At 60.7% G+C, this 57,671-nt stretch carries 46 protein-coding genes (2 of these 46 running past the window's edge); 34 read left to right on the forward strand and 12 right to left on the reverse strand.

Translation table 11 applies throughout. The features are described 5' to 3' along the window. Together HZB60_00635 and HZB60_00640 are read left to right on the forward strand one after the other, a co-directional pair. A protein-coding gene (locus HZB60_00635; GenBank protein MBI5058266.1) for a sigma 54-interacting transcriptional regulator crosses the window boundary here: on the forward strand, nt 1–1,337 show its 3' portion. It extends 355 nt beyond the left edge of the window; the window shows 1,337 of its 1,692 coding nt (coding positions 356–1,692); its start codon lies beyond the left edge, outside the window; its stop codon occupies nt 1,335–1,337. 152 nt (nt 1,338–1,489) lie between these two features. Beyond that, nucleotides 1,490–2,581 carry a histidinol-phosphate transaminase gene (locus HZB60_00640; protein MBI5058267.1) on the forward strand — a complete coding sequence of 364 codons (1,092 nt, stop codon included), beginning with the start codon at nt 1,490–1,492 and terminating at the stop codon, nt 2,579–2,581. An 83-nt stretch (nt 2,582–2,664) separates the two neighbouring features. Here the strand turns inward: HZB60_00640 and HZB60_00645 are convergent, their stop codons facing one another. Beyond that, entirely contained in the window at nt 2,665–3,555 is an 891-nt protein-coding gene (locus tag HZB60_00645) for a hypothetical protein (GenBank protein MBI5058268.1), read from the reverse strand. A 443-nt stretch (nt 3,556–3,998) separates the two neighbouring features. Between HZB60_00645 and HZB60_00650 the strand changes: the two genes are divergently transcribed. The 7 genes from HZB60_00650 to deoC all read left to right on the forward strand — a co-directional run bounded on the left by HZB60_00650 (nt 3,999) and on the right by deoC (nt 17,357). Next, on the forward strand, nt 3,999–11,312 hold the full coding sequence (locus tag HZB60_00650) for a T9SS type A sorting domain-containing protein (protein MBI5058269.1): 7,314 nt from the start codon (nt 3,999–4,001) through the stop codon (nt 11,310–11,312). Nucleotides 11,313–11,518: 206 nt separating this feature from the next. Then, nucleotides 11,519–13,543: a transketolase gene (gene tkt / locus HZB60_00655; protein ID MBI5058270.1), complete on the forward strand. Its 2,025-nt coding sequence runs from the start codon at nt 11,519–11,521 to the stop codon at nt 13,541–13,543. Beyond that, the gene (rpiB, locus tag HZB60_00660; GenBank protein ID MBI5058271.1) at nt 13,540–13,989 is read left to right on the forward strand and encodes a ribose 5-phosphate isomerase B; all 450 of its coding nucleotides are present in this window, start codon (nt 13,540–13,542) and stop codon (nt 13,987–13,989) included. Before tkt ends, rpiB begins: the two co-directional genes overlap by 4 nt. Nucleotides 13,990–14,054: 65 nt before the next feature. Continuing rightward, nucleotides 14,055–15,167 carry a transaldolase gene (tal, locus tag HZB60_00665; GenBank protein MBI5058272.1) on the forward strand — a complete coding sequence of 371 codons (1,113 nt, stop codon included), beginning with the start codon at nt 14,055–14,057 and terminating at the stop codon, nt 15,165–15,167. Between the two features lie 250 nt (nt 15,168–15,417). Then, nucleotides 15,418–15,759 (forward strand): Hpt domain-containing protein, encoded by a 342-nt coding sequence (locus tag HZB60_00670; protein MBI5058273.1) that lies wholly within the window; start codon nt 15,418–15,420, stop codon nt 15,757–15,759. After that, complete coding sequence (locus tag HZB60_00675) at nt 15,759–16,409, forward strand: response regulator (protein ID MBI5058274.1); 651 nt, start codon at nt 15,759–15,761, stop codon at nt 16,407–16,409. Before HZB60_00670 ends, HZB60_00675 begins: the two co-directional genes overlap by 1 nt. Nucleotides 16,410–16,673: 264 nt before the next feature. After that, nucleotides 16,674–17,357 (forward strand): deoxyribose-phosphate aldolase, encoded by a 684-nt coding sequence (gene deoC / locus HZB60_00680; protein ID MBI5058275.1) that lies wholly within the window; start codon nt 16,674–16,676, stop codon nt 17,355–17,357. Nucleotides 17,358–17,375: 18 nt separating this feature from the next. Here deoC and HZB60_00685 read toward each other — a convergent pair whose 3' ends face one another. Beyond that, complete coding sequence (locus HZB60_00685) at nt 17,376–19,268, reverse strand: redoxin domain-containing protein (protein ID MBI5058276.1); 1,893 nt, start codon at nt 19,266–19,268, stop codon at nt 17,376–17,378. 354 nt (nt 19,269–19,622) lie between these two features. On the opposite strand from HZB60_00685, the gene aroA reads away from it, so the two are divergent. The 13 genes from aroA (at nt 19,623) to HZB60_00750 (ending at nt 33,390) form a co-directional block, all read left to right on the forward strand. Then, complete coding sequence (gene aroA, locus HZB60_00690) at nt 19,623–20,909, forward strand: 3-phosphoshikimate 1-carboxyvinyltransferase (GenBank protein MBI5058277.1); 1,287 nt, start codon at nt 19,623–19,625, stop codon at nt 20,907–20,909. Further along, the gene (locus HZB60_00695; GenBank protein MBI5058278.1) at nt 20,902–21,738 is read left to right on the forward strand and encodes a shikimate dehydrogenase; all 837 of its coding nucleotides are present in this window, start codon (nt 20,902–20,904) and stop codon (nt 21,736–21,738) included. Before aroA ends, HZB60_00695 begins: the two co-directional genes overlap by 8 nt. Further along, nucleotides 21,738–22,901 (forward strand): chorismate synthase, encoded by a 1,164-nt coding sequence (gene aroC, locus HZB60_00700; GenBank protein MBI5058279.1) that lies wholly within the window; start codon nt 21,738–21,740, stop codon nt 22,899–22,901. Before HZB60_00695 ends, aroC begins: the two co-directional genes overlap by 1 nt. Next, nucleotides 22,892–23,410 carry a shikimate kinase gene (locus HZB60_00705; protein ID MBI5058280.1) on the forward strand — a complete coding sequence of 173 codons (519 nt, stop codon included), beginning with the start codon at nt 22,892–22,894 and terminating at the stop codon, nt 23,408–23,410. Before aroC ends, HZB60_00705 begins: the two co-directional genes overlap by 10 nt. After that, the gene (gene aroB / locus HZB60_00710; protein ID MBI5058281.1) at nt 23,407–24,984 is read left to right on the forward strand and encodes a 3-dehydroquinate synthase; all 1,578 of its coding nucleotides are present in this window, start codon (nt 23,407–23,409) and stop codon (nt 24,982–24,984) included. The genes HZB60_00705 and aroB overlap by 4 nt, the downstream gene beginning before the upstream one ends. A gap of 102 nt (nt 24,985–25,086) precedes the next feature. After that, nucleotides 25,087–26,058, forward strand: coding sequence for a thioredoxin-disulfide reductase (gene trxB / locus HZB60_00715; protein ID MBI5058282.1), 972 nt, complete (start codon nt 25,087–25,089; stop codon nt 26,056–26,058). Between the two features lie 141 nt (nt 26,059–26,199). Then, nucleotides 26,200–27,627, forward strand: a complete 1,428-nt coding sequence (gene lpdA, locus HZB60_00720; GenBank protein MBI5058283.1) for a dihydrolipoyl dehydrogenase — start codon at nt 26,200–26,202, stop codon at nt 27,625–27,627. A 21-nt stretch (nt 27,628–27,648) separates the two neighbouring features. Continuing rightward, nucleotides 27,649–28,059 (forward strand): hypothetical protein, encoded by a 411-nt coding sequence (locus HZB60_00725; GenBank protein MBI5058284.1) that lies wholly within the window; start codon nt 27,649–27,651, stop codon nt 28,057–28,059. Beyond that, nucleotides 28,059–28,466, forward strand: coding sequence for a hypothetical protein (locus HZB60_00730; protein ID MBI5058285.1), 408 nt, complete (start codon nt 28,059–28,061; stop codon nt 28,464–28,466). Before HZB60_00725 ends, HZB60_00730 begins: the two co-directional genes overlap by 1 nt. 32 nt (nt 28,467–28,498) lie before the next feature. Continuing rightward, complete coding sequence (locus HZB60_00735; GenBank protein MBI5058286.1) at nt 28,499–29,968, forward strand: proline--tRNA ligase; 1,470 nt, start codon at nt 28,499–28,501, stop codon at nt 29,966–29,968. Nucleotides 29,969–30,095: 127 nt separating this feature from the next. Then, nucleotides 30,096–30,641 (forward strand): cob(I)yrinic acid a,c-diamide adenosyltransferase, encoded by a 546-nt coding sequence (gene cobO / locus HZB60_00740; protein ID MBI5058287.1) that lies wholly within the window; start codon nt 30,096–30,098, stop codon nt 30,639–30,641. Nucleotides 30,642–30,724: 83 nt separating this feature from the next. Continuing rightward, complete coding sequence (locus HZB60_00745) at nt 30,725–32,671, forward strand: ATP-dependent metallopeptidase FtsH/Yme1/Tma family protein (protein ID MBI5058288.1); 1,947 nt, start codon at nt 30,725–30,727, stop codon at nt 32,669–32,671. Nucleotides 32,672–32,835: 164 nt separating this feature from the next. Continuing rightward, nucleotides 32,836–33,390: a hypothetical protein gene (locus HZB60_00750; GenBank protein ID MBI5058289.1), complete on the forward strand. Its 555-nt coding sequence runs from the start codon at nt 32,836–32,838 to the stop codon at nt 33,388–33,390. Between the two features lie 78 nt (nt 33,391–33,468). Here the strand turns inward: HZB60_00750 and HZB60_00755 are convergent, their stop codons facing one another. From HZB60_00755 to uvrA, 8 genes are all read right to left on the reverse strand, one after another. Beyond that, nucleotides 33,469–33,912, reverse strand: coding sequence for a hypothetical protein (locus HZB60_00755; protein MBI5058290.1), 444 nt, complete (start codon nt 33,910–33,912; stop codon nt 33,469–33,471). Nucleotides 33,913–33,915: 3 nt separating this feature from the next. After that, nucleotides 33,916–34,722, reverse strand: a complete 807-nt coding sequence (locus HZB60_00760; GenBank protein ID MBI5058291.1) for a hypothetical protein — start codon at nt 34,720–34,722, stop codon at nt 33,916–33,918. Between the two features lie 9 nt (nt 34,723–34,731). Continuing rightward, the gene (locus HZB60_00765) at nt 34,732–35,454 is read right to left on the reverse strand and encodes a sulfite exporter TauE/SafE family protein (protein ID MBI5058292.1); all 723 of its coding nucleotides are present in this window, start codon (nt 35,452–35,454) and stop codon (nt 34,732–34,734) included. A 45-nt stretch (nt 35,455–35,499) separates the two neighbouring features. Continuing rightward, entirely contained in the window at nt 35,500–36,405 is a 906-nt protein-coding gene (locus HZB60_00770; GenBank protein ID MBI5058293.1) for an SRPBCC domain-containing protein, read from the reverse strand. Nucleotides 36,406–36,465: 60 nt separating this feature from the next. Further along, on the reverse strand, nt 36,466–37,896 hold the full coding sequence (locus HZB60_00775) for an aspartate ammonia-lyase (GenBank protein MBI5058294.1): 1,431 nt from the start codon (nt 37,894–37,896) through the stop codon (nt 36,466–36,468). Nucleotides 37,897–37,970: 74 nt separating this feature from the next. Then, nucleotides 37,971–39,008 (reverse strand): quinolinate synthase NadA, encoded by a 1,038-nt coding sequence (gene nadA / locus HZB60_00780; GenBank protein ID MBI5058295.1) that lies wholly within the window; start codon nt 39,006–39,008, stop codon nt 37,971–37,973. Further along, the gene (locus HZB60_00785) at nt 39,001–41,211 is read right to left on the reverse strand and encodes a M28 family peptidase (GenBank protein MBI5058296.1); all 2,211 of its coding nucleotides are present in this window, start codon (nt 41,209–41,211) and stop codon (nt 39,001–39,003) included. The genes nadA and HZB60_00785 overlap by 8 nt, the downstream gene beginning before the upstream one ends. Next, on the reverse strand, nt 41,208–44,114 hold the full coding sequence (uvrA, locus tag HZB60_00790; protein ID MBI5058297.1) for an excinuclease ABC subunit UvrA: 2,907 nt from the start codon (nt 44,112–44,114) through the stop codon (nt 41,208–41,210). Before uvrA ends, HZB60_00785 begins: the two co-directional genes overlap by 4 nt. 395 nt (nt 44,115–44,509) lie before the next feature. Between uvrA and HZB60_00795 the strand changes: the two genes are divergently transcribed. The 10 genes from HZB60_00795 to HZB60_00840 all read left to right on the forward strand — a co-directional run bounded on the left by HZB60_00795 (nt 44,510) and on the right by HZB60_00840 (nt 53,348). Then, nucleotides 44,510–45,892 carry a sigma-54-dependent Fis family transcriptional regulator gene (locus HZB60_00795; GenBank protein ID MBI5058298.1) on the forward strand — a complete coding sequence of 461 codons (1,383 nt, stop codon included), beginning with the start codon at nt 44,510–44,512 and terminating at the stop codon, nt 45,890–45,892. A 563-nt stretch (nt 45,893–46,455) separates the two neighbouring features. Beyond that, complete coding sequence (gene flgC / locus HZB60_00800; protein MBI5058299.1) at nt 46,456–46,950, forward strand: flagellar basal body rod protein FlgC; 495 nt, start codon at nt 46,456–46,458, stop codon at nt 46,948–46,950. A gap of 4 nt (nt 46,951–46,954) precedes the next feature. Continuing rightward, a complete protein-coding gene (locus tag HZB60_00805; GenBank protein MBI5058300.1) occupies nt 46,955–47,176 on the forward strand; it encodes a hypothetical protein in 222 nt (73 codons plus the stop codon). Nucleotides 47,177–47,180: 4 nt separating this feature from the next. Further along, a complete protein-coding gene (gene fliE / locus HZB60_00810; GenBank protein ID MBI5058301.1) occupies nt 47,181–47,480 on the forward strand; it encodes a flagellar hook-basal body complex protein FliE in 300 nt (99 codons plus the stop codon). A 21-nt stretch (nt 47,481–47,501) separates the two neighbouring features. Beyond that, nucleotides 47,502–49,211 (forward strand): flagellar M-ring protein FliF, encoded by a 1,710-nt coding sequence (gene fliF / locus HZB60_00815; GenBank protein ID MBI5058302.1) that lies wholly within the window; start codon nt 47,502–47,504, stop codon nt 49,209–49,211. Beyond that, nucleotides 49,186–50,205 (forward strand): flagellar motor switch protein FliG, encoded by a 1,020-nt coding sequence (gene fliG, locus HZB60_00820; GenBank protein ID MBI5058303.1) that lies wholly within the window; start codon nt 49,186–49,188, stop codon nt 50,203–50,205. Before fliF ends, fliG begins: the two co-directional genes overlap by 26 nt. Before the next feature lie 9 nt (nt 50,206–50,214). After that, nucleotides 50,215–50,919, forward strand: a complete 705-nt coding sequence (locus tag HZB60_00825) for a hypothetical protein (protein ID MBI5058304.1) — start codon at nt 50,215–50,217, stop codon at nt 50,917–50,919. A 6-nt stretch (nt 50,920–50,925) separates the two neighbouring features. Next, complete coding sequence (locus HZB60_00830; GenBank protein ID MBI5058305.1) at nt 50,926–52,233, forward strand: FliI/YscN family ATPase; 1,308 nt, start codon at nt 50,926–50,928, stop codon at nt 52,231–52,233. Continuing rightward, nucleotides 52,230–52,673, forward strand: coding sequence for a flagellar export protein FliJ (fliJ, locus tag HZB60_00835; GenBank protein MBI5058306.1), 444 nt, complete (start codon nt 52,230–52,232; stop codon nt 52,671–52,673). Before HZB60_00830 ends, fliJ begins: the two co-directional genes overlap by 4 nt. After that, the gene (locus HZB60_00840) at nt 52,674–53,348 is read left to right on the forward strand and encodes a hypothetical protein (protein MBI5058307.1); all 675 of its coding nucleotides are present in this window, start codon (nt 52,674–52,676) and stop codon (nt 53,346–53,348) included. It abuts the gene before it with no gap. A gap of 604 nt (nt 53,349–53,952) precedes the next feature. Here HZB60_00840 and HZB60_00845 read toward each other — a convergent pair. Together HZB60_00845 and HZB60_00850 are read right to left on the reverse strand one after the other, a co-directional pair. Beyond that, nucleotides 53,953–54,288, reverse strand: coding sequence for a hypothetical protein (locus tag HZB60_00845; protein ID MBI5058308.1), 336 nt, complete (start codon nt 54,286–54,288; stop codon nt 53,953–53,955). Between the two features lie 856 nt (nt 54,289–55,144). Continuing rightward, nucleotides 55,145–55,321: a hypothetical protein gene (locus HZB60_00850; GenBank protein ID MBI5058309.1), complete on the reverse strand. Its 177-nt coding sequence runs from the start codon at nt 55,319–55,321 to the stop codon at nt 55,145–55,147. A gap of 615 nt (nt 55,322–55,936) precedes the next feature. Here HZB60_00850 and HZB60_00855 point away from each other — a divergent pair. Both HZB60_00855 and HZB60_00860 read left to right on the forward strand, forming a co-directional pair. Further along, nucleotides 55,937–57,067, forward strand: a complete 1,131-nt coding sequence (locus HZB60_00855; GenBank protein MBI5058310.1) for a flagellar hook-length control protein FliK — start codon at nt 55,937–55,939, stop codon at nt 57,065–57,067. A gap of 361 nt (nt 57,068–57,428) precedes the next feature. Beyond that, nucleotides 57,429–57,671 carry the 5' end (the start) of a hypothetical protein gene (locus tag HZB60_00860; GenBank protein MBI5058311.1) on the forward strand. The gene runs 453 nt beyond the window's last position, so only the first 243 of its 696 coding nucleotides appear in the window; the start codon lies at nt 57,429–57,431; its stop codon lies off the right edge, out of view.

Below are 57,671 nucleotides of genomic sequence, written 5' to 3' on the forward strand. Positions count from 1 at the left end.
CGCTCGACCACGTGCGGGAAGTAAAAGCCCGGCACGACGGACTCCGATACCTGCGCAACGTTTTCTGCACGTCGGATGAGGCTCTGATTTTTGTCGCCGGTGACGGCAGGATTGTCGATATGAATCACGCCGCGGCCGAGATGCTGGGGATCAAACTCAGTGCCTGCGCAGGGCTGAAGTTCACCGATGTCGCCGGCAAGACCGAGCCGACATTTGAGGGAATGCTTAGGCATTGCCGCGAATCCGCGACGCAAGTGGTGTTGGAGTCCATCCATCTGCGCGGCGCCGGAGGTGCCCCGGTGATCGCGGCGGCACGACTGCGCGCGCTCAGAACATCGACAGGCGATTGCGAAGGATTGATGATGTGGATCCGGCCGGTGCAGCGGGGATTCAAAGATGTTGCGCACGGCGATGCCGTGCTTGCCGATGAGCTCGCCGGGACTTCCGCCGCGATGCGCGACGTGCTGGCCGACGTCAAGCGAGCCGCGCAGGGGGCGACGGCCGTCTTGATCTCCGGAGAGGCCGGGACCGGCAAACGATTTGCCGCGCGCGAGATTCACCTGAGCAGTCACCGTTCGACCGGTCCGTTCGTCGTCGTGCACTGCGGCTCCGTACCCGAGCCCTTGCTGGAAGGCGTGCTATTCGGCGATCATTCCGAGCACGAAGGTCCGGGCCGCCTCGTTGCCGCCGTCGGCGGCACGCTGTTGATCGCCGATATCCCGCAACTCCCGCCGCGATTGCAGGAGCGGTTGTGCCGGATGCTGGTTTCCGGATACGCGGACGGCCGACTCGGAACGCGGGTGCCGCTGGATGTGCAGGTGATTGCCACGAGTCGCCGACCGCTTATTGAGTCGGTGGCACGCGGGGAGTTCAGCGAAGAGCTGTACGAACGGCTGCGCAAGATGGAAATCAATCTCCCGCCATTGCGCGAGCGCCGTGAAGATATTCCGTTTCTCGCGGAGCGCTTGCGGCCGCGGCTGAACAGCCGGTTGAGTCTGGGCGTTCAGCGAATCGACGAAGAGGCGATGCAGATGCTATCCGGTTTCAGCTGGCCGGGAAACGTATGGCAGCTGGAGCAGGTACTCGAGAAAGCGTTTGCCGCGTGCGGAGCCTGTGTGGTGCAGTCCCAACATCTTCCGATAGAGATTCGCGAAGGGTCCGGCTGTGCCGCGAGCGCCCGCCGCGCGCGGGACGATGCGCAGCGGGAAGAGTTGATCGATATCCTGAACTGGGCGGGCTGGAACAAATCCAAAGCCGCGCGCAAGCTCGGAATCAGCCGCGAAACGCTGTATCGCCGGATGGAGAAATTCGAGCTCGAAGATCGCGCGGAAGCGTGAGTTGACCGCGGCGAGATTCTGAGACTGTTGGATCCGCACGCGCCGGATCGGAACGGGGCGCCGTACTCGCGGTTGCCCCGTCGTTTCCTGAACGTTATCTGCTCCCGGGCCGGACTGTCGGGTCCGCCACCGTTTCACTATTGACTGCTGCCATGCCGTTAGTCCCTCCGTACGTTTCCGCTTTGGTGCCCTATCAGCCGGGGCGCTCGGCCGACGAAGTCCGCCGCGAGTTCGGCGTTGACAAGGTGATCAAGCTCGCATCCAACGAGAATCCGCTGGGACCGTCGCCGCGGGCGATCGTGAAACTCATGAAAGTGGCGGAGGAGCTTCACATCTATCCGGACGGCGGCTTGAAACTTCGGCGAGTGCTGGCCGAGCAGTTTCATGTCAAGCTCGCGAATGTGGTGGTCGGCTCGGGTTCCGAGGCGATCATGTCGAACATTATCCGCGCCTTTCTGCTTGATGATGAAGAAGTGCTGACGGCGGAAGGTACCTTCATCGGGTTCTATGTTTTGGCGCGTTCGCGCGGGGTGAAACTGGTCACCGTTCCCCTGCGGGATTACCGGTTCGACCTGGAAGCCATGGCGGAGGCGATCCACCCGAAGACCAAGATTGTATATCTGGCCAATCCGAATAATCCGACGGGAACGATCTTCACGCGGGCTGAATTTGAACGGTTCATGAAACGCGTGCCGGAGTCAACGCTGGTGATTCTGGATGAGGCCTATTTCGAATACGCGCGGAGCAACCCGGCCTATCCGGACTCGATGCAGTACCGGTTCGACAATGTGATCACGCTGCGCACCTTTTCGAAGTGTTACGGTCTGGCCGGAATTCGCATCGGTTACGGTTTCGCGCACGAGGAACTCTGCGAAAACGTGCGCAAGGTGAAACTGCCGTTCGAGCCGTCGCTGATGGCCGAGGCTGCCGGACTCGGTGCACTGGAAGACGCGGATTTCTTGCAGCGAACGCTGGAAACCAATCGCCACGGGAAGCTGCAACTGCAGGCCGCGTTCACCGAGCTCGGATTGCGTTGGGTGCCGACGGAGGCCAACTTCTTCCTGGTGGAGTTTGGTTCGCAAGACGACGCTATCGGACTCTATCAACAACTATTGCGGCGGGGTGTGATCGTGCGTCCGTTGGCTGCCTTCGGGCTGCCCCACTGCTTGCGAATTACGATTGGGACCGAAGAGCAGAACGACGGGTTAATCACCGCGTTACAGGAGTCACTGGTGACCGCCTAAGCGCGCCAAGGCAAGGTCTTGAACCAGCACGAACCCCCGCTTTCGCGGGGGTTCGTGTGTCATGAACTAAGATTGCTCGCGGCCTACGGCCCAAGCGACAGTTCGAAGAGCTCGCCGTCGCTAATGTAAGCCAGAAGGGTGGCATGAAAGCTCAGTGCCGGATCCGAGGGGTAGCAGGACGGCGGCAGGGGAACTGATTCCGTGTTGCCGGTCGCCGCTCGCCAGAGCCGGATTGCCGAGGATCGCCCATTATCGGCAAAGACCGTGTAGGCAACCGTCTGCGAATCCCCCGACCAGCCGGGATTCCCCGCCTTACTGATTCGCTGAACCGTGCCGTCGGCAATCCAGACCAGACTCAAGTTGATAATGGGCTGCGCGCTGACGAGCGCCACCCATTTTCCGTCCGGAGAGGTTTCCATACCGGCGATCTTCTCGGCAGGAGTTGACCGGTACACGGTGTCGCCGGCGGCATTGATTACCCAGCAAGCACCGGAAGTTGGATCGAGGTAGGGGGCGGCTGTGCGAGGCTTGTTCGAAACATCGAGCAGGGGACCGCTGAGGGAGGAACGGTACCAGAGCTTGTCCTCGATGACATACGGTCCGTTGCTGGGGCCGACGTTCGTCGTGCGCGGGACGGGGTCGTAGGTCCAGAGGTCGGTCGAGAGCATGCGCTCGGAACGGTTGGGGTCGGCCATGGATGCTTGCCGGAAGAGGAGGCGATTATGTCCAGGCTCGAAGCAGAATCGGCGGCCGGGCTTTTGCGCCTTCACGACCGGGCGGGTGGCACCCGAGGCCCGATCGCGGAACCAGATCTCGGTCTGCGAGGCGTTGGTGAAAGCGAGGTAGCTCCCGCTGGCGTCATAGACGGGTTGCTGCCAGTCTTCGCCAGTCTTGGCCACGAGCTTGACGGGCGAGGCCGCCCAGACGCTGCCACCCAGCAAACAGGCAAACACAAAAGAAATCAAATGCTTCATGCGGGGAAGGGGAGAGGGTTCCGGATTGCAGAGGCCATATCGAGTTCAGGGGCGGCGGAGACGGCAGACGCCCGGTCATAGGCCATTGTTTATATAATGGGTTGAAGTCCGATCCGGCTTAGTAAATCGAACGGGGAGACGGCCCGGATTGTTGACTAAACCGAGAAAAACGACTATCTTAAATGTTGGTGAGGCTCGCTATTTCACGTGCGACCTCAATTTAACACTGAAAACGAATTCATTTCAATAGCTTAACCTGGGTTTTTTCCTGTGTCAATGACTAACGAATTGGGACGCGTCCGGCCCGGCGATATACGGGGGTCGCGGGCGCCTTGGCTCCTCGAGCCTAATACCCCGGAATCTCACCGACAGTTTCCTCGCTATCCGGTTACCCCAACGGACGGTTCGGCCCGGATGACTCAAGCGGATAAGGAGTGTTCACGATGAAGATGCGAAGTATTCTGATCCTGCTGGCCCTGCTCCTCTTGAGCCAGATGGCCTCGGCGCAGCCGTTTGCGGCCATTGTCTATAACCTTGAGACGATGCTGACCACGACGTGCGGGGGCGATGTTCCGATTCCGGACGGCACACCTGTGCTGATCTTCTGGGACAATGATTCCAATGGACCTGACGCCGACGACCCGCCGCCGCCGATCTGCGGGGTCACACCGCCGGATAGCGCCAACGATTGCGACCGCCTTTCGCTGGAAATGAACGGCGAACGCCTGTTGGCAATGCCGGGCTTTTTCTATTCGGAAGCGACCTTCAATTCCTGCTTGACGCTTCCTACCCCCCCTATATATTTCTTCCGGGTCTGCTACGGGGGTGTGCAGTGGCAGAGCGATCCGGTAACGATGGTCTCCGGGATTCAGGAACCCCCGACCACCGGGTGGACCTGCATCAACGAACCATGTGCAGGTTGTCCACAGCCGCAATCCGTGATCGGGATGGCGGCCTCGGACACGGTGTGCACAGCGGTAGAGGTCACGTGGTCTTATCCCGACAGTGTGGTTCTGATTGACTCGTTCTTCGTGTACCGCGACGGGGCGGTAATCGGCAGAACGCTGCGCACGACCGTCGGGCCGGACAATTTCAGTTTTGTTGATAATACCGCGTCCTCGGGCGCGACGTATGAGTATGGTGTAGAGGCTCGCCGCGGCTGCGGCGCGGGGGATTCGGCGCGCTCGTCGCGCGCGGTGGATGGAGGGACCCGACCCCCTTTACCGACGGTCGCCACGGGGGTACTCGCAACTGACGGCACCAAGTGCGATACCGTGACGATTAGCTTCACTTACAACAGCAACCTCGGTGTCGATTCATTTCTGGTGAAGCGCAATAATGTTCGCATCGGCGCATTGCAGGCGACGGGAGTTCCGGGGCCGCGCACGTTCCATTATACGGGGGCCAGTGCTCCGACCCGCGCCGCGTACACGATTGTCGGCCGGAGTCCGACGTGTGGTGAAGGCGATCCGTCATTGCCGGACAGCGGGCATGCCAATGACAATCCCGCGCAGCCGCAAGCTGTCAGCGCGACGGATAGCTTGTGCGGGCCCACGACCTCGATCGTATGGCGGGACGTGACGGGGGAGACCAGCTATCAAGTGCGCCGGCAGAACAACGATGGATTGGGTGACGTTCTGTTGGGCACCAATGCTCAAAACGACACGACCTATGAGGATGCTACCGGAAGCACGGGTGTCGTCTATCGTTACTATGTGGTGGCGGTGAATGGGTGCGGCAACAGTCCGAATGCGGCATACAATAACGGATCGCGGATTTCGACGCTGGGGGTCGTGACCGGGATTCAGGCCGAGGACGCGCTGCGCTGCGATTCGACGATCGTTACATGGACGGATACGGCCGGAGAGACCGGCTATCAGGTTACGCGAGACGGAAACTTGCTCACGACCACGGCGGCGAATGTCACGCGCTATGCTGACGGGACCGGCACCGCCGGACAGTCCTACACCTACCGGGTGATCGCCGTCAACAATTGTGGTGCAGGAACGGTTCCCACAGGTGACAGTGGTTCGCGGCGGGCGGCGCCTAATGCTCCGCAGGGGGTCGCGGCCACGGGTGTGAGCAACTGCTCGAATGTCACGGTGACATGGAATACGCAGGCCGGAGTCGATAGTTTCCAAGTTCGCCGCGAGGGAACCCGGATCGGTTCGACCATCGGTTCGGTGACCAGCTTTCAGGACTTGACAGCGGTTCCCGGAACGCCCTACGCTTACACGGTTGTCGCGTACAATCTATGTGGACCGGGGCCGGTGTCGGCCTCGGCGACGGGAACGCGCGGGACGGGTCTGGTGGCCCCCACGGGAGTGGCGGCGACGGGTGGCAACTGCACGTTGGTCACCGTGACCTGGTTTAATATCGTGGGCGAGGACAGCTTCCAGATTCGGCGCAATGGCGTGCGCATCGGTCGGACGTTGACTGACGTGATAACGTTTGACGATCTCACGGCCGCGCCGAACACGACGTATGGCTATACGGTGGTGGGCTACAATGCTTGCGGCGAGGGATCGGTATCGACAGTGGATTCCGGAGGCCGTGCGCCGATCGCGGGCACGACGACGAACCTGCAGGCGGCTGCCGATTGTGATTCGATTACGTTGACGTGGACGGCGGCGGCGAATGGGGCAAGCTATACCGTGTTGAAAGATGGTGCGTCGTTGGGCAGCACGGCGGCAACGACGTTCACGCACGGCCCGAATGACACCGACTCGCACGACTACCGCGTGTTCGCCACCAATGCCTGCGGCAACGGCGATACGACGAGCGCCGTAGCTGCCGCGCGATTGACCACTCCGGCGGCGCCGACGGCGTTTGACGCCGTGAGCGGAAACTGCGCCACGATCGATCTGTCCTGGACGAACCCGGCAGGCGCGACCGTGATTCGCATTTGGCGCGATGGCATTCTGGTCGATTCGGTTAACACACCGGCCACTACCTACTCCGATGAGGGCGCGGACCCGGGACCGCATACGTATTTTGTGAGAGCCGTGAATGCCTGCGGAGAATCGGATGCCTCGAATTTCGATACCGAAACGTTGCTTGAGCTGCCGTCGATTCCGACGGGCTTAGTGGCTTCATCGACGCTCTGCACGGGTGTGGTACTGAACTGGGATCCCGCGATGGGCGATGCCGATTGGTACACAGTCCGGCGCGAGGGATCGATCATCGCTAATAACGTGACCGACACGACGTATGTTGACGATTCCGCACCGGACGGCAGCTCTTCCTACACCGTCGAGGCCATCAGTAGCGATTGCGGTGGGACGGGGGAAAGCGAGGGGGCGCTCGGGACCCGTGTAGCGGCCACAGGGACGGCCGGCGACCTCGCCGCGACCACGACACGTTGTGATTCCGTGATCGTGACGTGGACGGCCGCGTCGGGTGATGTGGACAATTACAGCGTGCTGCGTGACGGTTCCGAGATCGGGTTGATGAACAGCACGACCTTCCGCCTGGCGGATGTTCCGCCGGCCGGATCCTATGATTACACGGTGGTGGCGATTTCCACGGAGTGCGGCGAGGGAGCGGCGGCAGGTCCGGTCGTGGGCACGCTGGCCGTCGCACCGACGGCACCCGTGATGACAGCGGCGACTATCGACCGTTGCACCGAAATCCACGTTGAGTGGACGTTCGGCACGGGCGCGATCGATAGCTACATCGTGGTGCGCGATGGCGAAGATATCGGCAGTGTGAATGCGCTGACCGGATCCTTCGATGACACGGGTGTGTCAGACGGAGATCACGATTATGCGGTGCGTTCCCATTCGGAGCTGTGCGGCGATGCGACCAGCGGTGAATTGACCGGAACGCGTCAGCCGGTTCCGCCGCAAGTGCAGAATGTGGCGGCGACGGATGCAAGCTGCGAGAATGTGACGGTGACCTGGGATGCCGCGGTGGGCAATTTCGACAACTACCGGGTTGACCGCGACGGCGGATTCCTGGCCTTTGTCGATTTGGGCACCACGCTATATGTTGATCTGACCGCGACCGCGGGCGTGACTTACGAATACATGGTCTGTGCCAATGACCTCGTTTGCGGATTGGGGCCGCTGTCGGTTCCGGACAACGGAACTCGTCTGTCGGGGGCCACTCCTCCGAGCAGTCTGACGGCCAGCGTGGATGTGTGTGACGGGGTCCTGCTCAATTGGGTGGCTTCGACCGGCGCGGTGGAAGGTTATCGAATCTATCGCGACAACGCGCTGATCGATTCGACGGACGCGCTGGCGATCAGTTACAATGACACTACGGCAGTTCCGGGTGTCGAGTATTCCTATGAAGTCTCGGCGTTCAGCACCGCTTGCGGCGAGACGGAGCGCTCCAACCCGATCACAGGTCTGCGGCTGCCGACGCCGGGACAAGTCGCAGGCCTGGCAGCATCCAACGACGATTGTGATGGCATTTTGCTTAACTGGACGGCCATCGTCGGGGTGTCCGCGTACCTGATTGAACGCGACGGTGATTCGCTCACGACCGTCGATGTCGCGACCTATCTCGACGGCGACGTCGTCCGCGGCGTGGCACACAGCTATCGGATTTCGGCGTCAAATATTTGCGGTGTGGGTGAGTTTTCCGTGGCGGCATCCGGTGCGCGGGCCAATCTACCCGGCAACGTGACGAGTTTCTCCGCGACTGACGACCAGTGCTTCCTGGTCACGCTGACGTGGACGGACATCGCCGATGAGTCCGGCTACTATGTGTACCGTGACAATGTGATCATCGATACGCTGGATGCCGACACCGTCACCTACGAAGTTGCCGGTGATGAAACCGTACTGAGTTACTACGTGGTCGGGTTTAACCCCTGTGGCGCCAGTCCGAGTACCGTCAGCGACAACGGCAGCGCGCTCAGCGGCGCGTTGCCCGCGACCGCATTGGCGGCGACCGCCGACCGCTGCGACGGTGTGCTGGTGAGCTGGAGTGATGGCGCGAATGCGACATCGTATCAGGTGTACCGCGATTTCAATACGGTCGGCGATCCGGTGCTGCCGGGTGTGCAGCAGTATTTGGATGCGGGCGCGACGGCCGGAAACCACTTCTATTCCGTAGCGGCGATCAATCAGTGCGGGAACGGCGGATTGGCGGATACCGTGGAAGGAACCCGACTTGCGGTGCCGCCCGCGGTGACCAATCTCGCGGCGAGCCAGGACGATTGTGAGCACATCGTGCTGAGTTGGGATGATCTCACCACTGAGACTGATTATGTAGTGGTGCGGGAAGGCTCGCCGATCGATACGATTCCGGCAAATTCGACCGGATTCACCGACACGACGTTAGCCCCGGCAACTTACGATTACGAAGTGTACGGTAGGAACAGTTGCGGTGACGGCATTCACGCGGGAGTGTCCGGACGTGTCGTCGATACGCCGCAGCAAGTAGGGAACGTGCAGGCAACCGGCGATCGTTGCGACGGCATTCTGGTTACGTGGGATGACTTGCCTGACGAGCTGACCTACGACGTCGTGCGCGATGGAGTTGATCTGGTGGCGGACAATCTGGCGGCTAATACCACGGAGTTCCTCGATCCCTTCCCGGCCGGAGCGGTCCATAACTATACTGTGATGGCGTCGAATGCCTGCGGCGACGGGCCGATTTCTGAAGCGGGAACCGGTGCGCGAGTTCCGATCCCGGATGCTCCGGGGTTTGTGATCGCGGACAGCACCTGCAGCGGCGCGATGATCAGCTGGGGCGATGTGGCGTCGGAAGCGTGGTACCGAATCTACCGCGACGGTGTGGTCATCGATTCGGTGGCGCAGAATATCTGGGCCTATGCGGATTTGAATGCGGGCGGCGCGCCGCATACCTACTGCGTGGAGGCCGCCAACGCGTGCGGCACGAGCGCGCAGGTGTGTGACGAATGGTCGCCGATTCCGGTACCGGGTGCGGTGACCGGATTGCTCGTGATTCCGTCATGCACCGCCGATACGGTGAGGTGGACGGACATTGTCGATGAAACGGGCTATCAGGTCACGCGCGATGGCGTGAACATCGGTCCGGTGCTGCCGGCCAATGCGACGCAATACATCGATGCGTCGGCGCGCACGGGTACGGCCCAATATCGCGTGGTTTCGCTCTATGCGTGTCCGACCGGCGGCGGAGTCGCCGGACCCGTGCCGAGCACGCGCCTCAGCGCTCCGGCCACCGGCCCCACCAACGTGGTGGCGACGGACAACCTGTGCGCCAGCGTTACGATCACGTGGTCCACGGTGCCCGCGGATAGTTTTGTCATCTACCGCGATGGGACACGCGTCGGAGTCATTCAGTTCCCGGCCGTGACCTTTACGGATACACCGCCTCCGGGGACCTACAACTACTGTGTGCGGGCGAAGAACAGTTGCGGTGAATCACCGCCGCCGGGAAACTGCGACAGCGGCACGCGGCTCGGCGCTCCGCCGATCGTTCCGGCGATCAGTGCAACGGAGAACAACTGCTCGTTCATCCGGGTCACGTGGACGCAGTCGGCCGGTGCAACGCAGTACCGGGTCCTGCGGAATTCCGCGCCGCTGGTGTCTGTTTCCGGCGACAGTTCGGGCTATACGGATTCCGGCGCAGCCGCGGGTGCGAGTTATCCTTACAGCGTGATTGCCGCCAATCTCTGCGGCGACGCGGATACATCCGGGGTTGACAACGGTACGCGTTTAGTCAATCCCGGGGCGCCGACGGGTGTGGCCGCAACGGACGACCGCTGCGACAGTATTGTAGTCACGTGGAACGTGGCGACCGGCGACGTGGACTGGTACGTCGTCTTTGCCGGAGTTGATTCGATCGGACAGGTGGCGGCACCGGGTACGCGATTCGCCTATCAGCCTGCCTCGGGCTTCACGGCGGCGTTCACGGTGCGCGCGCGCAGCAACGACTGCGGTCCGGGTAACGCCAGCGCGCAGAACACAGGCACGCGGCTTGCGGCGCCTGCGGCTCCGACGCAATGCCGCACGAGCAACGCGGTCTGCGATCAGATCAACGTATTGTGGAATGGCGTGAGTCCGGCTCCGACGGGTTACATTGTGTTCCGTGACGGGTCGCGTCTTGACACCGTAACGGCAACGCAACTGGCGGACACCGCCATCGACGATGCCGTGACGCACACCTATCAGGTGACCGCCTACAACTTGTGCGGAGAAGGTCCGGTCAGCAATAGCGCGACGGGCAACGCACTTCCGTTGCTGAGACTGCCGCAAGGCGTGCCGGATTCGGTGACGTCGCTCGAAACCCTGACCGTGGCCCTGGCTCATTGTATCGGAGTCGATGCGGACACCGTGTACCTGTCCTTGAACGGCGGCGAGTTTGTCGTCGTGGATACGTTGCCGGGATCGGCCGGTCAGGTCAACATTCAGGTGCCCTGGACACAGGACACGACCGACAATAACCGGTTGCGAATCGTCAGCGTCCGCGGCGGTCGTGTGGATGTGCTGCTGACCGAGACGTTCGTAATTCTTGGGACGCTGGGTGCCGATGAACCGGGAGCCGGACTGGTTCCGACCGAGTATTTCATGGACCAGAACTTCCCGAATCCGTTCAATCCGTCCACGACGATTCGCTTCGGCGTGCCGCGGGTGTCGGATGTGAAGATCGAAATCTACGACCTGACCGGGCGGCTCGTGACCACGATTGTGGAGGGAGCGGTTGAGCCCGGTGTTCATTCGGTGATGTGGGATTGCAGTGACTGCCCGACCGGCATGTATCTATTGCGACTCACCGCACCCGATCAGGTGCTGATGCGCAAGATGCTGTTGATGAAGTAAGCCAAGCTTCTTGCCCCGGCACGATCGCATGCATGTCTGAACCATGAATGAAGGGCGACGGAGGTCATACTTCGTCGCCCTTCGGACATCCTCTCCGCCCAGCGACGGGCCACCCGTTCCTCGCCTGTGGCCCGCTCCTTGCAATGGCCGATTCTCTGATTCCGAAACATCGCTGCACATAGAGCTGAAACACGCTGGAGCTTATTATGGCATCTGGGCTGGACGACCTCTGTATCAATACCATTCGCATGCTGTCGGTGGACGGCGTTCAAAAGGCCAAGTCCGGCCACCCCGGTCTTCCGCTGGGCTGCGCGGCGATGGCCTATGCCGTGTGGACACGTCATCTGCGGCATAACCCGGCTGATCCGAAATGGGTGAATAGAGATCGCTTTGTGCTCTCAGCGGGACACGGCTCGATGCTGCTGTACTCGATGTTGCACTTGACCGGCTATGATTTGCCGATGGAGCAGATTCAGGCATTCCGCCAGTGGGAAAGCAAGACGCCGGGTCATCCGGAATCCAATTTGACTCCGGGGGTTGAGGCGACCACGGGACCGCTCGGACAGGGTGTCGGCAACATCGTGGGGATGGCGATTGCCCGCGAGAATCTCGCGGCGACGTTCAATCGGTCGGATCGCGAATTGATAGACTATCGAATTTTCGGGATTTGTTCGGATGGCGATTTGATGGAAGGAGTGTCGGCGGAGGCCGCCTCGATTGCAGGCCACCTCGGACTGGGTTCAATCACGCTGCTTTATGACGATAATCGCATCACGATCGACGGCAGCACCGAGATCTCGTTCACGGAAGATGTGATGAAACGCTTTGAAGCGTACGGCTGGCACGTGCTCGAGTGTGACGGTCTCGATGTCGAGGCCGTGGACGCGGCGGTGCAGGCGGGCGTCCGCGAAACGACGCGGCCCACGCTCATTCGCTGTCGCACGACCATTGGATATGGCTCGCCGAACAAGGCCGGCACGTCGAAGGTGCATGGCGCGCCGCTCGGCGACGAAGAGGTTGTCTTGACGAAACGGAATCTGGGTTGGCCAGAGGACAGGTCTTTCCACGTACCGAATGAAGCTTTCAAGCACTTCGGAGCGGCGCTGACGTCAGGCAAGCAACGGCAGGAGGACTGGAATACAAGGTTGTCCGCGGCGCGCGCCGATGCGGCCTGGAGCGCGCGGTGGGATGCGTTCTGGAGGCGTGAGCTACCCGCCGGTTGGACCAGCCGATTGCCGCGCTGGACGGCCGCGGACAAACCGCTGGCCACGCGGAAGGCCTCGGAGAAATGCATGCATTCGCTGGCCGCGATTCTGCCCAACATGATCGGCGGCAGCGCAGATCTTGTCGAATCAAACCTCACGTACCTCGAAGGGCAAGGCGATTTTCAGAAGGGTGTGTATGCCGGGCGGAACATCCGATTCGGCATTCGCGAGCACGGAATGGGAGCGATTCTGAACGGCATCGCCTTGTCCGCGCCGTACATTCCGTTCGGCGCGACATTCCTGTGCTTTCTTGACTATCTGAAGCCGGCGGTGCGTGTCGCCGCGATCTCGGACTTGCCTGTGATCTACGTCTTCACGCATGACAGCATCGGGCTCGGCGAAGACGGTCCCACACATCAACCCGTCGAGCACCTGTCCCACATGCGGGCCACGCCGAACCTGTTCGTATTCCGGCCGGGCGACGCGAATGAAACCACGTTATGTTGGCAACTCGCTATTGAACGCACGCACGGACCGTCCACGCTGATCCTGACGCGCCAGAACTTGCCGATTCTTGATCCCGCGATCTACGGCGAACTGAAGGTCGATCGCGGCGGTTACATCCTGGCGGAGGCAAGCGGAGCGGATCCCGAGGTAGTCCTGATGGCCAGCGGAAGCGAAGTCTCGCTGGCGTTGAACACGCGATTGAAACTGGAAGTCGAGGGGATTCCCACGCGCGTCGTGTCGATGCCGTGTCTCGAAATATTTGATCTGCAATCACCGGCGTATCGTGAGCAGGTATTGCCGCCGCGAGTCCGCGCGCGGCTGGCGATCGAAGCGGGCGCGACGTGCGGTTGGTGGAAATATGCCGGACTCGACGGCGACGTGATCGGCCTCGATCGCTTTGGCGCTTCGGCGCCCGCCGAGCTGCTGTTCGAGAAGTTCGGCTTCACCGCAGAGCATGTTTACCAGCGCGCGCTGGCGGTTCGCCAACGCGCCAAACGGAGTGCGGAGGCCGTCGCGTGAAGCTCGCCATCGGCTGTGATCACGCCGGGTTCGATCTCAAGTCCACGCTGAAACCGTGGCTGCAAGCGCAGGGGCATGAGCTGCTGGATGTCGGCACTGATTCGACCGCGGCGGTGGATTACCCGGACTTCGCGCGAGTGGTAGGGCATGCCGTGGCAGATGGGTCCGTCGCGCGCGGTCTCGTGATCTGCGGCAGCGGGGTGGGTGCCAGTGTGGCCGCGAATAAGGTCAAGGGCGTGCGCGCCGCGGTCTGTCATGATACCTTCTCGGCGAGGCAGGGCGTGGAAGATGACGACCTTAACGTGCTCTGCCTCGGAGCGCGAATCATCGGCAGCGAGCTGGCCAAGGAAGTCTGCGCGGCCTTTCTCTCCGCCACATTCTCGAAACTGGAACGGCATGTGCGGCGTTTAAACAAGATTCTTGAGATCGAGGCCGGGCAACACTGAACGGCCTCACTTCGTGAGTCCTTGCGGTCAACTACTGACCGTTCACCACTACGGCTGGGAGCACCATGAAACACCCGATCATCGAAGCCACATGGAAACACGGGCAGTCCATTTGGCTGGATTACATCAGCCGCCGGCTCATCGAGTCCGGCGATCTCGACCGACTGGTAGCGGACGGGTTGCGCGGATTGACCTCAAACCCCACGATTTTTCAGCAGGCCATCGCAGGCAGCGCGGACTATGATCGCGAAGTCCAGTTGGGCGTCGAACATGAGTGGGATGCACAGAGAATTTTTGAACAACTCGCCGTGGCCGACATCAGCTCGGCAGCGGATGCGTTGCGTGCGGTCTGGGATGAATCCAACGGAACGGACGGTTTCGTGAGTCTGGAGGTCTCGCCGCGGCTCGCGCACGAAACTGAGGATACGATTCGCGAGGCGCAGCACCTCTGGAAGGCGGTCAGCCGTCCGAATCTGATGATTAAGGTGCCGGCCACGAAAGAGGGAATCCCGGCGATCCGCGCGCTGCTGGCCGAAGGGTTGAACATCAACGTCACACTGATCTTCTCCCTCGAGCAATATCGAAGCGTGCTTGAGAGCTTTGTCGATGCCATTGAATATCGTGTGGGACGCGGGTTCGACGCCTCGCGCGTCGCTTCCGTGGCCAGTTTCTTTGTGAGCCGGGTTGATAACGTCGCGGACAAGCAATTGGCTGAACGTGGACGCGCGGACCTCGGTGCTAAGACCGCGATCGCCAACGCCTGCCTGGCCTACCGGCATTTCCTGAATGTTACGCTGAGCGAGCGCTGGCAGAAATTGGCCGCTGCGGGAGCGCAGGTCCAGCGCCCGTTATGGGCCAGCACATCGACCAAGAATCCAGCCTATCCCGATACGCTTTATGTGCAGGAACTGGTCGCCAAGGATACGGTCAACACGGTACCTCCGGGGACGCTTGATGCTTGGAAGGACCATGGCCGACCGGAGGCGTCGCTCTTGCGCAACCTCGCGACGGCCGAGCAGACGTTGTCCGACTTGGCTGCGGCCGGCATCGATGTGCAGCGGATCACCACTGACTTGATCGAAGATGGTGTCAAGAAGTTCTCGGATTCTTATGATCAACTGCTTGACGCAATCCGCGCCAAGGCAAAGGGCGGAATCAAGTTGAGCAGTGTTCGCTGATGATCTTTGACGGTTGAGCGAATCAGGCGGGCTTCGCGGCTCGCCTTCTTCATTGCCGCGCTTGCGCGATCGCCTGCGCCGCTGCCGCGCAGTAGCCGTACGCTGTTATGGCGAGTTCAAGTTGAACCCGCGCCGGTTGGTATGCAGGCTGACTGCGGCCGGCTGTGCGGGCTTGCTTCTTGCAATTAACCTCCGACACCAGTGGGCGCAGTTTGCCCTACTTTATTGAGCTTACGTCCGGGAGGCGGTGATGAGATTTAACAGGGAGCGACTAAGCGAGGCCGGGATGGGGGATCCCGAGTTCATTCGGGAGCTTGCGCAAATGATGCTGAGTGACGGCGAGGAGCGAGTGCGGAAGCTGCAAGCGGCGGCCACGGCCACGGACTGGGAGACCGCCGGTCAGATCGCGCACTCCATGAAGGGCGCCGCGCTGACTGTCGGAGCGGAGGACCTGGCTGCGCTGTGCGCGACAGTGGACGACAGCGTACGAAGGCTGCAGTGTACTGACGGCGCGGCAGCGATCGACGCCATCGCCGCGGAGTTCGGTGCCGTTCGCGAAGTCATCCAGCGGGAAATTCAGGAGGTCGGATAATGTACGTATTGCTGGTCGAGGACGACCGCTTCTCGCGCAAGGTGCTGCAGGCGATGTTGGAGCGCTTCGGATGCGAGGTTACCGCGGTGGCCAACGGCGCGGACGCGCTGCGGGAATTCGTGCGCCAGAAGCCGGATCTTGTGCTGACCGACTGGCTAATGCCGGAGCTTGATGGGATCACCCTCTGCAAGCGAATCCGCGAATACGAAGACGGCGAATACACGTTTGTCGTCATGGTAAGCGCCAAGAACCGCAAGGAGGACGTGTTGGAAGCGATGGAGGCCGGCGTTGACGACTTTCTTGCCAAGCCCTTTCACCGCGAGGAACTCCGGCTGCGACTGCGCAACGCCGAGCGAATCCTGAATCTACAACACTCACTGGCCAAACGGATTTCCGAGCTCGAAGAGGCTACGGCTCACGTGGAACGCTTGCAGGGGTTCTTGCCGATCTGCGCCTATTGCAAGAACGTGCGCAATGACGGCGACTTCTGGCAGCAGATCGAGCACTACATTGCTGAACGCGCCGAACAGCTCTTCTTCTCGCATTCCATTTGTCCGCAATGCTACGAGAAACACGTCAAGCCGATGGAGGATCGGCTGTACGGCCTGCCGGTCTGTGAACCCACCCCTGTGACAGAGGACCGGACTTAGAGCCTATCCAGCAATAGCAGAACGGCGCGGCAACGCGGCTGCAGCCCGTTGTCCAAGCTGAATGTCAAGCGGCTCAAGCCACCTTGCCATGCCGAAATTTGCAGCCAACTCGATTTCAAGATAGCTTGCGAACCGGAGGGTCCGACGAGCGCGGCCCGCCACACTCAGGGTGTGGCGGGCCGTTGATTGTGGTATTGCAATTTTGCCGCGGAGGTGCTATACTAAGGGTTGAAACTTCTCATCAATCCGCGAGCATCTTTCAGCGTGAACCTGCGCGAATTCGCCCGGTACTTCGACCACACAGCACTGAAACCGGAGACCACTCCGGCAAATATTGAACAGTTGTGCCGTGAGACCCGCGACTACGGGTTTGCGGCCGTCTGTGTCAATCCGGTTTATGCGCAAATGGCCGTACACCTGCTCGCAGACTGTCCCGCAACGGTCTGCACTGTCGTCGGGTTTCCGCTCGGCGCATCCACGACCGCGAGCAAGCTCAGCGAATGCCAGCAGGCGATTGTTCATGGCGCGCGGGAGATCGATATGGTGATCTGGATCGGCGGGCTAAAGGCGGGAAAGGCGAACGACGTTGAAGCCGAGATTCGAGCACTTGCCGAAGATTGTCACGCGGCGGCCGCGCGGCTCAAGGTGATTATTGAATGCGCGCTGCTGACCGACGAAGAGAAACGGCTGGCGTGCAGTCTGGCCGTGCACGCGCGCGCCGATTTCGTCAAGACCTCGACCGGATTCGCGGCCGCCGGAGCGACCGTGGCTGATGTGAAATTGATGAGCGCGATCGCGCTGCCCGCCGGCGTAGGTGTCAAAGCAGCGGGTGGCATTCGCACATTTGCGGATGCCACGGCGATGATTGCCGCGGGCGCGACGCGCATCGGCGCCAGCGCCAGTGTCGGAATTCTCGCCGAATCCCGGAGTCAGGGAATGGCCGAGTGAGAAGCGGAAGCCGAGCGACTATTTCAGGGCGGTGACCCGTTCGCTGAGCGTGATTGAATCCGGGCCGTGGCCGTCCGGATTCAAACGAATTCTCCAACCCAACGTAACCGGGACGCACGATCCGGCATTGCCATCCGTGCAGTAGGCCAGCGAAAGCATCGCATGAAGAGTGCCCCCGGCAGTTAACAACGCCGCGGGCAGCCTGACCTCTACCGGCAGCGTTCCGCTCGTCGCCAAGCCTTCGATGGCGGAGTCGGTCGAGCTTTCGGACGTGATCGCGAAGTTGAGGGGAGCTTCCGGATTCAGGTGAATACCCGGCTCGAATCGCGGCTCGAATCGCACCAAGAGGTCACTGCCCGGTCTGAATGCATGATCGGTGACAGGAAGAGTATCCGCACTCAGGCTCTTCGCCAGCGTGCTTTGCAGCCCGGTCAGTCGGAGTTCGGACCACGAACCGTCCTTGACGCTGAAGGCGACGATGCGATCGTGATTCGTGTCCGCGATGTAGAGCGTATCTCCCAGCGAACTTAACCCGCCGGGTTCGTACAAGTTGAGCATGCCTTCAGCAGATGCGATCTCAAGCGGCGCGCCGCCACCGACAAGCGAGGTGACCTTCCGGGCCGGTTCGTTGACCCGGCGGATCTTGTGATTGTAGGTGTCGGCGATCAAGATGTCGTCTCCGTGAACGGTTACGCCCAACGGATGCTGCAAGAGCGCGGTACTGAGCGTCCCGTCGCGATCACCGAAGTCGAAGAGTCCGGTGCCGATCAGCGTGACGACCTCGCGACTTTGCAAACTAACCTTGCGCAGCGCGCTGACTTCACTGTCAACGAAGTAGAGCCAGTCGCCCTTGCGGACGATACCGGACGGCTGCGCCAGCGCGGCATAGGTGCCGGTTCCATCGTCGAGGTCCTCGCGGCCCGAACCGGCCCAGACTTCCGCGATTCCCGACCCGAGATCGAGCCGCCAAAGCTGGTGCGGTCCGGCCATCGCGATGTAGAGCGCGCTGTCCACGAGCGCAAGGTCCCAGGGACTATTCAGGCCCTGCGCGCGGCCGCGCTGGCCGCCGACTCGATCATACACCTGCTCGCCCGTTCCCGAGATCGTCTCCACGATCTTCGCTGTCAAATCGAGCTTGCGGATGAGATGGTTGTCCGTGTCGGCGACGTAGAGCAAGTGATCGCCGTCGAAGGCCACACCTTGCGGGTTGTGGAACTGCGCGGAGGCGAATGGACCGTCCGCATTTCCGCGAACTCCGGATCCCGCCACAGAGATCACACGGCCCTGCGGAGTTGCGATGATAATTCGGTCGTGGTTCGAATCCGAGATGAACAGGAACCGACCGAGCGGGTCGGCGAGTACTTTGCCCGGAAACGCGAGTCCCGAGGTGGCGGGAACGCGTGACTTGCGCTCAAATGCAGGGGGAGCGCTGGCCAACGTTCCGTTGGATTTCGCTTCCACCAGCAGCGCCGCCACGACCTGATCGAGCACTTCCCGATTGCCTTCGCCCGAGAGCGCACCGACTACCTTGCCCGCGGGATCGATGATCATCAGCGTCGGCCACGAGCGCACGGAATAGGCCGACCAAATCTCGTGATCCTGATCGACGATCACCGGATGACCGATGTTGTACCGCTGGCAGGCCTGCAGGATATTTCTTTCATCACCCTCGTTGTCGAACTTGGCGGAGTGAACTCCGATCACGACGACCGGACGCCCGGCATATTTGTGCTCAATGTACGCGAGGTCCGGGAGGATGTGCATGCAGTTGATGCAGCAATAGGTCCAGAAATCGAGCACTACGACACTGCCCTTCAGCTCCTCATCAAGCCGCAGCGGCCTGTCAGTATTCACCCACGCGAATTCGCGCGGGAATCGTGGGGCTCCCACTCGGTCCGTCGGCAACTGGATTCTCGACATGCCGGTCGTATCCTTTGGTGAATTCGTCTCATCGGCGACACGCGAGAAGGGAAACGGCACGCGATGCGGTGAACCACTTCCGCAACTTGAAATTGCGAAGAGCATCATGCCCAGCAGTACTACGATTCCCGATTGCATTCGCGTTGGATCCCGGTTTGATTCAGAGTAAGTTCAGCGTTCGTCAGGCAATTGCTGCATAAACGCCGCGTGCAGCCCAAAAGTTTCCGACCGCCGAGAGTGGCACGGCCAGACAACAGGATTACAAGCAGTTAGGATGAATCCCGAGACAGTGAGCGCGAACGGAAAGCACACAGGCCGCGCGACGGTGCCGCGAGGAGTCCTCCGCTGAGTCAGGCGCGAATCACACCCGCATGCTCTCCACTCCGCGGAGTGCTGTCACTTCCGGGCGACAAGTCGATCTCGCACCGTCGGGCACTGTTCACTTTGCTCACGGACGAGGAAGTCCGGATTGCGAACTACGGCAGTGGCGATGATTGCGCGACGTCGCTGACATGTCTAAGTGAGATGGGCAAACGCGTTAAGCGCAACGGTAACGAAGTGTTGATCGGCGGGACGGCCGATAACAAGCGAGTTCGGCTCGATTGCGGCAATTCGGGTACGACTGCGCGGTTGCTCATGGGATTGCTGGCCGGATGCGATGGCAAGTTCGAGCTCGTCGGCGATGAGTCCTTGTCGCGGCGCCCGATGAATCGGGTGGCTGAGCCGTTGCGCCGCATGGGCGCGCAGATCGAGCTTACCGACGGTCACCTGCCGGCGAGAATCACCGGGGCTGATCTTACCGGCATTCGATACGAAGCTCCGGTCGCGAGCGCACAGGTCAAATCGGCGGTACTGCTGGCCGGACTGCGCGCCACCGGCGAAACGTACTATCGAGAGCCGGCACCGAGTCGAGATCATACCGAACGATTGCTTGAGATCGCCCCCGATCCGGAAGGATGGTTGTGTGCGCACGGAGGAGTGGCGTTTCCCGCCGCCCGCTTGCGCGGCGAGGTGCCAGGCGATCCTTCGTCCGCTGCGTTCTGGATTTGTGCCGCCAATCTGATTCCGGATTCCAAAATCCGGTTGCACGGCGTGCTGGCGAATCGCGGCCGAAATCAATATGTCTCGATGTTGCGGGTGTGCGGCGCCGGGATTACCGCCACAGCTCCGCGCAAGCAGGGTGGCGAGGACGTTTGCGACCTGCACGTGCAACAGGCGACGCTCACGCCGCTCGGTATCGAAAACGCGAACGCTTCGCAAGTAATTGATGAGATTCCCGTGTTGTCCGTGTTGGCCGCAACGCTCGCGGGACGCAGTGAATTTCATGACGTGGGCGAACTGCGTGTCAAGGAGTCCGACCGGCTGGCGTTGATCGTCGAGAATTTGCGCGCGATGGGTGCCGACGTCAGGGATTGGAGTGACGGGTTTGCCGTGATTGGGGGCGGGCGGTTGCACGGAGCGCGAATCAGGGCCGCAGGCGATCATCGCATTGCCATGGCGTTCGCGGTTGCGGGATTATGGGCAACCGGCGAAACGATCATCGACGATGCGCACTGTGTTTCCGTTTCATATCCGGAATTCTGGGAGCACATGCGGGCGCTGGTGCCGGGATCGGTCCGCATCAATGAGTGAGAAGTATTTTCGGTTCGGTTTGCTGGGACAGCAGATTGCTTACAGCCTGAGCCCGCGGATTTTCGACTGGGCTCTGCGGGAGGCGGGGCTTGCGGGGTCGTACGAAAGCTGTTCGCTTGCGGAGAGCGATGTCGCCGTATTCATGTGGACTCATGTGAAATCGCTTGACGGGCTGAATGTCACCGTGCCGTACAAGACCGTAGTCGCCGGACTCTGTCATGAACTCAGTGCTGACGCATCGCGGATTGGTGCCGTGAATACCGCCTATTGGAGTGGCAATCGACTGATCGGCGATAATACGGACAGCTCAGGGTTCGGTTTTGCGCTTGATCTGCTCCTGAAAAATCGTCCGCCATGCCGCCGGGTGCTGGTGATCGGCGGCGGCGGTGCCGCGCGTGCGACGTTGCTCGAATTGGAACGACGCGGTGTCCGAGAAGTTACCGTGGCGGCCCGCGATACGACCAGAGCGGAGAGCACGCTGCAACACTTGGCGTTCTCGGGCCTGCGGGTCGTGCCGTTGAATGACTGCATAAGCGGCGACGGTTATGACCTGATGATTCAGGCAACTCCCATCGGCAGCGTCAATCAGCCCGGGACTCCGGTACCGCGCATGCTTCCGATCGATTCCGCTACCGCGGTCATGGATTTGATCTACGCCCCGCGGGAAACTGAATTCCTGCGTCAGGCGCGCGAGTGCGGAGCGCAGACGATGAATGGACTGCCGATGTTGATCGCGCAGGCGGCCGCGGCGTTTGAGATCTGGACCGGGGTCCGCTTCGCGCTCGAAAAGGCCATGCTTGAACTGTTACCCGAATTCTCGCCAAGATGATCCAATTTCTTACCGCCGGAGAAAGTCACGGGAGGTGCCTGGTCGGGATTCTGGAAGGAATGCCGGCCGGACTGGCGATTTCCGAATCGGAGATTGCCGTTGATCTCAAGCGCCGTCAACATGGCTACGGTCGTGGCGACCGCATGAAGATCGAGCAAGATCACGCGCAGATTCTGACTGGCGTGCGGTACGGACTCACCATGGGTTCGCCGATTGCACTGCTCATCGAAAACCGGGACTGGCCCAATTGGACTTCGCGAATGCGCGCGGATACGCCTCCGGACGGCGAGCGAGTTCCGCCGCTTACGAGTCCGCGTCCGGGTCACGCGGACTGGGCGGGTTCGTTAAAGTACCGTCATAGTGATATCCGCAATGTGATCGAGCGCTCCTCTGCGCGCGAGACCACGACGCGCGTCGCGCTGGCGGCGATTGGCCGCAAGTTCTTCCGCGAGTTGGGGATCGAGGTCGGCAGCCACGTGATTCAAATCGGCCCGGTGGCCGCCAACTGCTCCCAGGGCGAACGCACGGTGTCGGAGCTCAATCGCGACGCGGATGCAAGTCCTGTTCGTTGCCTCGACGCGGCGGCCGGGGCGCGCATGATCGAGGCGATTGACGATGCGAAAGCGCAGGGAGACACGCTGGGCGGTGTGTTTGAAGTGGTTGTGACCGGGTTGCCGGTAGGGATCGGCAGCTTCTCTCATTATGACAAGCGGCTGGACGGTATTCTCGCGGGCGCCATGATGTCGATTCATGCGATGAAGGCGGTCGGCTTCGGCATGGGCTTCGATGTGGCAAGTCATCCCGGCAGCGAAGTCCACGATCGACTGTTTCCCGGTGAGCTGCGCGAAGTTGAGCGACAGACGAATAACGCGGGGGGAACCGAGGGCGGGATGACCAACGGTGAGCCGCTGCGCATCCGAGTTGCCATGAAGCCGCTGTCCACCTTGGGGCGGCCGCTGGATTCCGTCGATCTTGCGACAGGTGAGCCGGTAACGGCCTTGCGCGAGCGCAGTGACGTTTGCGCGGTGCCCGCCGCGGCCATTGTCGGGGAAGCGATGGCGCTGCTCGCCCTGGTGAATCCGTTCCTGGAGAAGTTCGGCGGAGATTCCATGGACGAAATTCGCGCACACCTGAACGCCACGCCGCCATCGCCATGGGTATAGTCTTCCTTACTGGAATGCCGGGTTCCGGCAAATCCAGTGCGGGGCGCGAGCTTGCGCGGGTGATGGCAAGGCCATTTTGCGACCTGGACGAGCTGATCGTTGAGCAAGCCAAGCTGACCATTCCGGAGATCTTCAGCAGCCGTGGCGAATCCGCGTTTCGTGCGGTTGAAACGGCCGCCTTGGAAACTGCACTCGAGCGAACCGAAGCCGTCATTGCATTGGGCGGGGGGACACTGATCGCTCCGCACAATCTTGAACTTGTCCGTGATCGCGGCGTGCTGGTCTATCTGGCAGCCCCAATTGAAGTGTTGTGCCGGCGGCTGGGAACCGCGAGTGGCCGCCCGCTGGTTGAAGGACTCGTCAGCGGAGACGATATTCGGCGAAAGCTCGAAGCACTTTGGCGGGCGCGGCGCGCGACGTATGAAAGCGCACACGTCGTCGTCTGGTCCGGGACCACATCGAGTCTGGAGCAGGTTGTAAAACAGATTTCTGAACGGATATTGAAGTGACGGGCTCGACTCCGATAATCCTACGGACAGCCGCCGGGGACATTCCGATCAAGATCGCGCCGCGCGGTATGGATTGGGTGGCCGGAGAGGTCGCGGAACTTGTCAACACGCGACCCTCGCGTGTCTGTATTATCTCTGACGAGCGTGTGGCCCTGCTGTATGCTGCCCCGCTCACCGCGAGTCTGCAAGCCGCGTCGTTTGAGACGCTGACGCTCACGTTTTCGCCGGGCGAGGCAAGCAAAAGCTTACGCACCGTCGAGCGAATGCTGGATCAGCTCGTGGACGCGCGATTTGCGCGGGATGAGCTCATTATCGGATTGGGTGGGGGTGTGACTACCGATATCGCCGGTTTCGCCGCGGCCATCTATCAGCGAGGGGTGCGTTGGATTGCCGTGCCGACGACACTGATGGGCATGGTTGACGCGGCGATCGGCGGCAAGACCGGGGTGGATCATGCGCTGGCCAAGAATATGATCGGCTCGTTTCATCAACCCGCCGCAGTGTTGGCGCCGCTCGCGGCGCTCGATACGCTGCCGATGCGGGAGTGGGTCAGCGGAGCGGCGGAAATCGTGAAGAGCGCGCTGATTACCGGTGGAGACTTCTGGAGTCGGCTCGCCGCGCGGGAATTGGACCTGCGAAAGTGGAGTGCGCATGACCGACACTGGGTCATTGAGACTACGGCGCGCGCGAAGGCCGACATCGTCTCCCGCGATGAACGGGAATCCGGTCCGCGGCGCGTACTCAATCTTGGTCATACGTTCGCGCACGCCATCGAGACCGCCACGAACTATCGATGGTACCGGCATGGAGAGGCCGTGATGCTTGGATTGCGCGCTGCGGTTCGCATTTCCAATCAGCATGGATTGTTGCCGGATGCGATCGCGGTCGAGATCGACGATTTCATCGCGAGAATCCCCGTGCCACGCGCGCAGCTCGATGCGGAAGCGATCGTCGATGCTTTGACCCGCGATAAGAAAGTCGCTGCGGGGCGGATTCACTGCGTGCTGCTCCGTCAGCCCGGACGAGCGATCGTAACCGATGACGTCCCGGCCCGGCTCGTGAGCGCCACCGCAGAGTGGCTGTGCGGCATCGCCGCTTATGGTGAGGCGGCGGCGGATGAACATGCCAGCCCGCGTGTCCTGGTCATCCAGGGTCCCAATCTCAATCTGCTGGGCTCGCGCGAGCCTGCGGTGTATGGAACGGGGACGCTCGACGATTTGGAGCGATTGTGCGTGGAGGCGGGCGCCGCGCTCGGATTGGAGGTGCTGTGCAGGCAGTCCAATCACGAGGGAGAGCTGGTCGCGCTCATTCAGCAGGCGCGACATTGGGCGGACGGGATCATCTTAAATCCCGGAGGATTTACGCATACGTCAGTTGCCATCCGCGATGCGTTGAGTGCCGTGCGGATTCCGGCGATCGAAGTGCACCTATCAGATATCGCGCAGCGCGAAGAATTTCGCCGCCGGTCGCTGATCGCCGATGTCTGCTTCAGGAGCGTAGTCGGCAAAGGCGGACAAGGATATGTCGAAGGGCTGGAAACGCTCGCCGCAAGATTCAGGAATTCGCCAAACTGACCCGATCATCCGGTCCGCCGGGAACCTCCCGGAGCCAACCGAGTACAATTCAAGACAAAACTACGACGGCCATGCTCAGGCCGCGAAACGCAGATCAAGGGAATTGCCGTGTCCGAAAAAGCTGTACAGCAAGTTGTCATTATTGGTTCGGGACCCGCGGGACTGACCGCCGCCATTTACGCCGGCCGGGCGAATCTGAAGCCGGTGGTTATCGAAGGACTGCAACCTGGCGGTCAATTGATGATCACCAGCGACGTGGAGAACTACCCCGGTTTCCCGGACGGAATTATGGGCCCGGAACTGATGGAGTTATTCCACAAACAGGCAGAGCGGTTCGGGACCACGTTTATCGATGACATCGTCAGTTCGCTTGATGTCACGAAACGACCGTTCAAGATCAACCTCGATTCCGGCGAATACGTGCTCGCGGAAGCGGTGATCGTCGCTTCCGGTGCATCGGCGAAGTGGCTTGGTCTTGACTCGGAACAGAAGTTGCAGGGCAAGGGCGTCTCCGCCTGCGCGACTTGCGACGGCTTCTTTTTCCGCGACAAGGTCGTGACCGTCATTGGCGGCGGAGATACGGCGATGGAAGAGGCAAATTACCTGACCCGTCACGCGTCAAAGGTCATTTTGATTCACCGCCGTGACGCTTTCCGCGCGTCGAAAATTATGCAGGACCGCGTGCTCAACAATCCGAAAGTCGAGATCTTGTACAACTCGGTCGTCACCGAAGTACTGTCCGATGCGGCGGCGGCCAAAGTAACGGGTTGCAGAGTGAAGAATATTCAATCCGGCAGCCTGTCTGATGTGGCCTGCGACGGTTTTTTTGTCGCCATTGGACACGAACCGAATACGAAGATCGTCCGCGACGTGCTCAAGACTGACGAAGCCGGATACTTGCTCCACCATCCCGACTCGTCCTACACCGATATTCCCGGCTTGTTCGTCGCGGGTGACGTGCACGATCACAAGTACCGGCAGGCGGTGACGGCCGCGGGCGCCGGATGTATGGCGGCAATCGATGCCGAGAAATGGCTGGAGGTACAGGAACACGAACGTAGCCTTGTACTCTGAGGCATAACCTGCGGCGGATCGACCTCGGGCGCAAAACTCCGATAGAACATAGGCTTGCGGGTTTCGCAAGCCTTTGCTATATTCCATTGGGTGCGGTCTGTCCGAGATCGCACCGTAACTTTTCTATGAACAATTGGTTACATGAGTGACTCGGTGAGGGATTTCGATCTGCTGGTGCTGGGGGGAGGCCCCGGAGGCTATGTTGCGGCAATTCGGGCGGCTCAGCTCGGTCTAAAAGCCTGCGTTGCGGATGAGCAGCCACTCGGTGGAATCTGCGTCAACTGGGGCTGTATCCCGTCAAAAGCTTTGCTTAAGACGGCGGAATATGTGCAGGATCTCAAACATCTGGTTCCAGAGCTGGGGATCCATGCTCCGCTGCAAGGCATGGACTGGGCGAAAATCATCAAGCGGTCCCGCGACGTCTCGGCGAAGAATTCGTCGGGAGTCGAGTTCATCGTCAAGAAACTTGGCATTCATCGGCCGCACGGGCGATTCCGATTGACCGGAGAACGAACGGTTGAAGTATTCGAGGCAGGCAATCCGTCAACCGTGATTGACCGGGTCCGCGGAACGCACGTCATCATCGCCACCGGCAGCGCGAATCGCAATCTGCCGAACGTGACGGTTGACCGCGAGCGCGTGATTACGTTCAAGGAGGCGATGTCACTTCCGGCGCAGCCCGCCGAGTTGATCATTATCGGGGCCGGGGCGATTGGAATCGAGTTCGCTTACTTCTACGCGGCATTGGGCACGAAGGTTACCGTGATCGAGATGTTGCCACGCATACTGCCGGTTGAAGACGTTGAGTGCAGTCAAGCGGTCGCCCGGGCGTTCAAGAAGCTGGGGGTCGAAATTCATGTATCGACGCGGGTCCAGTCGATTGTACGCACCGGCGAACGAGTGACCGTGACGACAGCCAATGACGCGGGAACGAAGGAATTTGGCGGCGACGCATGTTTGGTGGCGATCGGGTTTCGCGCGAATCTGGATGACTGGGGATTCGAACAAACCGGCGTCGGATCGGAGCGCGGGTTCATTAAGGTTGACGAGTTCTACCGCACAAATGTCCCCGGGTACTATGCCATCGGCGATGTGATCGGTCCGCCGCAGCTTGCGCACGTGGCCTCACACGAGGGTATGGTGTGCGTCGAAGCCATCGCCGGACAGCAGCCGCACGTGATCGACTACGGAAACATTCCGTCATGTACCTACTGCCAGCCGCAGGTGGCGAGCGTGGGTCTGACCGAAGAGAAATGCAAGGAGCAGGGACTCGCCGTCAAGATCGGCAAGTTTCCGTTCATGGCCTCGGGCAAAGCCAATGCCACGGGACACACCGACGGATTCGTGAAGTTGATTTTCGCCGAGCAGGATGACCGATTGCTCGGCGCACATATCGTCGGTAACGACGCGACGGAGATGATCGCCGAACTCTGCACCGCCCGCGCACTGGGAGCAAGAGCCGCGGACTTGTTCAACACGATTCACGCGCATCCCACGCTGAGCGAGGCGGTCATGGAGGCCGCGGCCGCCGCGTACGGGCACGCCATTCACTACTTGGGCCGGGCGTAAATCCCGCATCCGGGAGGGACTATGAAGAGCATCACCCTTTCGCTACTGTTCGCCGTTCTGATTTCGACCAGCGCGCCGCAGGCGTCCGCTCAGGAGCCGGTGAAGCCGGTGGACATCTCCAAGGCGCAACCGCGCGTCATGGGACTCCATGAGCAGGGCTGGCAAGAAGGCGTCAAAGTCGGCGACAAGCACTCCGGCAAGGTCGGTTGGTTCTTCGCGGGGTTCGGCAATGTTCCGTTGCTGTGGTTGCCCTGGAAAGTGGAACCGCGACATCCCGCCAAGCCGCCGGTTGTGGCGGAGGAAGAGTTTAACAGCGGTTTCAGAAACGGCTATCGCGCGGGCTGGAAGAATTCGCACAAGACGTTTTACATCGCGGGTATGATCGTCTCGTCCGCCGCCGCCGGTGCGATTATCGCCTCACAAGCGGATTAATGCGATCGCGCCTTCCCGTTTGGCTGCTTTCGGGCTTCGCCTTCGTGGTGTTTGCTGCCGGTTGCGGCCCCCGTGAATCCGTGCAGACGACACCCGCCCCTGCGCCCGAGTCCAGGCCGGCGCCGCCGCGGCGGATTCGCGACTCCCAATTCGACGATCGCTTTCTGAACCGGCAGGCATTGCGCGCGGGCGAAGTCCGCGAGCAATTGAACGAATGGAAGCAGAGCGCGAGCCGGCACAAGGCTGAAATCCGGGAACTCGTGCTCAAGCGCAAGGGAGAGCTCCTGTTTATTCAAAAGGACATCCGCAACAACCAATATCTGCTGGCGGGCGAACGGGACTCGCTGTTATCGCCGTTGGACTCCGAAGCGATTGAGTTGGCCGAGGAATTGATCACGCTGAAATAGCAAGTATTCATCAGGAACCGCAATCCGCATCCATGGCAAAGAACATCACCCCGCGCGCGCAGGATTACAATCAGTGGTATGTTGATCTCGTGCGCGAGGCCAAGCTCGCCGACTACGCGCCCGTTAAGGGCTGCATGGTCATCCGCCCCAACGGCTATTCGATCTGGGAGGCCATTCAACAGAATCTCGACCGCATGTTCAAGGAGACCGGGCACGTCAACGCGTATTTCCCGCTCCTGATTCCGCAGTCGTATCTCGAAAAGGAAGCCGAACACGTTGACGGTTTCGCGCTCGAATGCGCCGTCGTGACGCATTCGGGATTGCAGCGCGTCGAGGGCGAATCCGGTTTGCGTCCGAAAGGCAAACTCGACGAAGCGTATGTGATCCGCCCGACATCCGAGACGGTGATCTGGGCGATGTATAAGAACTGGATTCAGAGTTATCGCGATCTGCCGTTGCTCATCAACCAATGGGCGAACGTTTACCGCTGGGAAATGCGGACGCGCCTGTTTCTGCGCACGGCGGAGTTCCTCTGGCAGGAGGGGCACACCGCGCACGCCTCCGCCGACGAGGCCGAAACGGAGACGCTCAAGATGCTCGGCGTCTATCGGACCTTTGCCGAGGACTATATGGCAGTGCCCGTGATTCATGGGCTGAAAAGCGAAGGACAGAAGTTTCCCGGCGCCGTGCGGACGTACTGCATTGAAGCCATGATGCAGGACAAGAAGGCGCTACAGGCGGGCACGTCGCACAATCTTGGACAGAATTTCGCGAAGGCGTTTGACGTGACCTTTCAAAATGTCAGGAACGAACTGGAGTACGTGTACGCGACCTCGTGGGGAGTCTCGACCCGTTTGGTCGGCGCCCTTATCATGTCGCACGCGGACGACGACGGTATGGTGATTCCGCCCAAGCTCGCGCAAGTACCGGTAATTGCAATTCCGATAATCCGCAAGAACGATGACTCCAGCAAGGTGATGAATGAATTGCTGGGGGTCGTAGCCGATCTGCGCAAGGCAGGCGTGGCCGTCAAAGTCGATGATCGCGACAACGTCACCCCCGGTTTCAAGTTCGCGGAGGCCGAACTTTTCGGCTATCCGCTGCGGATCGAACTGGGACCGCGCGATCTCGAAAGCGGGCAGCTCGTCGCCACGAAGCGCAATACGCGCGAGAAGCTCACCCTGCCGCTGGAGCGGGCTGCACAGGAAATCCCCGGTCTGCTCAACACCATTCAAGCGGAACTGCTCGCCGCGGCCCGGAAACGGCTTGCTGAGAATACGAAGGAAGTCAACAGCTACGACGAGTTCAAGGAATACGTGGCAGCGGATGAAGGCTTCGCGCTGTGCCACTGGGCGGGCGGCACCGAGGACGAGAAGCGAGTCCAGGAAGAGACCAAGGCCACCCTGCGCGTGATTCCAATCGATGTTCCGAAGGAACAGGGCAAGTGTATGCTGACCGGAAAGGACTCCCCGCAGCGAGTCGTGTTTTCGAAAGCATACTAAATTCGCCGGGCGGGAACCGAGTCTGCGATCGCCGGGTTACATAGAGTCCGGCTGAGGAGTCCGATTGACGGACATCGGCCCGTCGATCTGAACGGGGTACAAGGCAAACGGGGATGATTCGGATATCATGGTTGAGCAGGTCGAATCCAAGGGACTGGTGCTGGTCAACACCGGTGACGGCAAGGGCAAGACGACTGCCGCGCTCGGCACGGTGTTGCGCGCGGTCGGCTATGGTCACCGCTGCTTGATCGTGCAGTTTATTAAGGGCAGCTGGATGTACGGCGAATTGAAATCGATTCGCCGGCTTGAGCCGGAAGTTGAGTTTCATCGCATGGGCAAGGGCTTCGTCGGCATTATCGATGACAAGCTCCCGCGCGAGGAACACGAACAGGCGGCGCGCGACGCGCTGGCCTTCGCCAAGCAGAAGTTGGCGTCGGGCAGCTATCAACTCGTGTTGCTGGACGAGATCTTCGTCGCCATTTCACTGAGCCTGATTACGACCGAGAGTGTGTTGGACTTGATGGACGCGCGTCCCGTCGCCACGACGCTGATTATGACCGGACGCGGCGCGCCCCAATCGATTATTGACCGCGCCGATACGGTTACCGAGATGCGCGAAATCAAGCACGCGTTTCAGCGCGGAATGCTCGCGCGGCAGGGCGTTGACTACTAAGGGATGCGAACAGACGTTGCTTCATCGAATCAAAGTGCATAGCAGTGGCTCCTGAGAAAGACAATAGCAAGAAGAAACCCGGAATGCCCGGCGGCGGACGTAGATTCAATTTCTCCGTCTGGTACCTGATTGTCGTGCTGCTGGCATTGCTGGTGGCGCAGGCATTTCTTGGCACCCCGCGCTCGATTCCGATCCCCTACTCGCAGTTCAAGCAATACGTGGCCGACGGCCGCATCGTGCGCGCGGTGGTCACGCCCGAGCGCATTTACGGCGACGTCAAGATGGACTCCGCCGGCACCCTCATCCCGAAATCGTTCGAGACCAATCGCGTTGATGACGATGACCTGGTCAAGAGTCTGACCGAACAGGGAGTGCAATTCGAGGGACGTCAGGAGACGGATTGGTGGAAGAATCTGCTGTTCTGGATCTTCCCGTTCGCGCTGATCATTCTGTTCTGGACCTTCATGCTGCGACGGATGGGCGGCGGCGGGGCCGGCGGCGTGATGTCGTTCGGCAAGTCGCGCGCCAAAGTCTATATGGAGAGCGCCACGAAGCTGAGCTTCAAGGATGTCGCAGGAATCGACGAAGCGGTCGAGGAACTCAAAGAGGTTGTCGAGTTCCTGAAGACTCCCGCGAAGTTCCGCGCGCTCGGCGCGAATATCCCCAAGGGTGTGCTGCTGGTCGGTCCTCCGGGAACCGGCAAGACGCTGTTGGCCAAGGCGGTTGCCGGCGAAGCAAAGGTTCCGTTCTTCTCGATCTCAGGTTCGGACTTCGTGGAGATGTTCGTCGGCGTTGGCGCCGCGCGGGTGCGCGATCTGTTCCAGCAGGCGCAAGGCAAGGCGCCCTGCATCGTGTTCATCGACGAGCTGGATGCACTCGGCAAAGCGCGGGGCTCCAATCCATGGGGCGGGCACGACGAGCGCGAGCAGACGTTGAACGCCCTCCTCGTAGAAATGGATGGCTTCGAGTCGAGCAAAGGTGTCATCATCATGGCGGCCACCAATCGGCCCGAGATTCTCGACATGGCACTATTGCGACCGGGTCGATTCGATCGGCAGGTCGTCGTGGATCCGCCCAACATCGATGGCCGCGATGCCATCCTGAAAGTGCATATTCGCGGGAAGAAAGTCTCGTCCGAGGTCAACCTGCGCCTGATTGCCGCACGGACACCCGGTTTTGCCGGCGCTGATCTTGCCAACGCCATCAACGAGGCCGCACTGCTGGCCGCGCGCCGCGGCAAGAAAGAAATCGGCATGCAGGAACTTGAAGAGGCGGTCGATCGCGAAATGACCGGCATCGAGCGCCGCAGTCGAGTCTTGAAACCGAAAGTCAAAGAGAAGATTGCGTACCATGAATGCGGACATGCCATCGTGGGCGCGATGCTCAAACATATGGACCCGATTCATCGGGTGTCAATTATCCCGCGCGGCGTGGCCACGCTCGGTCACACGCTCTATCTGCCGACCGAGGATCAATACCTGATCACCCGCGAGGAGCTTGTGGATCGAATTACGTCCGCGCTCGGCGGGCGCGCGGCGGAGGAAGTCGTCTTCAACGAAATCACGTCGGGCGCGTACAACGACCTGCAACAGGTCACCGGAATGGCGCGGGCGATGGTCATGGACTACGGCATGTCGGAAAAGCTCGGGCAGCTGGTTTACCGCAAGCGCAGTCAGCCGACGCGGGAAATGCCCTACGCGATGAATGAGGACATCTACGGTGAGAAGACCGCCGACGTCATCGACGCCGAGGTCCGCGGCATCGTGGATGAATGCTATATCAAGGCGCGATCGATCCTGCTCGAACACCGCGAATTGCTCGAGCGAATGGCCCAGGCACTGCTTGAAGTTGAAGTCCTCGAAGGAGACAAGCTCCGCGAGTTCCTCGGCGCCGACGCAACGACTGATTTCACCGCGCTCGCGAATGAGTCCCTGTCCAACGGCAAACCTCCCGAGGGTTCCCAAGTCGCGCCGCCGCCCACGGAGGTTTCGGACCCCGAGCCGCCGCCCCACGTCGATAAGCGTGCCTGATACTCGCGCCCGGCGCTCTGCAACCGGGCGCACGGGTAACCGCAATTCGCATCACACATCATCTCAGAACCACTCCTAACTGCATGTTCTCTAAGCAGGTTTCACATAGTCGGTACCCGGCACGGAGGTTGCACGCCTCCCACGTCATCAAACCTGGAGGTCTGATGAAGCCGGGTCTCTTCGCGGCACTCACGCTATGCCTGACCCTGACGGCCTTCGCCCAACCGAGCAAGCCGTCAGCGATCAATTTCAATCTGGTTCAGGTGAATAACTATGCCGGTCAGGAGCAGGTTGTGCATCAGGTTGCCACTCCCGGTCAGCGCGTTATTATCGATCCCAATAATCCCAATGCGGCCGGGGCATTCGCGCATTTCGCCGCGCCGAAAGCGACGACCGCTCAGCTTGCTCCGTTCTATCGTGTTTCCGTTTCCGGCGAAACCTGTTCGCTCGCGCTACCATGGGAATCCAGTGCGGTCGTGGTCTCGCCGAGCGGTCAGGATTCGTTTCTGGTTCGCACGTCGCGGACCGGCTGCCCCGGTACGGAAGTGAGACCGTCGGTCTCGGTTGCGTTCGCTACGGGCCGAGGTTGGAGCGATCCGCCGATCCGGTTTGGACCGCTCTCAGAGAGCACGATCTGTGCGTTGGGACGAGGACAACAACTGGAAGTCTGTGTGAAGGGCGACGCACCGCCGAAAGTGCGCGTGTTAAGCAGCCGCTAAGCGGCAAGTCAATCTGCTAAGCAAGGCGGGCGGCCCATGAGGGTCGCCCGCCTTGCGTTGCCATGTTCTGCGACTTCGCTATTTCATACCGATCAGCACGCTCCCCAGTACGATCAGTACGGCACCGGCGAGATTCCGGTACAAGTCCGGGCCGATCGGTAGCTCGCGAAACAGCAAGATACCCAAGACAAACGCCACCAGCGTATTCGTGTTGTAGATCGGCACCAGCTGACTGACGTTCGTCGTCGGTACCGAGATCGCGCGCATAATCATGAGTGTGGCGACTCCGTTCAACAGGCCGACGGGGATGCCCCAACCCAGCCCGGCCAACGTCGATTCCCCCGCGCTGGACTGCCACATCCGCGCGCCGATGATTCCGCAAATCGACCAGCCGAGGCCCATGCCGATCAACGCCCAGGACGGCGACGCATGCAGATATTTCTCCGAGAGAACGAACTTAAAGCTCGCCGCGCACACGCCGTAGAGCAGCGAGGCAATGATCCCCGTCAGAAACCAATTCATCGGCTATTTCAGTGCGACCCGGCGCGTGTCCACGCGCGCGCCTTGACCAACGGCCCACTTCGCGCCGTCAAGCGTAAACCACTCATTCAACCCTTGCACCGGCGAATAGGGGCGGGCGATGTAAAACGACGTACTCGGCGTGCCGCTGGTGCCGATCAAGTACAACCGTTCGCCGCGCGGTCCCCCCTTGCACATGTCGACAATCAACCCGACGCTGCTGCTGCCATCGTTCCGCAGCGCCACCAGGATGTCGCCGACGGCCAGCGAATCATCAACGATGATCGTGCTCTCGCGGCGCAATGCCAACGCGCCCATCGCTTCCGCTACAAACGACAAGAAGCGGGTGTAATTCCCGTAGCTGCCGTCCGGGGTTGTCACCTGCACGAAGATGAACCGACCGCCTGACTTGCGCGGCCGCAATCCGTCTCGCCAATCCTTCCACGTCGCGATCTGTCCATTGTCAAGCGGAAACGAAATCGCCCCGGCCCCGCGCCGCTCCCAAAGGTGATTTCCCCACAATCTCGTGATCCCATCCACTCCGACGTCGATCTGGTTGTCGAACGGTGTTAGCCGCGTGGCCGCGACCTTCTCGTCTGCACAAAGCTGCAGCTGGCCGTCTCCGCTCATAATGACAGTATCCGGTACCAGTTCCAGCTGTCTTAGCGAAGCGGCGAACGACCCCGCCTTCACCGCGATTCGCGAGTAACCCGCAGGCGGCTTGACGAAGCTCTCGACCGTCACGGTGCCCGCCGCGAATGCACCGGCGGCGATGAGCAGCGAAGGCAGCAATAGCAAGATTCGCAGGTACATGTACGTCCCTTAGAAGAAAAGAAACCGAACGCCAATTACGGCCAACAGTATCATCAAGATGGCTCGAAACACCTGCAATCGCATCCGGTTGACCAGCTTCTTGCCGAAATAAGAACCGGCGATGGACAGGACGCTGAGCGGGAGCAGCAATGCCAGATCACTCCCGCCAATCACGCGGGCCGGAGCCCAGACCGAAAGCTTGAACAAGTGCGAAAGCGCGGAACCGACAGCCTCCGTCCCGAGGAAGCCTTCCTTGACGAGTCCATAGCGCAAGAAATATGGCGTAACAATCGGGCCTTGCCCGCCGACGACTCCGGAGACGAGGCCCGCGGGCAAACCGATCCACGAGATCGAACGAAGTGACGCAGATTTGGGCCAATTCGCACGCGTGAAGCTCAACGCGACGTAGCTGATCAGATAGACTCCCAGGGCCTTCTTGATCCAGAACGATGGCAGGATCGTAAACAACAATGCCCCGAGAATCGCACCGGGAACTACGCCAAGCAAGAAGTGCCGGACCACCTGCCAGTCAATCGCTTCGCGACTGAAATAGGCGCGCGATACGTTGGACGCCAGCAAGAGCACCGACAGATATGGCACCGCCAATTTCACTCCGACGACCGCGGTGAGTATCGGGAGAAACAACATCCCGCCGCCAACGCCGGCGATGCCGGAGACTGTGGATGTGACGAGCGCGCCAACGGCCAGCGCCGTGTACTCGACCCCGGTCACGTCGTCGGCGCAAACCCGCTATGCATGGCGAAGGTGAACACGTGGTCAGAGATCCTCGATCTTGCCTTGCTGATTCAGAGCGGGACGTCCCGACTCGATCAGCCGGCGCAGCTCCAACATCAGATTCGCCCAGCCCAACGCTTCGCCGCTCGCAAAGTGATCGACACCGTCAAGAAACCCGGACTGCTTCATCTCAACTCGCACCTGCCGGCCTTCAGGTTCGATCGTCCACTTGACGAGGCCCGTGTGGACACCGCCCTCGTGCGTCACGGGCCAGTCGTAGGCAAGCTCATAGGGCGGTTCAAATGCCAACACTTTCGAGGGACCCGAGCCCTCGCCCCAGCCAAAGTCGATCCTGCCGTTTTCCCGCGGCTCGAAGAGCTTCACCGGATTGAAATACTTCGCCAGCAACTCCGGTTTGTGCAAGTGATCGAAAACCTGGTCGGGCGAGCCGGTCGTGTAGATCACATGCCGGATATTTCCCGTCCACGGCCGTGAAAAGTCAAAGTGCAGGCCGGGCTCGTGCCATTCGTGCTCGCAGACGTTCGTCAAGATGTTGAGATAGTATGCCCAGATATCGCTCAGGCAATAGGGATTCAGACTCCCAAGCGAATCGAACGTGAAACTGAAGTCCAACGACGTTGACTTGCCCGCCGGGGCGAGTTCAAACCGCGCGACGCCGTCGGTCACGCTGCCGTCCGCGTGGCGCAGCGGAAACTCAAATCCGAACTGCCGCTCTGAATCAAAAGCGGTGATCTTCGTCGCAAACTCCTCGCCGGCGCGCCAACCGTACACAAAATTGCCCTTGAACTTAAACGTTCCCCCGACTCGCGGCTCCACGGCTCCCGTTTCCGAAAACCAGTGAGCAAGCCCCTTCTGGGTGGTCAACTCCTCCCAGACGCGCGCGGCTGAAGCGTAAATCTCGGTCGAAAGCGTGAACTGCTTGGGCATGATCGCTCCGCGGTTTGCTGCAAGGGGGTTGAGAAACTCTCGAGGTAGGCGAACCGCCGACTATCCGCCGCCGGCGCCGACGCCGCCCAGCGGCTGCTGATCCGGATCGGTCAACTTCATCGGCTCCAGAATCTCGCGGAGCTGGTCCTCGGTCAACAACTTGTGCTCGCGGATGAGCTCGACGATCGACACGTTCTTCTTGACCGACTCCTTGGCAAGCTCCGCTGCCTTCGCGTAGCCGATGTGCATATTCATGATGGTGGCCATACCCACCGACGTGTGGAAGTAGTATTCACAGCGAGCGGCATCCGCGGTAATCCCCTTCACGCACTTCTCCGTGAAGGCCTGCAGCGAGGTCGAGCAGATATGCAGGGCCTGTTGCAAATTGTAGTTGACCACCGGCATCATTACGTTCAGATCGAGCTGTCCTGCCTGCGCGCAATAGGCCACTGTGCTGTCGAATCCCACGACCTGATAACAAACTTGGTTCATCATCTCTGCCATCGACGGATTCACTTTGCCGGGCATGATCGAGGAACCCGGCTGCACGGGCGGCAGCGCGATTTCCGCCAGACCCGTGCGCGGACCACTCGAGAGCAGACGCAGGTCGGACACAATCTTGCACAATTCCAGCGCGAGCAGACGGAGTGCGCTCGAGTAGTGCAGAAAGTCGCCGAGACTTTGCGTGACCTCAAATAGATTCTCCGCCGGATGAAACTTGAGGCCCGCGACCCGGCTGATCTCCGCGGCTACCAGGCCGCGATATTTCGGATGGGCGTTCATGCCCGTGCCCGCCGCCGTGCCGCCCAGATTGAGTTGACGCAGTCCAAGCTCCGCTTCGCCGAGCCGCAGCCGGCAGCGCCTGAGTATCGAAGCGTAACCGCCGAACTCCTGACCCAGCCGCACGGGCACCGCGTCCTGCAAATGCGTCCGCCCGGACTTGATGATGCCGTCGAACTCCTTTGCCTTCGCTTCGAAGGCAGCGATCAGCCCGTCCAGCGCATGAATCAGGTCAGGGTGCTTCAGCGACAAGCCGATCCGCATCGCCGCCGGATAGGTGTCATTCGTCGATTGCGCCATGTTGACATGGTCGTTCGGATTCACCTTCGAATAGTCGCCGCGAGTGCCGCCCAGCAATTCGACCGCGCGATTCGCAAGCACCTCATTCATGTTCATGTTAGTCGAGGTGCCCGCGCCCGCCTGATAAACGTCAACGACGATCTGATCGGCGAACCTCCCGGCCAGCAGCTCATCGGCGGCGCGGACAATCGCATCGGCACGCTCGGCGGAGAGGATTCCCAATTCGCGGTGTACGACCGCCGCCGATCGCTTGATGGTAACATACGCTCGAACAAAAACGGGATGCGGACGAATCCCGGAGATCGGAAAATTCGCCACCGCGCGAGCCGTCTGCACGCCATAGTAGGCATCGGCCGGAACGCGCAACTCGCCCAGCGAGTCCTTTTCGGTACGGAAATCGGTGTTGGACATAGCAGATTGGAAGAAGGTAGGGGGGAAGAAAGAAAGCTCGAATGCGCGTGACCGGCACGCGGTTCGATGCGAAACTATTCGCTCGCCACGTCCGACGGCAGCGCGAGATTGTCCCGCGAGCCGCCGGTCAATTCGAACATCCGACGGATGGCGCGCTCCGCCCCGGAGCGGACGCGCTCGTCCAGCGAAATCTCATATTGATTCCGCAATAGCGATTGCTCGACATCGTCGAGGGAGATCGCCTTCATGAAACGGCAGATCTTGCACGCACGGAAGAAGTGCTTCTCCGGCACCTGCATTTGCAGCATGTCGGAAAGCCCGCACTCGGTCACCGCCAGGAAATCATGGGCCTGACTGTCCCGCGCGTATTCGACCATCCCGGACGTGGACAACGCCGCATCCGCCAGCGCAACCACGTCGTCGCGGCACTCGGGATGCACGAGGATCTTGATTCCCGGAACCTGTCGGCGCATATTCAGGACCACATCCGGCGTAATCTGATGATGCACATAGCAGAAGCCATCCCAGGCAATTATTGTCTTGTCAGTTACGTGCAACGCCACGTGCCGGGCAAGATTCTGGTCAGGAATGAACAAGATATGCCGCGACGTCAGCGCGCGCACGACGGAGATGGCATTGGATGACGTGCAACAGACGTCGGAAAGCGCTTTGACGTCCGCCGTGGTGTTTACGTAAGTGACCACGGCGAGATCGGGATGCACCTTCCGCAATTCCGCGATACGGTCCGCCACCGCGGCAGCGGAGGCCGTATCCGCGAGCGAGCAGCCCGCCGCGAGATTGGGCAGCAACACCGTCTTGGCCGGATTCACAACCTTGGCGGTCTCCGCCATGAAGTGCACGCCGCAAAAAACAATCGTCCGCGCCGCTTTCACCGCGGCGGCTTGCAACGACAGCCCCAGCGAATCGCCGGTGAAATCGGCGACTTCGAAGATCTCCGGCCGCTGGTAGTTGTGCGCGAGCAATACCGCGTTGCGCTCGCGCTTCAGCGCGCGTATCCGCTCAAGTTGAGCCTCGATTCCGGCCACCCGGCGCGCATCATAATAGTCGGGATCGACGCGCTGAAGCTTGTCGAGCAACGGTAGCTCAGTCATGGCCTTGTCCCGATTGCGCGGCGCGCGCGGCGAGATAGCGACGCAGATTGCCGCCCGTTAACCGCAGGATTCCCGCACGGTCAATTCCCGCCTCATGCATGGTCAGGATCGCTTGCTTCGCCGTGGATTCCCGTGCGGACGGCCTAATCCCGGCGAAACTGAGATGTACCTGACGCGCCTGAAATGGCGCGATCGCTTCCAATTGTGCCGCTGTCGGAACTGCACTCAGTTCGAGAAAGACAAAAGCGTCGCTCCTCAGCACACCGTCGCGGACGTCGCCCGGCGCGTCCGCGACCTCGGAAAAGGCGGCCACGATCATCCCCTGCTTGCCCCACTTTTCCACACGCGCGGGGGTCGCAAAATCAAACGGGATCAGCGACGTGATCCCCGCCGCGCGTGCGGCTTCCATCCCGTCCGGCAGTTCGATGGAAGCGTTGCGCGAAGACGACGGCGCGAGCTGGACCACGGACAGGCCCTGCTCAATCAACGCCTTCACTTCGGAAGGTTTACGGCCTGTTAATCCCGACTCCGCGATGGAAACGAACGCGCCGGGCTTGTGACGCGAACTCGCGGCGACCGCCTCGGCCAACCCGTCCGCCACCACGTGCCGCTCTTCAGCGCCGTGTTCAAACTCATAGGTCCGCCTGAGCAATTCCGCTGTCGCGACCGCAGACTCGGAAGGCAGCCAGGCCGCCGCGGTCTCGATGAACTCCGGCACACTACCATGCTGATCGATCGAAAACCCTTTGAAATCGACAACCTGAGTGAGCCGCGCACAAATCGCGAGCGAATCCGAGTGAAAGGCCAATGGCTGCGACGTGTCGCCAATAAATCGCATCAGATCCACCGCGCGATCACCAACGGCCTGCAGACACCCGGCCGATATCCACTCCGGGTCGTCGGTGTAACGGTGATAAAACGGGTGGCGACCGTCCGACCAAAAACTGATCGCGGGCGCGCCGCCTTTCAGGAAACTTGCATAGTCGCTCGATCCGTCGCCGTCCGTGCGATGAAGTTTCAAGGAGTCCATGTCGCTCGAGTCCAGCGACGCCACGTAGTCCCGCCAGGACTTGCCAAGCAGCTCGCCGCCGGCCATCCCCACCGTGCCGTCGCCCTGGCCTTCCATATCAAAATTCAGCATGCAGGCGACATTGCCGAACGGAATCGTAGGATTCGCCGCGAAGTATTCTGAGCCCAGCAATCCAGCTTCTTCGCCCGTGAACAGCAGCACAAGTACACTGCGTTTCAGCGGCTGTTCCGCGAAGACCCGCGCGAGTTCGCACACAACGGCCGAACCGGAGGCGTTGTCATCCGCGCCGTTGTAGTTCACGCCGCGAGCGTTTGCGCCGATGTGGTCGAGATGCGCGCCGATCACGATCAGCTCATTCTTCAATACCGGATCCGTGCCGTACACAATGCCGACCACATTGCGCCCCTCCGCGCGCGGCAATTTGCGCGTCTGTGTGCGGATCCAGACGTCGTGGCCGGTCGCTATCGGCAGCGGTCCCCGCTTCAACTTCTCCAGATACATGTTGAAGTTGTAGGGACTGCCGTCGAGCAGCAGGCGCACCATACGATCACTGACATACATCAGCGGAAATTGAGGATCGTACTCACTGGCCGGGATCGCCGCACCATTCACCAGCGAACCTTCCGCGTACCACATCACCGCGGCCGCTCCATGCTGCTTCGCCCACTCGAGAGTGTGACGACGCGGGAAGTCCTCTTCAAAGTCCCACGGGGAATCCGGCTTGCCGCGGACAATCAACACCACCGCGCCACGGCAGTCCAGATCGCCGTAGTCATCGCGATCCTTATCCGGACGGACATAGCCGTAGCCCGCGATCACCACCGGCGCAATGAACCCCCCCGAACCGCTGTGCGTCACGACGGTGAAGTCCGCGCCGAGCTGGCACGGAATCTTGCCCAATTCATGATTCATGATCGTGAGTTCGGCATCCTGCTCTTCGGTCACGAGCATCGGCACCGGCTGGAAGTATCCGCCAACGCCCGCCGGCTGCACACCGTAACTCTTGAGCAACTCAGCCACGACCTGCTCGGCCCGCTGTCCCCCCGGAAAGCCCGGTCGCCGGCCCTGAAACTCGTCCGACGCGATCGTCCGCACCGTTTCGAGCGCACGTTGTCCGTCGAATCCCAGCGCGGTTGCCACAAGCAGAAGAAGCAGCGAGAGGCGGTAGATCATGCGCCGACCTTGCTGACTTTGGTCGGGTTCTTCAAGGGTTCCCCCCCGGCTTCGGCGGAGCCGGTTCGACCGTTGGTGTTCTTCTCGCCGGAAATGAGTCGCTTCAGATATCGCCCCGTATGGCTCTCCTTGACCCGCGCAATCGCCTCCGGCGTGCCGCAGCCGATGATGAGGCCGCCGCCGTTCCCGCCTTCCGGTCCCAGATCAATGATGTGATCCGCGGTCTTGATCACGTCAAGATTGTGTTCGATCACGATCACCGTATTGCCGCGCTCCACCAGCGTATGCAGGACCTTCAACAGCAACTTGATATCCGCGAAATGCAACCCGGTCGTCGGCTCGTCCAGGATATAGAGCGTCTGACCGGTGGACACGCGCGAAAGCTCCGTCGCCAGCTTTACTCGCTGCGCCTCGCCCCCGGAAAGAGTCGTCGCCTGCTGCCCGAGATGAATGTAACCCAGACCGACTTCCTCCAAGGTCGCCAGCTTGCGCGCCAGACCGGGGATGGCATCAAAGAACTCGACCGCTTCTGAGACCGTCATGTTGAGTACGTCGGCAATCGAGCGGCCCTTGAACCGAACTTCGAGCGTCTCCTTGTTGTAGCGTTTGCCGCCGCAGACCTCGCACGGAACATACACGTCCGGAAGGAAGTGCATCTCGATCTTGATGATGCCATCGCCTTCGCAATTCTCGCAGCGTCCGCCTTTCACGTTGAAGGAGAAGCGACCCGGCTTGTAACCGCGCATCTTCGCCTCGGGAAGCTGCGCGAAAATATCGCGAATCCCCGTGAAGAGACCCGTATAGGTCGCCGGATTCGAACGCGGCGTGCGACCGATGGGTGACTGATCGATATCGATCACCTTGTCGATGAACTGCGTGCCGTTGATGCCATCGTGCGCCAGCGGCGGCTCTTTTGCACCGAAGAACTTTTGGGCCAGCGCGCGATACAACGTCTCGTTCACGAGCGTGGACTTGCCCGAGCCGCTTACGCCGGTGACGGCCGTGAATGTACCGAGCGGAAAATCCACCGTCAACTGCTTCAAGTTATTTCCGCGCGCCCGCTTCAGTGTCAGGCTCTTGCCCGTCCCCGGCCGTCGCTTGCGCGGAATGGCAATCGTCTCGGCGCCCGCGAGGTAGCGCCCCGTCACGGACTTCACTTCACGAGCGATCTGCTGCGGCGTGCCGACCGCCACGACTTCGCCGCCGTGCCGGCCCGCACCGGGACCAAGATCCACGACATAGTCCGCCTGCTCGATCGTATCCCGATCATGTTCCACGACAACCACCGTATTGCCAATGTCGCGCAACTGAGTCAGGGTCGCGATCAGGCGATCATTGTCCCGCTGGTGCAAGCCGATGGACGGCTCATCCAGGATATACAGCACCCCGGTCAACTGCGAGCCAATCTGCGTCGCCAGCCGAATTCGCTGCGCTTCGCCGCCGGAGAGCGATCCCGCCGCGCGGCTTAACGTCAAGTAATCCAGTCCAACATTCAGCAGAAACGTCAGCCGCGCGCGAACCTCTTTCAGAATCTGGTGTGCAATCAGTTGATCCCGTGCATTGAGCTGCAAATCCCGGAAGAACTCGAAGGCCGCGTTGATCGAAAGGTCACAAGCTTGCGAGATGCTCAGATTTTCAATCAGCACCGCCCGCGCTTCCGGTTTCAACCGCGCGCCTTTGCATTCGGGGCACGGGATATTGCCCATGAACTCCTCAATCCACTCGCGAATATGCTGCGACGTTGTCTGGCGATAGCGCCGCATCAGATTCGGAATCACGCCCTCCCACGCCGTCTTCGATTCAAACCGAATCTTCTCGGACTGATAGACCACATTCACCTTGCGCGTGCCCGAGCCCTGCAGCACAATTTGCTTGTGCTCAGCTTTGAGTTTCTTCCACGGCGTGTCCAGGTTGATCTTGTAACTGGTCGCGATTGCTTCCAGGGTCCCCCAGGTCCAGCCATCGAAGTTGCCGCCCATACTGCTGATCGCCCCCTCGTTGATCGACAGCTCGGGATTCGGAATGATCCGGTCGGGATCGATCTCGAGTTTGAAACCCAAGCCGGTGCAAGCAGGGCAGGCGCCGAACGGGCTGTTGAAGGAAAACAGCCGCGGCTCCACCTCGCTGATGGAAATGCCGCAGTCCGTGCAGGCAAACCGCTCGCTGAAGATCCGTTCCTTCGATCCGTCGAGGACCACGGTCAGCATTCCGCTGGAAAGTCGCAGGGCCGTCTCGACCGAATCGGTGAGCCGCGAGCGCAGCCCCTCCTTGATGACCAACCGATCCACAACGACTTCAATCGTGTGCCGTCGCTTCTTGTCGATCGAAATCTCGTCATCGAGCGACTTCACGACGCCGTCAATGCGCACGCGCACAAAACCGTCCTTGCGCACGTTCTCAAGCAAGTCCTTGTACTCGCCCTTGCGGCCCAGCACGATCGGCGCCATCAGTTCGAGCTTCGTCCCGGCCGGCAGGTTCAGCATCGTATCGACGATTTCCTGCGCCGATTGCCGCTGAATCGGCTTGCCGCAGGTCGGACAATGCGGCTTGCCGATCCGGGCATACAGCAGCCGCAGATAGTCGTAGATCTCCGTGACCGTGGACACCGTCGAACGCGGATTGCGGATGCCCGCCTTCTGCTGAATCGAGATCGCCGGGGACAGCCCCTCGATCGAGTCCACGTCCGGCTTTTCCATCAATCCAAGGAACTGCCGAGCATACGCCGAGAGGGATTCGACGTACCGCCGCTGCCCCTCCGCATAAAGGGTATCAAACGCCAAAGAGGACTTTCCCGAGCCGGAGAGTCCTGTGATGACGATCAAGTTGTTTCGCGGTAGCACCACATCAATGTTCTTGAGGTTGTGCTCGCGGGCGCCCGTTATCTTTATGTGCGGTAGTTCCATGGACTTCCGTATGGTGCGAAAAGAACAAATGTACAGAGAAAAGCTCAAACTTGCAAGCCTCTCCGACCCACCAATCCTCTTGTCAGGCAAGCCTTGCCCCGGCAAAAGTTGACTTGACTTTGAGGAAATTTCGACCTATATTAGCCGCGTCTCGTATGTGGATAACTCTGCCTATCTATTTTTTGCTCATAAGTTTAGGCCCTCCGGTTGCTATGGACTAAGCTACGAAGTATAGTTTTTGCATACTTGACCCACGCTACGGCAACACCCGGCAAACCCGGCCTCAAGGGTCAAGATTGCCGCCCCATTGCCGATATAGACGATGATAGCTCAGACACGACGACACGATCCCTCAAGTTCCGATCCCCAAGACCTCGAACTCCTGGAGTACTCCCATGGCCAAAGGCCGAATCCTTGTTGTCGATGACGAATTCCATATTCGTGATTGGATCGCCGAATCCCTGCGCCGCCGCAATTTCACCGTCGAACTCTGCGAAGACGGTCAGACCGCGCTGGAAATGCTGGCGAAGGAAGAGCCTTATGATATCGTAATCAGCGACCTGCGGATGCCGAAGATGAGCGGCCTCACACTGCTCAAGACGGTCAAAGAACGCTATCCCGCGATTGACGTGCTGATGATGACCGCCTACGGTACGATTTCCGATGCGGTTACCGCCGTCAAAGAGGGCGCGCACGACTTCCTCGAAAAGCCGTTCCCGCAGGAAACCCTCGTGCTGCGGCTACAAAAGATCTTCGAGAACCGGAAACTGCGCAACGAGAACTTCAACTTGCGCCGCGAGCTCGGTTCTAAAATGCAGTTCGATCATATCGTCGGCCGCTCGGGGGTCATGCTGCCCGTGTTCGAACAGCTGCAGATGATCGCACCATCCAAGGCGACGGTGCTGATTACCGGGGAAAGCGGAACGGGCAAGGAGTTGGTCGCGCGCGAGACGCACTTGAACAGTCCGCGCCGCAACGGGCCGTTCATTAAGGTGAACTGCGCCGCGATGCCGGAAACGCTCATGGAATCCGAGCTGTTCGGCCACGAAAAGGGCGCATTCACGGGTGCGGTCAAGACGGTGGAAGGCCGCTTCGCGCTGGCCAACGGCGGTACGCTCTTGCTCGACGAAGTCAGCGAAATGAGCATTGGCATGCAGGCTAAGTTGCTGCGTGTGTTGCAGGAGCGCGAGTTCGAGAAGCTGGGCGGGCGCGAGACGATCAAGATTGACGTCCGGATCGTCGCGACCACGAATCGCGAACTGCGCAAGGAAATCAAGGAAAAGACTTTCCGCGAAGATCTCTATCACCGCCTGAACGTCTGCCCGATTCATCTACCGCCGCTGCGTGATCGCAACGAGGATATTCCACTGCTGGCCGCGCACTTCCTGCAGCGCTATTCGCAGGAGTACAACAAGGAGATCCGCGGCATTCAAGACCACACGATGGATCAGCTGATGCGTTACGAGTGGCCCGGTAATGTCCGCGAATTGCAGCACAAGATGGAGCGCGCGGCAATTCTCTGCAACGACCAGTTCATCGCCTCCAAACATTTCTTCCTCGATGAACTGGACACCGCGCTGGTGCATGTCGAAGCGGAGACCTTCGTCGCCAACGGCACGTCCACGGCCACGTTGCACGAAATCGAGAAAGCCGCGATCTTCCGCGCGCTGCAAATCAACGACAACAACCGCACCAAGACCGCCGATGCGCTCGGGATTTCGATTCGTACGCTGCGCAACAAGCTCCGCGAGTATCGCGAGACCGTCTCGCTCAACTGACGATGCTTCGACTTCAATTAATCGCAGCCCTGCCGGAAGGCGGGGCTGACGTCTATTCAGGACGAGGGATGAATGCAGAATGAGCAAGGAACACTTCCGTTGCGGCTGATGGCATCGCCCGCCAGAACCGCGCGGATTCCGCGCGCCCGCTGTGCGCCGCTATGTCCGACTTGACGCACCTGCCCAGGCAGGCGCCACGGGGATCCGGCTCCACATGTACTTATTCACGGGCAAACGCGCATTCCCATTTATCCCTCCGCCTAAGCCGTGGGGGACCCAAGGCCAGCGAAATCCTCGCTGGCTTTCTTTTTGCCCATGCATCTGAAACACGGTTTGGTATCGACTCTGCCGTGACAACTTCAAGCTCATCTGCCACGAACTCTCTGCCGGAACGTACAGGAAATTTGTGCCGCCCCCATCACTTCGACACTCGCCTCGCATCGGTCAAGCCGAGCAAGAACAGAGATTTATGAGCAGTCCTTGCGATGGAATTCAAGTTTACTGCAAGTGGGCACGATAATTGTCCTAATGCCCTGTCGATCACTCTCAAGATAGGGTCCGCCATGGATATCAGCCACCTGTTCACCGGTATGAATGCGTCCGCTGCCGGCCTCGCCGCGCAGCGCACGCGCATGAACGCCATCGCCGAAAACATCGCTAACGTCGAGACCACGCGTACCGCCGACGGCGAGGCCTATCGCCGCCAGCAAACGGTGCTCAGCGAAAGCAGCGGCTTCTCCGGTGAACTCGACCAAGTCACCGGCAAGCGCAACGACCTTTCGGCGTCGGACCCAAACCATCTGCAAGGCTTCAACAGCGAACCTGATCGCTGGAAATTCGGCGGAGTTAAGGCCACGATCCAGCGCGATCAAGCGCCGTTCCGCGAAGTTTACGACCCCGCTCATCCCGACGCCGACGAAAACGGCATCGTCAAGATGCCCAATGTCGATATCGTCAAAGAGATGACTGATTTGATCAGCGCCTCGCGCAACTTCGAGGCGAACGCCACGGCCTTTAACGCGACCAAAGGCATGATGAAGAAAGCGCTCGAACTGTAACCGCATGAAGATCTCCGCGAACTACCCCGGATTCCCCATGACAACACCGGCGATCCAGCGATCCGCGGGTGCCCCCGAAGCCGCGACCGCACAGCCGGAACCGGCGATTACGGCCAAGGAGCGACTCGCGAAGCTGATCGAAGAAAAGCACGCCATGGCCGAAGCCGCGATGCAAGCGCCGTCGCCCGAACAGGAACTCGGCAAACTCATTGACTTGAGGGTCTGACAGCATGAACGGAATGGACCGCATTACGCAATTGCCCGGCTTCAAACCCGCGTTACCCGAGACGAATCCGGTCAGCGGAACGGACAAGGGCTTCGGCGCGACGCTCAAACAGTTCATCGGCGACGTGAATGAAATGCAGGTCAGCGCCGACGTGAAAACGCAGCAATTCGCCACGGGCGAGATCAAGGATATTCACGAGGTCATGGCCGCGTCCGAAGAAGCCAGTATCTCCATGATGCTCCTGCTCGAAATTCGCAATAAAGCGCTCGACGGCTACAAAGAGCTGATGCGCACGCCGGTCTAAGCCTGATCTTATCCGACTGAAATGGGTACCCTTTTTCAACCGTTCGTGGAACTCTGGCGCCGCCTCACGATTGGACAGCGCGCCGGGCTGATCCTTGGTGTCGCCTTTGCCGCCGCGATAACCGTGGCCGCCGTGAGCTACTCGACGCGACCCGTGCTCACGACGATGTACTCCGGGCTGAATCCGAATGATGCCGGGCAAATCGTTGAGGATTTGCGAAGTCAAAAAGTCCCCTTCGAGCTATCGGCAGACGGCACGACCATCAAAGTCCCGGTCGAGAATGTCGCGGAACTACGGCTAAAGTTCGCCTCCGCCGGCCTGCCCACCTCGGGCGAACTTGGCTACGAGCTGTTCGACAAGCCGATGCTCGGCATGACGGATTTCATGCAGCGCATGAATCAGCACCGCGCACTCGAAGGCGAGCTCGCTCGCACGATCGGCGAGCTTTCCTCCGTGGAGAATGTCAGGGTGCATCTGGTGCTACCGCAACCGCGCTTGTTCCGCGAAGATCAGAAGCCCGCCACGGCTTCGATCATCCTGAAACTCAAACCCGGCGCGATGCTTGCCGACGAACAGGTCCAGAGCATCGTGCATATGACCGCCTTCGCCGTCGAGGGCCTGGATGTCGAGCACATTACCGTCGTCGATACGCGCGGCAACTTGCTGACCGGCAAGCCGGTCAGCAATGATCTGGCGGGGCTTTCATCGACGCAACTCGACGTGCAGCAGAGCGTCGAATCCGAGCTGGAACAGAAGGCTCTGGAACTGCTCGAAAATGCCCTCGGTCCGGGCAAAACGCAGGTCAAAGTCACGGCCAAGCTCAACTGGAACAAGATCGAGCGAACGACCGAGAACTACGATCCCGACCGCACCGCCACCCTTAGTGAAGAGCGTCAGGAGTCCAGTGGCGAGGCCAACACCGATGGCACCGGCGGCGGCACCAGCGAACGCTCTGTCACGAACTATCAAGTTCCGCGCACCGTCGAGACCTATGTGCCCGAAGTAGGCAACATTGAGCATTTGAGTGCTTCAGTTGTTGTCGATGGAAACTATAGTACACTGAAGACGGCCGACGGCCGCGACAGTACGGTCTATACGGATCGTTCCCCGGTTGAACTCGAGAAGTTAACCAGCCTGGTCTCTTCAGCGATCGGGCTCGATTCCGAACGAAACGATGAGCTGACCGTCGTGTCATTCCCGCTTGCGCTGAACAATGCCCCGGAAACGACGACGACCGAGCCCGGCAATAACCCGATGTGGCTGAAGCTGATCGAAAAGTTCGTGCTCGGTTTGGTCTTGATTCTCATCTTCCTGTTGGCGCGCACACTCATCGGCAGACTGGGGAAGAACTTGCCCGCGCTGCCGGAAGCCAACTCGCAGGCCGCGTTGCCCGCCGGAAATATGCAGTATATGCTGGCCGGCGCGGCACCCACCTCGGGGCAAATCAGCGCTCTCGCCGGCGGCGCGGCGCAGGCGGCCGCGGCGATTCAAGGCGGTCAGACGGGAAGCGCCGCGCCTGCGGAATCCCTCGAGGCGGACAATGGTCCCCAAGTAATTTTCAAGCAACACCGGCAAACCGTGGAAATCGAAGACGCCGCGCCCACATTCGAAACGCTGAAGCACCAGGAACTGCTCAAGCGTACAACCGATTACGTAATCAAGCGACCCACGAACGCCACCCAAGTACTCCGAAGCTGGATTCTGGATGACTCCGAAAAGCAGCGACACTAAGCGGCTCAGCAATATGCAGAAGGCCGCGGTCCTGATGATCTCCATCGGAACCGAAGCCTCAGCCGCGATTTACAAGAATCTGCAAGACGACGAGATTGAGGATATCACGCGCGAAGTCGTGAATATCCGAAATATCGAGTCCGACTCCGTGCATGAGGTCATCGAGGAATTCTACCAGATGATGAAGGTCCAGGACTTCGTCGCGGTGGGCGGCCTGGGCTACGCCGAAGAGGTCCTCGTCAAGTCACTGGGCGCTGAAAAGGCCCATGAAATCCTGCGCCGGGTCGAACGACTGATGAAAGTAAAGGGCTTCAACATCCTCAAGAATGTTGACGCCAATCAACTGCTGGCTTTCATCCAGAAGGAGCATCCGCAAACCATCGCCTTCGTCTTAACACAGTTGAGCCCGAATCAGGCCTCGACGATCCTGATGGACTTGCCGCCGGAATTGCAGTCCGAAGTGATGCTGCGATACGCGACCATGGAGCGCGTCGCCCCCGAGACGATTTCGTCCGTCGAAGCCGTCCTCGAGTCGCGCATCGACTTCTCGCAGTCCACGAGCAAGCTCGGAGGCGTGCGCGCGGCCGCGGAAGTGCTGAACATGATCGGACAGTCCGCCGAACGAACGATTCTCTCCAAGATCAACGAACAGGCGCCGGAGCTGGCAACCTCCATCAAGAACCTGATGTTCGTCTTCGAGGACATTGTGACCCTCGACGACCGCTCGATTCAGCGCGTGCTGAAAGAAGTTGACAACAAGGATCTCGCGCTGGCACTCAAACACGTCAGCCCGGAAGTCAAGAAGCGCATCCTGGCGAATCTGTCCCAGCGCGCCTCTCAGATGATTACTGAGGAAATTGAATACATGGGCCCCGTTCGGTTGAAGGAAGTGGAAGTCGCGCAGCAGAAGGTCGTCGATGTCGTGCGGCAACTCGAGGAGTCCGGTCAAGTTGTTATCGTCGGCGGCGCGAAGGCCGAAGAGATGGTCGAATAGCCAAGCGATATGCCAAATCCTGTTATCATCCCCGCGGCAAAAGGCGCGCAGCTCAAGAAAGTACACTTCCCGTCGTTTGAGCGGAAGCCGGCAAACTACTTCAAGGATATCATCACCGACGAAGCCGTCGGCGCGCCGGCGGATGTTCCCCCCCAAGAGCTGCACGCCGCCATCAGCTCGGAAGTGGAACGCGAACGCCGAATAATGCGCGTGGCGGCGAAGCGCGACGCCGAGCAGCAGTTCAACGCCGGTGTGGCCGAAGGAAGGAATCACGCTGCCGCTGAGATCTCGGCGGCCGTGGAGTTGCTGAAACAGTATGCGCAAGTGCTGCTGGCGGAACGCGGCGAACTTCGGAAGGCCGCCGAGAAACATGCGGTTGAACTGGCGGTTGAAATCGCCCGCGAAGTTATCGGGACTGAGCTCTCCATCCGTCCGCCCGCCGTTGCCGAGGCCGTCGAACACGCGCTGCGGAATGCGGCAGATGCTTCCGCGGTCACCCTCCGCGTGAGCAAGGAAGACGTCGCGCTCCTGGATGACGCCGCGAAAAAATGGATTGGCGCGGCCGGCTTGCCAGCGCAGATTGAACTGCGTGCCGACGCGACGCTGAGTCGCGGCGACTGCTACATCGATTCCGCCGCGGGTACGGTCGATGCGCGAATCGAAAGCCAACTGCTGCACCTGCGCGACGGCCTGTTGCGCGGTATCAAACCGTAGCCGAACATGAACGAAGGGTTCGGCGCCAATCCGAAACTTGCGTCAATCTCGCGCTTTGCGCGCATGGGGCGCGTGGAGCGCGTGCGTGGCCTGATCATTGAATCCCAGGGGCCGCGGGCCGCGCATGGCGAGCTCTGCACGCTGGAGTCGGATGGCCGCAAGTGGCTGGCCGAAGTCGTGGGCTTCAATGGCACCACCACCATCTTGATGCCGCTGGAAGACGTTCAAGGACTGACGCCGCATGCCACGGTGAGAGCCACCGGCGAACCGCTAACGGTGGCGCTCTCGCCGAGCCTGCGCGGCAGAGTATTGAACGGTTTGGGGTTACCGATGGACGGCGGTCCGGCGATTGCGGCGCACGAACGTCGCCCGTTGCTGAGCGAGCCGCCTCACCCGCTGCGGCGCAATCGCGTGACCAGTCCGTTGAGTGTCGGTGTCCGTGCAATCGACGGACTGTTGACGATCGGTCAGGGACAGCGTATTGGCATTTTCGCCGGGAGCGGCGTCGGCAAGAGCGTACTGCTTGGCATGATGGCACGGTACACGGAAGCCGATGTCGTCGTCGTGGGGCTGGTCGGCGAACGCGGCCGCGAAGTGCGCGAGTTCATTGAGAAGTATCTCGGTCCCGCGGGTTTGAAGAAGACCGTTGTCATCAGCGAAACTTCCGATCGTTGGCCGATCCTGCGAATCAAGGCCGCATTGGTGGCGACCACCGTGGCCGAGTACTTTCGCGATCAAGGGCTCAAGGTGTTGTTCGTAATGGATAGCGTCACGCGGGTCGCACACGCCATGCGGGAAGTCGGTCTCTCACTGGGCGAACCCCCCGCGACACGCGGCTATCCGCCGACGGTATTCGCGACGCTGCCGAAACTGCTCGAACGCGCCGGCAACTCTGAAACGGGCAGCATCACCGGTATCTACACCGTCCTCGTTGACGGCGATGATCACAATGAGCCGGTGGCCGATACCGTGCGGAGCATTCTCGACGGACATCTCGTGCTATCCCGGGGATTGGCCGCCAAGAACCAGTATCCGGCCATCGACGTATTGAAGAGCGTGAGTCGCGTGATGCCGGACATCGCACGGCCCGAGCAAATGTCCGCGACGCACAAACTGCGGGAGTGGCTGGCCGCCTACGCGGAAGTCGAGGACTTGATCGCCGTGGGGGCTTACGTCCGGGGCGGCAGCAAGATCACGGACGAATCGATCGACCGGATGCCGCGGATCATCGAATACTTGCGGCAACCACCCGACCAGCCGGCGGGCTATGCGGCGAGTCTGGCGGCGCTGCAACAGCTCGCGAAGATCGGATGAAGCCCTTCCGCTTTCGCCTACAGAAACTCCTGAGGCTGCGGGAGGCCCGCGAAGAGCAGCGCCTGTCAAAGTTCGGCGCGCAACAGCGGATCCTGGATTCGGAACGGACGAAATTGGGGCTGTTCGAGGGCGAAGCGCTGAATCAACTCCATGAGATGTCAGTCGTCGTTGCCCGGCCGTTTCGAGCCTGGATGCATGGCGCGAACGACAAATATCTTGGTCGCTTGCAGCGAGTCATCGACTTTCAGCGTGACCAGACACGCCAGCAGGAGTTCAAAGTCGAGCAGTCGCGCCAAGAGTACTTGAAGGCGAAGCAAGAGACTGGCGCGCTGGAAAAGCTGCGTGAGCATCAGCTCGAAAATTGGCGAGTGGAAGAACGCTTGGATGAACAAAAGGTCCTGGACGATACCCGGGCTTTGCGCGAGCCGGGAGGTGAATAAATGTTTTCAAAAACCAACTTGATCTACCTCGGAATGTTTCTCGCGGGTTTCGCCGTGATCAACACCGGTGTGTACTTCCTTTTGCACTCGACGCAGCCAAAGTCCGCGATCTTGCTGACAGAGGGCGGCCACGCCGACGGAGCGGACAGCCTGAAGCACGAGGCGCCACCGCCCGCGGGTGAGATGCCGGACCTCGAAGCCGAATCGATGCACAGTGGCGAGCTCGCCGACGCGGGCAAGCCTGCGGCGTCGCCGCCATCACCGGAACGCCACCTCGCCGCAGTGGAGCCGAGTCAGCATTCCACGGCGAAGACGCCCGTCCCGGTCGCACCGACGGAGACGAAGCAGGCCGAACCCAGCGTCGCGGAGACCATGACCGACTTGCAGTCCACGGAGACCGTGGAACCGGAAATCGAGGACACGAGCGGCGCGAGTCAAGCGCTCGTGGAAGACCAGCAGAAACTTGCGAAATTGGCGAAATTGCTCGAATCCATGAAACCCGACGAAGCCGCCGCGATTGCCTCGGAACTCTCAACAGACGTGATTGTACAACTGGTTCTGCGAATGAAAGATCGTAATGCCGCGAAGATGATGGCCGCTCTGCCAGTAGATCTGGCCTCGCAAGTTGCCGATCTGATGAGCCAGGTGGCGACGCGGTCAAAGGCGGGAGAATGAAACTAATGCCCTGGCTCATCGCTTCGCGACCACCGGGTGTGCCCGGCGGCAGCGGCGTCGCATCCAAACTCCTGAAACGACTCGACGGGTCGTTTTCCGCGCTCTTGAAACGCCTGAGCGGACGCGTGGACGAGCCTGCGAGGTCCCGCGACGTCCAGTCAAATCCACTGTCCGACGTGGAGCCGAAGGTCAGGTTGACGTCCGGTCACGTGCCTTTAGCGTCGCCAATTGTCCGGTCGATCAGTGCGCAAGCTGCGCGCGATCATCACCCGCCGCGCGATCTCTCGTCGGCCGCACCCTCAGCCACGTCCGGCGAACCCGCGAACCGGGGCGAGCTCGACTCCGCTTTGTCTCAGAATGAGCCACCATCGCAATCGACGCATGGCCTATCGGGCTATGTCGCCGCTGTCGCAATTCCGAGCGCGTTCCAGACGACGGCCGCACCAACTGCTCATGCCGGTCAGTCAAGCTCCGATCGTGCCACAAGCCAGCGCACTATTATGCAAGTGGCGGGCGCGACCAGTCCGTCCGCAACCGTCGTGAGCGCGTCAGCCACGCCTCCGGCGCCGCACACTCGACCCGGTCCAGGCAAGGCGAGACAGACTCAGTCCACCGTGACGCGGATGTCGTCACCCACCGAGCAAATCACCGCCACTCGGGCGGACGCATCGGTGTCTTCACCGTCCGTAAATGGCAAGGAATCGCCGCGATTGACGCCGCAGGCTCCGCGTGTGTCGCCTTCGACCCCGCCGATCCCCATGTTACCCGCGAGCCAAAACACGACCATCGCCGCCGCAACGAATGAGGTCGGATCGAACTCCCCGAAACCTGTTGGCGTGCGCGCCGCGATCGGTGCAGAGCGCAAGCCCGGCGATTCCACAGTCGGCGGCGCTGGGGCACCGAAGCCGAGCCAGGTAGCGGCATCGATCACCACGCTCACCGCGAATCCCGAACCCGCGGAACCGCCGACTCCTCGACAAAAATTCAGCGAGCCGGGTCCCGCATCTCCCGCTGCAAAACCACTTCCGAGTCGTGACGCGCCCGGCCCGCTCCCAACGAAGAGCGGAGGAGAGCGCGGTGGTGCGCCGATCCGCCCGGCTTCCACCGCTCCGACGCACAAGATCACCGTGTCCGATGCTGGGCCCGTTGTCGAAATCCGAAATTCAAGTGACGCGAACGTCAGCCGGACCTCGCCTGCGGCTCATGGCGCGAGCGCGAAGGAACAGTATCCGCCGCAGTCCTCAGCAGCGCTTGTTGTCGAGCGTCCCTCGCAGTTGCAGCCAGAGCATTCATCCCGTGAGCGCGTTTCGCCAGACTCACGATTGGCTGCTTCGACGGTCCAGAAAGCCGGAACTGAGCTCAAGCCGGACCGCGATTCGACGGACGTTGGAGTACTCGCCCGACTTCGCAGCGTATGGCAATTCCGACCCTTGGTGGCGCGATCGGACCGAGGCAGTGAGCGTGCCGGCCAAGTTCGTCCTGCGCAAACGGTGTCACCACCAGTTATTGCCCCGCGCTCAACTCATGTTCAGATCGCCGCGATCCAGAGTGGCATTCCTGTGCCAGCTTCTGCCCCTGCCGCCGGATGGCCCGGTGATTCCGCTGAGCCACCGCTTGTCGCTCGAGCGGAGAATCCGTCGCCCCAGCGTGAAACCGGCAGACGCGGCTCGGACGATCATCTCAAAGCAAGTTTCGGGAACGCTACCAAAATGCGAACCGAAGCACCTGAATCACGGCCCACGCCAAGCGCGACGCCGCGCCAACGCGCAGATGAGGCCGCGGAGAAGCCGGCATCTTCAGGCAAGCGCCTGATTGAGCGCGTGCGCGAGTCGATTGTGCGGATCATACCAGGTCGCACTGACAGTTCGACGGCGGGCAAAGCCGATGTGCAGGTGGTTCTCCCGCTTGAACCACACGTAATCAGCACACAGGTCGCGGTGTCGCCGCGCCGTGAAGCTCCCGTGGTCAGTCACGGAGCAACAAGCCAGCCGAACCCGTCAACGCGACAGGATTCGCTCAACCGTCAATCGGTAAGTCATGAAGCCCACACCGAGCTACGCTCCGTGATTCCGTCAAGTCCGCCAGCCGCTGCACCAGTCGTATTCGAGTCGAAATTCGCCGCGTCACCGCAACCCGTTGCTGTTGACACGTCGCCTTACGCGAGACCGCTTCCGTCCGGACTCATCCCAGAGCGCCGCGGCGTCGCCGGCGAACCAACCGTTGCGCCTCCGATCCTGGCGCCGGCGCGTCGTGCGGAGAAACCGAACGCTGCGCAATCGACGGCCGTGAATTCGGGCGATCCTCGTATCCCGATACCGACTGGCGCCGGAGACTCCCCGATACCATCGCGTATCAACACGGATAAGCGAATCGAGGTCAACGCCAAGCCCTCTGAGCCGGCGCGCCAGAGCGGGAGTGCTGTTCCGCCAGCGAGCGTCGGCCACGCCACTCAACTCGCGCAATCGCATTTGGTCGAACCGCGCACCAGCTGGTCGCCACAAGTAACTCCGGCAAGGCACGATTCTGTTGCGTATGCAGAGCCCGCAACGCTCGCGCAGCCGAAGGCGGCAAGCAGTCCAGCGAAACCCATGGTTCCGACGGCACCTCAGGAATCGCCGCGAAATGCCGCTGCGACTCCCGCGGCATCGCCCGTAGCCGGGCGAAGCAAACCGGAGAAAGCGAGCGGTCCGCGAGAGCAGCAGACGGAGAAACCAGCTTCCGGCGTCGATGCGCAACGGACCGAGCATTCGTCGGGGACCTTCGTACCGCGAGAGGCGGAATCACATGGGTATGGCCACGCCCCGCTGGCAGACGCGGACGGAGTAGCGCGGCGCTTGCCGTCTCCGGACGCGCCATCAGACGTCACCCCGCCAAGACAACGACCGACCGCATCCGACGCTCACCCCACGAGCGCGATGGGCCACTCGCGGGTTGCTGACGCCACGGTCATGCCGAGCGCGGAACGAGCGGCTGCCCCTGATTCGATCTCGCACGCCGGGCCACCGCTCATGGTTGACCCTGAGCGGTTTGCGTCGCCCGACCCAAAAGATGCGGTCGTTCAGCACCTGATACCGCCCGGTGACCGGGCCACGGAGCGTCTCATTGATCGTCGGCCGGAGCCGTCATCGCAACCCGTTCCCGCGGATACGACACGAGAAACGTCAAGCCGTGTTGAGCAGCCGCAAGGCATGGCCGTCAGCGCCGCACCCGCGGCAACATCGCTGAAAGAAGTGCCGAGTTCCTCTGCTCAACCCACGGCTCTGAGCAATCGACAACTGCACGAACTGCAACTGCTCGCCGCAAGACTGGTGCAACAGGCCTCCATCCAAGTCGGCGATACGTCGCAGATCCGGTTTGATTGGACACACGACGAACTCGGTCCCTTGCGATTTTCTGTATCGACCGAGGACTCCAGAGTCCGAATTGATGTCTCGACTCCCCGACCGGAAGTCGCTGCGTTCCTCGAAGAGTCGCGTTCGGTGCTCGAGCGTATCGTCCTGGATCAGGGGTTGCGGATCGACCGCTTCGACGTGCGCGTGCACGACTCGGCCGGGCAGACCGCCGGCTTTGAACGGCGCGATCAACAGCTGCTGCACCAACAAGGCTCTCAAGATCGCGCGAATGGCTCCAACCAACTTGACAGTCAAGAAATACTGGACGCGACACCACCGGCGCCGGCCCGACGTCCGTGGGCGGATCACCGCGAATGGCTGGCTTAAGGCATTTCCTGCCCGCAAGGTGCGAAGCCTGCCGACCCGCAACCCTGATGAAGCCGTTAAGTTGAGTGTAATGCTGTGCTTAAAGAATAGCTCCCAAATGGCTTGAGGTTTGCAAGAATCCTGAACAGATGAAGTACCCAAAAGCCAAGAACGGGCTCCGATGCACATGTGGATCCCGTGAGTTTGCAATCGCAGCCAAAACCCAGTCGGCCACCGGCCGCCCGGAATATCGGCTCTGCTGCAAGCAGTGTGGGACCACGATCAACGTGGACAAGTCAACGTTTGCGCTGTACCACTATCTGGAACAGCGCCATCCAAGTCCGGAGTTTCTCCAGCTGTTTGACCTGGGATAATCGCTACCATGCCAGTCTCCTCCGTCAATACTCAGACTACTACGCCGCCGACGGACATGATCTCGTCGCGCTCGCAGGCGCTTGACCAGGCGGACTTCCTGAAGATGCTTATGGCGCAGATGCAGCACCAGGACCCGTCCAGCCCCATGAGCAACGAGGAATTCGCCAGTCAGATGGCGCAGTTCTCGTCGCTGCAGGAACTGCAGGGCATCGGCTCGGCGCTTGACCAGTCGATTCAGGCGAATCTGCTG

This window comes from candidate division KSB1 bacterium (genome assembly GCA_016214895.1).
Lineage (GTDB): Bacteria > Electryoneota > RPQS01 > RPQS01 > RPQS01 > JACRMR01.

What these genes read in the sequence shown, in the direction of transcription:
- flgC (MBI5058299.1), top strand. Translation starts at nt 46,456, where the DNA reads ATGGATATCAGCCACCTGTTCACCGGTATGAATGCGTCCGCTGCCGGC.
- HZB60_00670 (MBI5058273.1), top strand. Translation starts at nt 15,418, where the DNA reads ATGAGATTTAACAGGGAGCGACTAAGCGAGGCCGGGATGGGGGATCCC.
- HZB60_00675 (MBI5058274.1), top strand. Translation starts at nt 15,759, where the DNA reads ATGTACGTATTGCTGGTCGAGGACGACCGCTTCTCGCGCAAGGTGCTG.
- HZB60_00760 (MBI5058291.1), bottom strand. Translation starts at nt 34,722, where the DNA reads ATGTACCTGCGAATCTTGCTATTGCTGCCTTCGCTGCTCATCGCCGCC.
- uvrA (MBI5058297.1), bottom strand. Translation starts at nt 44,114, where the DNA reads ATGGAACTACCGCACATAAAGATAACGGGCGCCCGCGAGCACAACCTC.
- HZB60_00695 (MBI5058278.1), top strand. Translation starts at nt 20,902, where the DNA reads ATGAGTGAGAAGTATTTTCGGTTCGGTTTGCTGGGACAGCAGATTGCT.
- fliE (MBI5058301.1), top strand. Translation starts at nt 47,181, where the DNA reads ATGAACGGAATGGACCGCATTACGCAATTGCCCGGCTTCAAACCCGCG.
- HZB60_00705 (MBI5058280.1), top strand. Translation starts at nt 22,892, where the DNA reads ATGGGTATAGTCTTCCTTACTGGAATGCCGGGTTCCGGCAAATCCAGT.
- HZB60_00775 (MBI5058294.1), bottom strand. Translation starts at nt 37,896, where the DNA reads ATGTCCAACACCGATTTCCGTACCGAAAAGGACTCGCTGGGCGAGTTG.
- HZB60_00730 (MBI5058285.1), top strand. Translation starts at nt 28,059, where the DNA reads ATGCGATCGCGCCTTCCCGTTTGGCTGCTTTCGGGCTTCGCCTTCGTG.
- HZB60_00830 (MBI5058305.1), top strand. Translation starts at nt 50,926, where the DNA reads ATGAACGAAGGGTTCGGCGCCAATCCGAAACTTGCGTCAATCTCGCGC.
- HZB60_00795 (MBI5058298.1), top strand. Translation starts at nt 44,510, where the DNA reads ATGGCCAAAGGCCGAATCCTTGTTGTCGATGACGAATTCCATATTCGT.
- HZB60_00805 (MBI5058300.1), top strand. Translation starts at nt 46,955, where the DNA reads ATGAAGATCTCCGCGAACTACCCCGGATTCCCCATGACAACACCGGCG.
- HZB60_00855 (MBI5058310.1), top strand. Translation starts at nt 55,937, where the DNA reads ATGGTTCCGACGGCACCTCAGGAATCGCCGCGAAATGCCGCTGCGACT.
- HZB60_00650 (MBI5058269.1), top strand. Translation starts at nt 3,999, where the DNA reads ATGAAGATGCGAAGTATTCTGATCCTGCTGGCCCTGCTCCTCTTGAGC.
- nadA (MBI5058295.1), bottom strand. Translation starts at nt 39,008, where the DNA reads ATGACTGAGCTACCGTTGCTCGACAAGCTTCAGCGCGTCGATCCCGAC.
- HZB60_00645 (MBI5058268.1), bottom strand. Translation starts at nt 3,555, where the DNA reads ATGAAGCATTTGATTTCTTTTGTGTTTGCCTGTTTGCTGGGTGGCAGC.
- HZB60_00640 (MBI5058267.1), top strand. Translation starts at nt 1,490, where the DNA reads ATGCCGTTAGTCCCTCCGTACGTTTCCGCTTTGGTGCCCTATCAGCCG.
- fliF (MBI5058302.1), top strand. Translation starts at nt 47,502, where the DNA reads ATGGGTACCCTTTTTCAACCGTTCGTGGAACTCTGGCGCCGCCTCACG.
- lpdA (MBI5058283.1), top strand. Translation starts at nt 26,200, where the DNA reads ATGAGTGACTCGGTGAGGGATTTCGATCTGCTGGTGCTGGGGGGAGGC.
- HZB60_00840 (MBI5058307.1), top strand. Translation starts at nt 52,674, where the DNA reads ATGTTTTCAAAAACCAACTTGATCTACCTCGGAATGTTTCTCGCGGGT.
- HZB60_00755 (MBI5058290.1), bottom strand. Translation starts at nt 33,912, where the DNA reads ATGAATTGGTTTCTGACGGGGATCATTGCCTCGCTGCTCTACGGCGTG.
- fliG (MBI5058303.1), top strand. Translation starts at nt 49,186, where the DNA reads ATGACTCCGAAAAGCAGCGACACTAAGCGGCTCAGCAATATGCAGAAG.
- HZB60_00725 (MBI5058284.1), top strand. Translation starts at nt 27,649, where the DNA reads ATGAAGAGCATCACCCTTTCGCTACTGTTCGCCGTTCTGATTTCGACC.
- HZB60_00770 (MBI5058293.1), bottom strand. Translation starts at nt 36,405, where the DNA reads ATGCCCAAGCAGTTCACGCTTTCGACCGAGATTTACGCTTCAGCCGCG.
- HZB60_00745 (MBI5058288.1), top strand. Translation starts at nt 30,725, where the DNA reads ATGCCCGGCGGCGGACGTAGATTCAATTTCTCCGTCTGGTACCTGATT.
- tal (MBI5058272.1), top strand. Translation starts at nt 14,055, where the DNA reads ATGAAACACCCGATCATCGAAGCCACATGGAAACACGGGCAGTCCATT.
- cobO (MBI5058287.1), top strand. Translation starts at nt 30,096, where the DNA reads ATGGTTGAGCAGGTCGAATCCAAGGGACTGGTGCTGGTCAACACCGGT.
- HZB60_00750 (MBI5058289.1), top strand. Translation starts at nt 32,836, where the DNA reads ATGAAGCCGGGTCTCTTCGCGGCACTCACGCTATGCCTGACCCTGACG.
- HZB60_00825 (MBI5058304.1), top strand. Translation starts at nt 50,215, where the DNA reads ATGCCAAATCCTGTTATCATCCCCGCGGCAAAAGGCGCGCAGCTCAAG.
- tkt (MBI5058270.1), top strand. Translation starts at nt 11,519, where the DNA reads ATGGCATCTGGGCTGGACGACCTCTGTATCAATACCATTCGCATGCTG.
- HZB60_00735 (MBI5058286.1), top strand. Translation starts at nt 28,499, where the DNA reads ATGGCAAAGAACATCACCCCGCGCGCGCAGGATTACAATCAGTGGTAT.
- fliJ (MBI5058306.1), top strand. Translation starts at nt 52,230, where the DNA reads ATGAAGCCCTTCCGCTTTCGCCTACAGAAACTCCTGAGGCTGCGGGAG.
- HZB60_00785 (MBI5058296.1), bottom strand. Translation starts at nt 41,211, where the DNA reads ATGATCTACCGCCTCTCGCTGCTTCTTCTGCTTGTGGCAACCGCGCTG.